This is a genomic window from Pseudomonas sp. SK2 (assembly GCF_016772395.1).
Lineage (GTDB): Bacteria > Pseudomonadota > Gammaproteobacteria > Pseudomonadales > Pseudomonadaceae > Aquipseudomonas > Aquipseudomonas taiwanensis.
The window spans coordinates 3,426,887-3,483,509 of the sequence record NZ_CP061944.1 but is presented as its reverse complement, the minus strand read 5'-3'; the positions used below and the strand labels follow the sequence as shown (position 1 = coordinate 3,483,509).

General features: G+C 62.7%; 52 protein-coding genes and 1 tRNA gene (1 of these 53 only partly in view). 26 read left to right on the top strand and 27 right to left on the bottom strand.

Annotated elements, in window-relative coordinates; all coding sequences use genetic code 11:
- The 5 genes from fabB to IF103_RS15705 form a co-directional block, all read right to left on the bottom strand.
- On the bottom strand, window positions 1–878 hold the 5' portion of the coding sequence (gene fabB, locus IF103_RS15725; RefSeq protein WP_023381340.1) for a beta-ketoacyl-ACP synthase I. Its footprint begins 343 nt before the window's first position; the window shows 878 of its 1,221 coding nt (coding positions 1–878); it begins with the start codon at window positions 876–878; its stop codon lies beyond the left edge, outside the window.
- Window positions 879–889: 11 nt separating this feature from the next.
- Window positions 890–1,405 carry a 3-hydroxyacyl-[acyl-carrier-protein] dehydratase FabA gene (gene fabA, locus IF103_RS15720; RefSeq protein WP_003251509.1) on the bottom strand — a complete coding sequence of 172 codons (516 nt, stop codon included), beginning with the start codon at window positions 1,403–1,405 and terminating at the stop codon, window positions 890–892.
- A 208-nt stretch (window positions 1,406–1,613) separates the two neighbouring features.
- A complete protein-coding gene (locus IF103_RS15715; protein ID WP_023381339.1) occupies window positions 1,614–3,545 on the bottom strand; it encodes an ATP-binding protein in 1,932 nt (643 codons plus the stop codon).
- The gene (locus tag IF103_RS15710) at window positions 3,542–4,432 is read right to left on the bottom strand and encodes an ABC transporter substrate-binding protein (RefSeq protein WP_023381338.1); all 891 of its coding nucleotides are present in this window, start codon (window positions 4,430–4,432) and stop codon (window positions 3,542–3,544) included. The genes IF103_RS15715 and IF103_RS15710 overlap by 4 nt, the downstream gene beginning before the upstream one ends.
- Window positions 4,432–6,579: a TonB-dependent receptor plug domain-containing protein gene (locus tag IF103_RS15705; RefSeq protein ID WP_177325249.1), complete on the bottom strand. Its 2,148-nt coding sequence runs from the start codon at window positions 6,577–6,579 to the stop codon at window positions 4,432–4,434. The genes IF103_RS15710 and IF103_RS15705 overlap by 1 nt, the downstream gene beginning before the upstream one ends.
- A gap of 336 nt (window positions 6,580–6,915) precedes the next feature.
- Between IF103_RS15705 and IF103_RS15700 the strand changes: the two genes are divergently transcribed.
- The 14 genes from IF103_RS15700 to IF103_RS15635 all read left to right on the top strand — a co-directional run bounded on the left by IF103_RS15700 (window position 6,916) and on the right by IF103_RS15635 (window position 21,022).
- Window positions 6,916–7,941 carry an NAD(P)H-dependent glycerol-3-phosphate dehydrogenase gene (locus tag IF103_RS15700; protein ID WP_023381336.1) on the top strand — a complete coding sequence of 342 codons (1,026 nt, stop codon included), beginning with the start codon at window positions 6,916–6,918 and terminating at the stop codon, window positions 7,939–7,941.
- 36 nt (window positions 7,942–7,977) lie between these two features.
- Entirely contained in the window at window positions 7,978–8,325 is a 348-nt protein-coding gene (locus IF103_RS15695; RefSeq protein ID WP_023381335.1) for a DUF4389 domain-containing protein, read from the top strand.
- The gene (gene sixA, locus IF103_RS15690; protein ID WP_023381334.1) at window positions 8,322–8,780 is read left to right on the top strand and encodes a phosphohistidine phosphatase SixA; all 459 of its coding nucleotides are present in this window, start codon (window positions 8,322–8,324) and stop codon (window positions 8,778–8,780) included. Before IF103_RS15695 ends, sixA begins: the two co-directional genes overlap by 4 nt.
- 98 nt (window positions 8,781–8,878) lie before the next feature.
- Window positions 8,879–9,262: a hypothetical protein gene (locus tag IF103_RS15685; protein ID WP_202675465.1), complete on the top strand. Its 384-nt coding sequence runs from the start codon at window positions 8,879–8,881 to the stop codon at window positions 9,260–9,262.
- 88 nt (window positions 9,263–9,350) lie between these two features.
- Entirely contained in the window at window positions 9,351–10,139 is a 789-nt protein-coding gene (locus tag IF103_RS15680) for an alpha/beta fold hydrolase (RefSeq protein ID WP_023381332.1), read from the top strand.
- Window positions 10,136–10,990, top strand: a complete 855-nt coding sequence (locus tag IF103_RS15675; protein WP_023381331.1) for an alpha/beta hydrolase — start codon at window positions 10,136–10,138, stop codon at window positions 10,988–10,990. Before IF103_RS15680 ends, IF103_RS15675 begins: the two co-directional genes overlap by 4 nt.
- A gap of 109 nt (window positions 10,991–11,099) precedes the next feature.
- Complete coding sequence (locus IF103_RS15670; RefSeq protein ID WP_023381330.1) at window positions 11,100–11,894, top strand: DUF4892 domain-containing protein; 795 nt, start codon at window positions 11,100–11,102, stop codon at window positions 11,892–11,894.
- 12 nt (window positions 11,895–11,906) lie between these two features.
- Window positions 11,907–12,959, top strand: coding sequence for an AI-2E family transporter (locus IF103_RS15665; protein WP_023381329.1), 1,053 nt, complete (start codon window positions 11,907–11,909; stop codon window positions 12,957–12,959).
- Window positions 12,960–13,100: 141 nt separating this feature from the next.
- The gene (gene kdpF, locus IF103_RS15660; protein WP_041925515.1) at window positions 13,101–13,190 is read left to right on the top strand and encodes a K(+)-transporting ATPase subunit F; all 90 of its coding nucleotides are present in this window, start codon (window positions 13,101–13,103) and stop codon (window positions 13,188–13,190) included.
- A 9-nt stretch (window positions 13,191–13,199) separates the two neighbouring features.
- A complete protein-coding gene (gene kdpA / locus IF103_RS15655) occupies window positions 13,200–14,894 on the top strand; it encodes a potassium-transporting ATPase subunit KdpA (RefSeq protein WP_202675464.1) in 1,695 nt (564 codons plus the stop codon).
- 10 nt (window positions 14,895–14,904) lie between these two features.
- Window positions 14,905–16,959, top strand: coding sequence for a potassium-transporting ATPase subunit KdpB (gene kdpB, locus IF103_RS15650; protein WP_023381327.1), 2,055 nt, complete (start codon window positions 14,905–14,907; stop codon window positions 16,957–16,959).
- A gap of 10 nt (window positions 16,960–16,969) precedes the next feature.
- Window positions 16,970–17,521, top strand: coding sequence for a potassium-transporting ATPase subunit KdpC (gene kdpC / locus IF103_RS15645; protein WP_023381326.1), 552 nt, complete (start codon window positions 16,970–16,972; stop codon window positions 17,519–17,521).
- Window positions 17,522–17,675: 154 nt separating this feature from the next.
- Entirely contained in the window at window positions 17,676–20,330 is a 2,655-nt protein-coding gene (locus IF103_RS15640; RefSeq protein ID WP_023381325.1) for a DUF4118 domain-containing protein, read from the top strand.
- Window positions 20,327–21,022 carry a response regulator gene (locus tag IF103_RS15635; RefSeq protein ID WP_023381324.1) on the top strand — a complete coding sequence of 232 codons (696 nt, stop codon included), beginning with the start codon at window positions 20,327–20,329 and terminating at the stop codon, window positions 21,020–21,022. Before IF103_RS15640 ends, IF103_RS15635 begins: the two co-directional genes overlap by 4 nt.
- A gap of 133 nt (window positions 21,023–21,155) precedes the next feature.
- Here the strand turns inward: IF103_RS15635 and IF103_RS15630 are convergent, their stop codons facing one another.
- The 5 genes from IF103_RS15630 to IF103_RS15610 are packed head-to-tail and all read right to left on the bottom strand — an operon-like array spanning window position 21,156 to window position 27,694.
- Window positions 21,156–22,652: an efflux transporter outer membrane subunit gene (locus IF103_RS15630; protein WP_202675463.1), complete on the bottom strand. Its 1,497-nt coding sequence runs from the start codon at window positions 22,650–22,652 to the stop codon at window positions 21,156–21,158.
- 12 nt (window positions 22,653–22,664) lie between these two features.
- Window positions 22,665–23,780 (bottom strand): ABC transporter permease, encoded by a 1,116-nt coding sequence (locus tag IF103_RS15625; RefSeq protein WP_023381322.1) that lies wholly within the window; start codon window positions 23,778–23,780, stop codon window positions 22,665–22,667.
- A 1-nt stretch (window position 23,781) separates the two neighbouring features.
- On the bottom strand, window positions 23,782–24,915 hold the full coding sequence (locus IF103_RS15620; RefSeq protein ID WP_023381321.1) for an ABC transporter permease: 1,134 nt from the start codon (window positions 24,913–24,915) through the stop codon (window positions 23,782–23,784).
- Window positions 24,912–26,672 (bottom strand): ATP-binding cassette domain-containing protein, encoded by a 1,761-nt coding sequence (locus IF103_RS15615; protein WP_023381320.1) that lies wholly within the window; start codon window positions 26,670–26,672, stop codon window positions 24,912–24,914. The genes IF103_RS15620 and IF103_RS15615 overlap by 4 nt, the downstream gene beginning before the upstream one ends.
- The gene (locus IF103_RS15610; protein WP_023381319.1) at window positions 26,672–27,694 is read right to left on the bottom strand and encodes an HlyD family secretion protein; all 1,023 of its coding nucleotides are present in this window, start codon (window positions 27,692–27,694) and stop codon (window positions 26,672–26,674) included. Before IF103_RS15610 ends, IF103_RS15615 begins: the two co-directional genes overlap by 1 nt.
- A gap of 94 nt (window positions 27,695–27,788) precedes the next feature.
- Here IF103_RS15610 and IF103_RS15605 point away from each other — a divergent pair, with 94 nt between their 5' ends.
- From IF103_RS15605 to IF103_RS15595, 3 genes are all read left to right on the top strand, one after another.
- On the top strand, window positions 27,789–28,439 hold the full coding sequence (locus IF103_RS15605) for a TetR/AcrR family transcriptional regulator (RefSeq protein ID WP_023381318.1): 651 nt from the start codon (window positions 27,789–27,791) through the stop codon (window positions 28,437–28,439).
- A 127-nt stretch (window positions 28,440–28,566) separates the two neighbouring features.
- Window positions 28,567–29,532, top strand: a complete 966-nt coding sequence (locus IF103_RS15600) for an ABC transporter substrate-binding protein (protein WP_023381317.1) — start codon at window positions 28,567–28,569, stop codon at window positions 29,530–29,532.
- 15 nt (window positions 29,533–29,547) lie between these two features.
- The gene (locus IF103_RS15595) at window positions 29,548–30,519 is read left to right on the top strand and encodes an aliphatic sulfonate ABC transporter substrate-binding protein (RefSeq protein WP_023381316.1); all 972 of its coding nucleotides are present in this window, start codon (window positions 29,548–29,550) and stop codon (window positions 30,517–30,519) included.
- On the opposite strand, the gene IF103_RS15590 is transcribed toward IF103_RS15595, so the two are convergent.
- The 4 genes from IF103_RS15590 to IF103_RS15575 all read right to left on the bottom strand — a co-directional run bounded on the left by IF103_RS15590 (window position 30,504) and on the right by IF103_RS15575 (window position 34,923).
- A complete protein-coding gene (locus IF103_RS15590) occupies window positions 30,504–31,283 on the bottom strand; it encodes an AraC family transcriptional regulator (RefSeq protein ID WP_023381315.1) in 780 nt (259 codons plus the stop codon). The two genes, IF103_RS15595 and IF103_RS15590, sit on opposite strands and share 16 nt — an antisense overlap.
- A 32-nt stretch (window positions 31,284–31,315) precedes the next feature.
- Entirely contained in the window at window positions 31,316–32,551 is a 1,236-nt protein-coding gene (locus IF103_RS15585) for an MFS transporter (RefSeq protein WP_023381314.1), read from the bottom strand.
- A gap of 205 nt (window positions 32,552–32,756) precedes the next feature.
- Window positions 32,757–34,136: a nucleobase:cation symporter-2 family protein gene (locus IF103_RS15580; protein WP_023381313.1), complete on the bottom strand. Its 1,380-nt coding sequence runs from the start codon at window positions 34,134–34,136 to the stop codon at window positions 32,757–32,759.
- Between the two features lie 115 nt (window positions 34,137–34,251).
- Window positions 34,252–34,923 (bottom strand): Bax inhibitor-1/YccA family protein, encoded by a 672-nt coding sequence (locus IF103_RS15575; RefSeq protein WP_023381312.1) that lies wholly within the window; start codon window positions 34,921–34,923, stop codon window positions 34,252–34,254.
- A 134-nt stretch (window positions 34,924–35,057) separates the two neighbouring features.
- Here IF103_RS15575 and IF103_RS15570 point away from each other — a divergent pair.
- Window positions 35,058–35,145: transfer RNA gene (locus IF103_RS15570), tRNA-Ser, on the top strand.
- A gap of 286 nt (window positions 35,146–35,431) precedes the next feature.
- On the opposite strand, the gene acuI is transcribed toward IF103_RS15570, so the two are convergent.
- Window positions 35,432–36,415, bottom strand: a complete 984-nt coding sequence (acuI, locus tag IF103_RS15565; protein WP_027908191.1) for an acrylyl-CoA reductase (NADPH) — start codon at window positions 36,413–36,415, stop codon at window positions 35,432–35,434.
- A gap of 47 nt (window positions 36,416–36,462) precedes the next feature.
- Window positions 36,463–37,095: an acrylate utilization transcriptional regulator AcuR gene (gene acuR / locus IF103_RS15560; protein WP_440137991.1), complete on the bottom strand. Its 633-nt coding sequence runs from the start codon at window positions 37,093–37,095 to the stop codon at window positions 36,463–36,465.
- Window positions 37,096–37,299: 204 nt separating this feature from the next.
- Here acuR and IF103_RS15555 point away from each other — a divergent pair, with 204 nt between their 5' ends.
- Entirely contained in the window at window positions 37,300–37,935 is a 636-nt protein-coding gene (locus IF103_RS15555; protein ID WP_023381309.1) for a hypothetical protein, read from the top strand.
- 42 nt (window positions 37,936–37,977) lie between these two features.
- Here IF103_RS15555 and IF103_RS15550 read toward each other — a convergent pair whose 3' ends face one another.
- Window positions 37,978–38,523: a type II secretion system protein M gene (locus tag IF103_RS15550; protein WP_023381308.1), complete on the bottom strand. Its 546-nt coding sequence runs from the start codon at window positions 38,521–38,523 to the stop codon at window positions 37,978–37,980.
- 150 nt (window positions 38,524–38,673) lie between these two features.
- Between IF103_RS15550 and IF103_RS15545 the strand changes: the two genes are divergently transcribed.
- Both IF103_RS15545 and IF103_RS15540 read left to right on the top strand, forming a co-directional pair.
- Window positions 38,674–39,090: a RidA family protein gene (locus tag IF103_RS15545; protein ID WP_023381307.1), complete on the top strand. Its 417-nt coding sequence runs from the start codon at window positions 38,674–38,676 to the stop codon at window positions 39,088–39,090.
- Between the two features lie 183 nt (window positions 39,091–39,273).
- Window positions 39,274–40,728, top strand: coding sequence for a TrkH family potassium uptake protein (locus IF103_RS15540; RefSeq protein WP_023381306.1), 1,455 nt, complete (start codon window positions 39,274–39,276; stop codon window positions 40,726–40,728).
- 419 nt (window positions 40,729–41,147) lie between these two features.
- On the opposite strand, the gene chrA is transcribed toward IF103_RS15540, so the two are convergent.
- Together chrA and IF103_RS15530 are read right to left on the bottom strand one after the other, a co-directional pair.
- Complete coding sequence (chrA, locus tag IF103_RS15535; protein ID WP_374372373.1) at window positions 41,148–42,503, bottom strand: chromate efflux transporter; 1,356 nt, start codon at window positions 42,501–42,503, stop codon at window positions 41,148–41,150.
- Between the two features lie 106 nt (window positions 42,504–42,609).
- A complete protein-coding gene (locus IF103_RS15530; RefSeq protein ID WP_148299920.1) occupies window positions 42,610–42,804 on the bottom strand; it encodes a hypothetical protein in 195 nt (64 codons plus the stop codon).
- On the opposite strand from IF103_RS15530, the gene IF103_RS15525 reads away from it, so the two are divergent.
- Window positions 42,782–44,944, top strand: coding sequence for a methyl-accepting chemotaxis protein (locus tag IF103_RS15525; RefSeq protein WP_027908187.1), 2,163 nt, complete (start codon window positions 42,782–42,784; stop codon window positions 44,942–44,944). The two genes, IF103_RS15530 and IF103_RS15525, sit on opposite strands and share 23 nt — an antisense overlap.
- A gap of 90 nt (window positions 44,945–45,034) precedes the next feature.
- Here IF103_RS15525 and IF103_RS15520 read toward each other — a convergent pair whose 3' ends face one another.
- Together IF103_RS15520 and IF103_RS15515 are read right to left on the bottom strand one after the other, a co-directional pair.
- Window positions 45,035–45,220: a hypothetical protein gene (locus IF103_RS15520; RefSeq protein ID WP_023381302.1), complete on the bottom strand. Its 186-nt coding sequence runs from the start codon at window positions 45,218–45,220 to the stop codon at window positions 45,035–45,037.
- Window positions 45,221–45,943: 723 nt separating this feature from the next.
- Window positions 45,944–46,864 carry a LysR substrate-binding domain-containing protein gene (locus tag IF103_RS15515; protein WP_023381301.1) on the bottom strand — a complete coding sequence of 307 codons (921 nt, stop codon included), beginning with the start codon at window positions 46,862–46,864 and terminating at the stop codon, window positions 45,944–45,946.
- Window positions 46,865–46,963: 99 nt separating this feature from the next.
- Here IF103_RS15515 and IF103_RS15510 point away from each other — a divergent pair, with 99 nt between their 5' ends.
- On the top strand, window positions 46,964–47,725 hold the full coding sequence (locus IF103_RS15510) for a sulfite exporter TauE/SafE family protein (protein WP_023381300.1): 762 nt from the start codon (window positions 46,964–46,966) through the stop codon (window positions 47,723–47,725).
- 1 nt (window position 47,726) lies between these two features.
- On the opposite strand, the gene IF103_RS15505 is transcribed toward IF103_RS15510, so the two are convergent.
- From IF103_RS15505 to IF103_RS15490, 4 genes are all read right to left on the bottom strand, one after another.
- Window positions 47,727–49,151 carry a GGDEF domain-containing protein gene (locus IF103_RS15505; RefSeq protein ID WP_027908185.1) on the bottom strand — a complete coding sequence of 475 codons (1,425 nt, stop codon included), beginning with the start codon at window positions 49,149–49,151 and terminating at the stop codon, window positions 47,727–47,729.
- A 139-nt stretch (window positions 49,152–49,290) separates the two neighbouring features.
- Window positions 49,291–51,120: an SLC13 family permease gene (locus IF103_RS15500; RefSeq protein WP_202675462.1), complete on the bottom strand. Its 1,830-nt coding sequence runs from the start codon at window positions 51,118–51,120 to the stop codon at window positions 49,291–49,293.
- A gap of 138 nt (window positions 51,121–51,258) precedes the next feature.
- The gene (locus tag IF103_RS15495; protein WP_023381297.1) at window positions 51,259–51,642 is read right to left on the bottom strand and encodes a glycine zipper domain-containing protein; all 384 of its coding nucleotides are present in this window, start codon (window positions 51,640–51,642) and stop codon (window positions 51,259–51,261) included.
- Between the two features lie 72 nt (window positions 51,643–51,714).
- On the bottom strand, window positions 51,715–51,894 hold the full coding sequence (locus IF103_RS15490) for a hypothetical protein (protein ID WP_023381296.1): 180 nt from the start codon (window positions 51,892–51,894) through the stop codon (window positions 51,715–51,717).
- 226 nt (window positions 51,895–52,120) lie between these two features.
- Between IF103_RS15490 and IF103_RS15485 the strand changes: the two genes are divergently transcribed.
- From IF103_RS15485 to IF103_RS15475, 3 genes are all read left to right on the top strand, one after another.
- Window positions 52,121–53,281, top strand: a complete 1,161-nt coding sequence (locus IF103_RS15485) for a GGDEF domain-containing protein (RefSeq protein WP_027908183.1) — start codon at window positions 52,121–52,123, stop codon at window positions 53,279–53,281.
- Window positions 53,282–53,349: 68 nt separating this feature from the next.
- Window positions 53,350–53,700 carry a hypothetical protein gene (locus IF103_RS15480; RefSeq protein WP_027908182.1) on the top strand — a complete coding sequence of 117 codons (351 nt, stop codon included), beginning with the start codon at window positions 53,350–53,352 and terminating at the stop codon, window positions 53,698–53,700.
- Between the two features lie 35 nt (window positions 53,701–53,735).
- Window positions 53,736–54,557 carry a class I SAM-dependent methyltransferase gene (locus IF103_RS15475; RefSeq protein WP_202675461.1) on the top strand — a complete coding sequence of 274 codons (822 nt, stop codon included), beginning with the start codon at window positions 53,736–53,738 and terminating at the stop codon, window positions 54,555–54,557.
- Here IF103_RS15475 and IF103_RS15470 read toward each other — a convergent pair whose 3' ends face one another.
- Window positions 54,558–55,325, bottom strand: a complete 768-nt coding sequence (locus IF103_RS15470) for an SDR family oxidoreductase (protein ID WP_023381292.1) — start codon at window positions 55,323–55,325, stop codon at window positions 54,558–54,560.
- Window positions 55,326–55,348: 23 nt separating this feature from the next.
- The gene (locus tag IF103_RS15465) at window positions 55,349–56,416 is read right to left on the bottom strand and encodes a phosphotransferase family protein (protein WP_027908181.1); all 1,068 of its coding nucleotides are present in this window, start codon (window positions 56,414–56,416) and stop codon (window positions 55,349–55,351) included.
- Window positions 56,417–56,623: the final 207 nt, after the last annotated feature.

Sequence of the window (56,623 nt, the reverse complement as noted above, 5' to 3'; positions counted from 1 at the left end):
AGGTAGTCGATCGGGGTGTCGACGGTGGACAGCGCCTGCTGCATGCAGCGGATGGCACCTTCGCCGCTCGGTGCGACCATGTCGTAGCCGTCGGACGTGGCACCGTAGCCGACGATTTCGGCGTAGATCTTCGCGCCGCGGGCCAGTGCGTGTTCCAGTTCTTCGACCACGACCATGCCGCCGCCGCCAGCGATGACGAAGCCGTCACGGTCGGCGTCGTAGGCGCGCGAGGCCAGTTCCGGGGTTTCGTTGCGCTTGGTCGACAGGGCGCCCATGGCATCGAACAGGAACGACTGGCTCCAGTGCTCTTCTTCACCGCCACCGGCGAAGACGATGTCTTGCTTGCCCCACTGAATCTGCTCCATGGCGGTGCCGATGCAGTGTGCCGAGGTGGCGCAGGCCGAGGAGATCGAGTAGTTGATACCCTTGATCTTGAACGGAGTGGCCAGGCACGCCGATACGGTGCTGCCCATGGTGCGGGTGACACGGTAAGGGCCGACACGCTTGACGCCTTTCTCGCGCAGGGTGTCCAGCGCTTCCATCTGGTTCAGGGTCGAGGCGCCGCCGGAACCAGCAACCAGGCCGGTACGCGGGTTGGAAATCTGCTCTTCGGTCAGGCCGGAGTCCTTGATCGCGTCCTGCATCGCCAGGTAGGCATAGGCAGCGGCGTGGCCGACGAAGCGGTAGACCTTGCGGTCGATCAGTTCTTCGAGGTTGAGGTCGATGGAACCGGAAACCTGGCTACGCAGCCCCATTTCCTTGTATTCCGGGTTGTAACGAATGCCCGGACGGCTGTTGCGCAGGTTTTCGGTGACAGTAGCTTTGTCATTGCCCAGGCACGAAACGATGCCCAGACCAGTGATAACGACGCGGCGCATGCGAATAACCCTTAGAAATTGTCAGTGGAGGTGAACACGCCGACCCGCAGGCCTTCGGCGGTGTAGATCTCGCGACCGTCGACGCTGACCGAGCCATCGGCGATGGCCATGTTCAGCTTGCCCTTCAGGACGCGCTTGATGTGAATGTTGTAGGTGACTTTCTTGGCTTCGGGCAATACCTGGCCAAAGAACTTCACTTCGCCCGAACCCAGGGCGCGACCACGGCCTGGCAGGCCCTGCCAGCCGAGGAAGAAACCGACCAGCTGCCACATGGCGTCGAGGCCCAGGCAGCCTGGCATTACCGGGTCGCCTTCGAAGTGACAGGCGAAGAACCACAGGTCCGGATTGATATCCAGCTCGGCGACCAATTCACCTTTGCCATACTTGCCGCCTTCTTCGCTGATGTGGGTGATGCGATCGACCATCAGCATGTTCGGCGCGGGCAGTTGCGCATTACCTGGGCCGAACAGCTCACCGCGACTGCAGCGCAGCAGGTCTTCCCGAGTAAAGGCGTGTTGTTTGGTCATGCGAGCTCCTCAATAACCCCCTGCGGCAGGGGATGAATCTTCCCGGCCGGCCCGGAGTGTGTTGAGTCCGGGGCGGCAGCCTACAGGTAGACTATTGCGTTGTGGTGAAAGTCACAGCGCACCTGGCAAAAAGAAGTACAGGTGTGCACTGAAACGGCTATTTTCAGGTCCGACGAAGGTCCTGTCCAGTCCTTAAGACTGCCGCACTTTAGCATTTATCGCCAGTCGCGGCTGTCCGGCCGGGTAACCAACGCTGCAATACCCGTTGCAATTCGGTGCGGCGGAAGGGTTTGCTCAGGTAATCGTTCATGCCGGCGGCCATGCAGCGCTCGCGGTCGCCCTGCAACGCATTGGCCGTCAAGGCGATGATCGGCAGGCTGTCGCGATCGGGCAGTTGGCGGATGCGCCGGGTGGCTTCGTAACCGTCCAGCCGCGGCAGCCGGCAGTCCATCAGTACCGCGGCGAAGCGCTGCTGGCTGACCTGTTCCACGGCCTGGAGGCCATCCAGCGCCACGCTCACCTCCAGCCCAAGGCTGCGCAACATGGCTTCGATGACGCTTTGATTGACCGGATTGTCCTCTACCAGCAGGATTCGCCCGCCCTCGGTACCCAGGCTGCCCTGCGCGACGCTGCCGGGCAGGGCCGGGGGCGCCATGCTGGCCAGGGTCAGGGGAATTTCCAGGGTGAAGGTCGAGCCCAGCCCTTCGCGGCTTTCCCCGCGCAGCTTGCCACCCATGCGTTCGGCCAGGGTGCGGGCGATCGACAGGCCCAGGCCGGTGCCGCCATAGCGCCGGGAAATCGAGCTGTCCGCTTGCTGGAAGGCCACGAACATGGTCTCCAGGCGCTCGCTGTCGATGCCGATGCCAGTATCGCGCACACTGCAGGTCAACCAGATCAGCTGCCGGTCCAGGGGCTGCCAGCGCGCATGCACCTGGACCTGGCCGCGTTCGGTGAACTTCAACGCGTTGCCGATCAAGTTCAGCAGGATCTGGCGGATTCGAGTCGGATCACCGCTGACTTCCAGCTGCTCCATGCCGGCCGGCATCTGCAGTTGCAGGTCGAGTCCACGCTGCTGGGCGCTGTGCTGGAACGACTGCACGCTGTGGGCGATCAATTCGCCGAGGTTGAAGTCGATCTGCTCAAGTTCCAGCGTGGTGCGTTCGATGCGCGAGAAGTCGAGGATATCGTTGATGACCTTGAGCAAGTGGCCCGTGGATTCGCTGGCGACCGCCGCATAGTCGGCCTGCTCAGGCGTCAGCTGGGTGGTTTCGAGCAACTGCAGCATGCCCAGCACACCGTTCATCGGCGTGCGTAACTCATGGCTCATCATCGCCAGGAAGTCGGACTTGGCGCGGTTGGCTTGCTCGGCCTCCTCACGGGCCTGGATCAACTGGGCAATGGCCTGCTTCTGTTCGGCGCTGGCCTGCTCCAGGGCGCTGGCCAGGTTGTTGATATGGCGCGCCAGGTGGCCGAGCTCGCTGTCGTCCACCACCGGTAACGGGGCATTGTACTCGCCCTGCTGGATCGCCTTCACCGCATGGCCCATGTCGCTGATCGGCTTGGCCAGGCTGGTGGCCAGGCGGCGGGCGAGCAGGAAGGTGAACAACAGGGCGAACAAGGCAAGAATGCCAGCCTTGATAACGATTTCCTGCTGGCGTTGGCTGAACGCATCATCGGACATACCGACGATCACCCGTCCCAGGTAATCGTCGCCGATGGCGGGGGTGGGGGCCTTGCCCTGTTGCAGGAAGTCGCTGTCCAGGCGGATCTGCTGCAGCCGTATGGGGGCCTGGAACACTTCCACGCGCTGGGCGCGGTTGCTACTTTCATCGGACTGCTCGACGTACACCAGAATATGGTTGCGGCTGTCCTGCACCTCCAAAAAACGCACGTGTGGAATGCTCAGGGTGGCCCTCATGAGGCCTTCGAGCACCTCATTGTTGCCGGAGATCACCCCGTACTCGGACGCCGGGGCCAGTTGGTTGGCGATCAACTGCCCGGTGTGGTTGAGCTCCTGGCGCAAGTCCTGGATCCGCACGAAGGTGAAGAAACTGATCAGCAGCAGGGTCAGCAGCAGTGCAGGACCCAGGCTGATCATCTGGGTGCGGGTGTGGATATCCCAGCTCAGGCGTTTGCTCATGGGTTGGGTTCTCCTGCGGCCAGGGCCTGGGCAGCGGCCTTCGGATCGATGGGTTCCAGGCCCAGTGCACGGGCGACTTGCTGGTTGCCACTGACGCCGAAACGCGCCGGGTAAAGACTGCGCGGCCAGCGCGAGGGCGGTTGGTCGAGCAACTGGTCGAGAACCGCCAGCCAATCATCCTGGTCGCTGTAGCTGCTGGCCAGGGCGCCAGCGCGCACGAAACCGGCGTTCGGCCCGATCAGCGCCATCTGTCGGCCGTAGCTGCTGAGCAACAGGTTCTTGGCGGTCTTCGAGTTGTACAGGTCGGGGTCGTCCAGGCCCAGCAGCACGTCGCTGTTGAGCAGCAGGTTCTGCAGTGGTCGGCTGTCCCGTTGATCGGGCCAGTCCTGGGCAACGATCTCCAGGCCCAACGGGCGGGCGGCATGGCGCAACTCTTCGAGCAGGAAGTGGCTGTGCTCGCCATACAGCACGCCGATGCGCTGCGCCTGCGGCAGCAGGTAGCGTGCCAGGCGTAGCTGCCGTGCCAGGGGCGGGTCGCTCCACAGCAGGCACAGGTAGGCCGGACGGGATTTGCCCAGGCGCTGCTGCGCCTGCACCCGGCTGATACGCATCGCCAGTGCCGGGGGGCCGGCGGGCTCGGCGAGCCGCCAGTCCAGGGCAGCGCTATCGAGCAGGATCAGGCGCAGGTCGGCATTCAGCTGGCCGGGGCGGGGTAGGGTCGAGGTGGTCTGGAAACGCACCACGTCGTGGCTGCGACGGCTCTCCAGGGCCGCCACGAAGCTGCGAATGCCGGGTTGATCTTCACCACCGACCAACAGGATTTCGCTAGCGGACAGCGATCCCATGGGCCAGAGAAAGATCAGCAGCAGGCGCAGCAGGCGGGCCATCAGAACTCCAGCTCCGCGCTGACGCTCAGGCGGTGACGGCTGTCGTAGCGGTTCTGGATCGTCGTGGTCGGTTCATCGTCCAGGCGCTGCTGCCACAGCGCGGCCAGCTCCAGGTTGCTGCCCTGGATACGCAAGCGCTTGGCCACACGCAGGTCCAGACGCTCGTAGCGGTACTGGTTGAGTGCGTCGTCGCCGTAGTAGAAAAGAGCGCTGGACCAGCCGTCGCCCCAATCGCGCATCCAGCCGGCCGAGCCACTGTTGCGGGCGGTGTTGGCGCTGTCCAACGGGTTGCTGGCCCAGGCATCGACATAGGCGTAGGTCAGGCGCAGGCGGTCGCGTTGGGTCACGCGCCAGTCGGCTTGCGCCTCGCTGCCACTGAACCGCGCTTTGTTGGCGTTGCTGGCGATGTACTGGTTGTTCCTCAGGGGCTCGCTGATCATTCCGGTGATCTCGTCATAGAACAACTTCACATCCATGCTCAAGTCGATGTCGCTGAAGTAACCGTTGTAGCCCAGTTCCCGCGAGCGCATGCGTTCTTGATCGAGGTTGCCAGGGCCTCGGGTCTTGACGAAATATTCGCCGTTCTGCAGCCCGAAGTCGTTGGGCGTCAGGTTCTTGACCGTATAGCTCCAGTTGACGTTGTTCTCGAACATGTCGGGCGAGCGGACCGCTTCGGAGTACACCGCTCGCAAACCGTGGCGCGGGGTGATCAGGTAGTTCACCGCCATGCGCGGGGTAAGCGAACTGCCCGAAAGACGCGAGTCCTCGAACATCGCACCGCCCTGGATGATCCAGTGTTCGTCCGCACGCCATTCCAGCTGGCCGAATGCGCGCCAGGTCTGGTCGTCGATGCTGCCGTTGAAGTAGGTCTGCGAGTCGGCGCGATCATAGCGGTAGTTCATACCGCTGAGCAGGCGCAGGTTGTCGGTCAGGCTCAGGGTGTCCTGGATCTCCAGGTCGTAGCGGGTTTCGCGGGTACTTTGATCGACATCGCCGCAGACCGTGCTTTTGCCGCCGTTGTTCCATTGCGTCTGGGCCTGGGTCAGCAGGGCGCTGAGCGTCGGGTCCGTGGTTGTCGGCAGGTTTCCGGTCGACAGGTTGCGTGCCACCTTCTCGGCGAAGTCTGGGTTCAGTTGCCACAATTGGGTCAACGCCGGACTAAACGCCATCAGCGCGTCGCACGCCAGCCAGACTTGCTGGCGATCGAAGTGTTGAGCCGACCCTTGGATGTAGAAGCTGTGCTCTGGGCTGATATCGATGTTCCAGCGTACCGAGCCCGCGTAATCCTTGGCGTTGACATCTGCGTCGGTGCCTGCGGCATACTTGCCGAACACCGGTTGGTAGGTGTACGGCCGCTGGTTGCTGCCCTCCTTGGCCGCCAGTTGCCACTCCAGGGTCTGGTCGGGCGCGAGGTTGTGGCTGGCGCTGAGGTTGACGCGGTTCAGGCGGCGGCTGTCGCGGTAGTCGTTGCCGAACTGGTCGCTGTCGAAACCGTCGTCCTGCTGTCCCGACACCGACAGGCGCAGATCACCGCCGTCCCAGCCGAATCCATGACTGGCGTAGTAATCGTTGATGCCATCCTGGCCACGGGTGAGCTTGACCCGTGTGCCATGGCTGTCGGCGGGGTTGCGGGTGAGGATGTTGACCACCGCCATCAAGGCGTTGGCGCCATAGCTGACGGTGTTCGGGCCGCGGAACACCTCGATGCGCTCGATATCCTCCAGGGCCACCGGGATATCGCTCCAGTCCACCGTGGCAAGGCCGGCCCGATACACCGAGCGGCCGTCGATCAGCACTTGCATGCGCCGGGCTTCGTTGACGTTGCTGCCGTGGTAGTTGACGGTTGGCTGGTTGCCGGCGCCGTAGCCGATCATCATGCCTGGCACCAGGCGCAGCAGTTCGGGAATATCGCGGGCACCGCTGGCACGGATCAGTTCGCTGTCGAGCACGGTCATGCTGCCCGGCACCGCCGCCGGGGATTGTTTCAGGCGCGTGGCGGTCAGAACCTGCGGCAAGTCAGTGTTGTCGATGAACAGGTCATCGGCCATGACCGGGCCACCGAGCAGGGCGGTCAGCAATAACAGACGCGGGTAAGGGGGCGTGCCTGGGAACACGATACGGCCTTGTATCAAAGATGAAACAGGCATGTTAACTGACCTTGGACCTTTTGCCAGTGGTGGGGCGCGAGTTTGCGAGGTGGGGGGGTGAGGGAAAGGCTTGCCGGTGGTTTTCGGGTGGTGTCGAGATCGCGCGGCGCATCGCGAGCAAGGCTCGCTCCTACGCTTTTTTCGGGCCAGTTATGCCTGTGGGATTTGCGCGCGACCGCTTTGGCATGGCCCGAAAAAAGTAGGAGCGAGCCTTGCTCGCGATGCGCCACGCGATCGCCAACCCAACCCGCCACGCAAGCCATGCACTGGCCCTGTCGCATCCGCACCGTATAATGGTCCGGTCGCCACTCACATTTTGGCATTAACGGATTGAATATGACTGAACAGCAACCTGTTGCAGTTCTGGGAGGCGGAAGCTTTGGCACCGCCGTGGCGAACCTGCTGGCTGAAAACAACGTGCCAGTGCGCCAATGGATGCGCGACCCCGAGCAGGCCGAGGCCATGCGCATCAATCGCGAGAATCCGCGTTACCTCAAAGGTATCCGCCTGCACGACGGTGTCGAGCCGGTCAACGACCTGCTGGCGACGCTGCAGGCTTGCGAGCTGATTTTCGTGGCCCTGCCGTCTAGCGCCCTGCGCAGCGTGCTGGCCCCGCATGCCGAGTTGCTGCGCGGCAAGGGACTGGTGAGCTTGACCAAGGGCATCGAGGCGCAGAGCTTCAAGCTGATGAGCCAGATCCTTGAGGAAATCGCCCCCCAGGCACGTATTGGCGTGCTGTCGGGCCCGAACCTGGCCCGCGAGATCGCCGAACATGCGCTGACCGCCACTGTGGTCGCCAGCGAAGATGAAGACCTGTGCCAACGCGTGCAGGCGGTGTTGCACGGGCGCACCTTCCGGGTGTACGCCAGCACCGACCGCTTCGGTGTCGAACTGGGCGGCGCCCTCAAGAACGTCTATGCCATCATGGCTGGCATGGCCGTTGCCTTGGGCATGGGTGAAAACACCAAGAGCATGCTGATTACCCGTGCCCTGGCCGAGATGACTCGTTTCGCCGTCAGCCAAGGCGCCAATCCGATGACCTTCCTGGGGCTGGCCGGTGTCGGCGACCTGATCGTCACCTGCTCTTCACCCAAGAGCCGCAACTATCAGGTGGGTCATGCGCTGGGGCAGGGCCTGAGCCTGGAACAGGCGGTCAACCGCCTGGGCGAAGTGGCCGAGGGGGTCAATACCCTCAAGGTACTGAAGGCCAAGGCCCAGGAAGTGCAGGTGTACATGCCGCTGGTGGCGGGCCTGCACGCGATCCTGTTCGAAGGCCGCACGCTGAACCAGGTCATCGAACACCTGATGCGCGCCGAGCCCAAGACCGACGTCGATTTCATTTCCACAAGCGGTTTCAACTGAGCCTTCGTGGGTTCTGAACAGAGCAAGGAGCAATACATGAACGATACCCCCGAGCGCGCGCAGCGCGAGTCGATCATCCTGCGGGTGCTGTGGATGCTGGTGTTCCTGGTGGTCTGGCAACTGGCCGAGCTGCTGCTGGGTGGCCTGGTGCTGGTGCAGCTCATCTACCGACTGGTGTATGGCGCCCCGAGCGCCAGCCTGATGAACTTCGGCGACAGCCTCAGTCAGTACCTGGCGCAGATCGGTCGTTTCGGCAGTTTCCACAGCGACCAGAAGCCCTGGCCATTCGCCGACTGGCCGGCCCCGCGGGCGCCGGAAGGCGAGGCGCCTCACGCCGTGGCACCGGCAGCGCACCCGGTGCGCGACGAGGAGCCCAAGCTGTGAAGCTCTGGGTTCTGCGCCACGGCGAGGCCGAACCGCGGGCCAATACCGACGCCGAGCGGCGCCTGACGCCCCATGGCCGCGAGCAAGTGCTGCACAGCGCGGCGCGCTTGCTGGGCCAGCCACTGCAAGCCATCCTGGCCAGCCCCTATGTGCGCGCCCAGCAGACCGCGGCACTGGTGCATGACACCCTCGGTTTCACCGAGCCGGTGCACACAGTGCCGTGGTTGACCCCCGACAGTGACGTGCAACAGGTCATCGGCGAAATCGAGCGACTGGGCCTTGAGCATGTGCTGCTGGTCAGCCACCAGCCGCTGGTGGGCACATTGGTTGGAAGGCTCGAGCACGGGCATGGCCAGCGACCAGCCCCCATGAGTACCGCCAGCCTTGCAGAGTTGGAAGGGGATTGGCCATTGGCAGGCCTGATGACCGTGCGCGCGATTAATTCACCCGACTGAAACCGGGCAACTGGCATTTTTGTCAGTTGCCGCCTCTGGCAGGGCGTTGCTAGCGTTGCATCGAGGCGGTACAGGCAGGGAAGAATCAGGAGTGCGGGATGGGTGGTCGAAGGTTGGATCTGGTTCGCTGTGCCGATTTGCAGCCAACTTTGGATAAAGTGCAGGCCAGCGGGGCGCTGGATTTTGCCGAGTACAGCCTGCTGCGTGAGGCCGCTGATGCCAAGCTGTATCACCTGATGGGCAGGCTCCAAGGCCGTGGCTGCCCGGACATCGCCACCCGGATACAAGGAGAGGAAGACCTGCGCAAGCTGCAGGACACTTGCCAGCGCGTATCCCACCTGGTGCAGACCAGCTGCCTGGCGTTACGCCGGCTACAGCTCGACCACAAGGATCAGCGCCTGGCTCGCGAGGCGCTCGAAAGCCAGCTGGCCTACCTGCAAGCCTGCCTGCGCCGTTCATTGCTCGGTTTCGACCTGTCCTGATTGCCCTGCGCGATGACCTTTCCGGACATTGCCGAGCGCCGCCACGATGCCGACAATGGGCAACCATCCCCGGTTCGGACCTGGCGCCATGTCGCAACGGATCTTCTTCGCCCACGCCAACGGATTTCCCTCGGCCACCTACGGCAAGCTGTTCGCCGCGCTCGCGCCGGACTACCAGGTGACGCACCTGGCCCAACACGCCCACGACCCAAGGTTTCCGGTCGATGACAATTGGCGGAACCTGGTCGATGAACTGTTGCACCATCTGGCTCAGCAGGATCAGCCCGTGTGGGGCGTCGGTCACTCCCTGGGCGGTGTGCTGCACCTGCATGCCGCGCTGCGCCGCCCAGAGTTGTACCGGGGCGTGGTAATGCTTGACTCGCCGGTGTTGACCCGTGCCGACCAGTGGTTGATCCGCACCGCCAAGCGTTTCGGTTTCATCGATCGCATCACGCCTGCAGGCCGCACCTTAGGGCGGCGCGAGGCCTTCGCCGATCGTGACAGCGCGCGGACATATTTCGCCAGCAAGACCTTGTTCCGCAATTTCGACCCCGAGTGCCTCGAGGCGTATCTGGAACATGGTCTGCAAACCGCAGAGGAGGGGCTGCGCTTGCGCTTCGACCCGGCCACCGAGATCAGTATCTATCGCAGCATCCCCCATGCCAGCCCGGCACCTGCCCGGCATTTGCAGGTGCCGTTGGCGATGGTGCGTGGCGACCGTAGCCGGGTGATTCGTCGTCACCACGCGTTTGCCGTGCGTGGCATGCCCACGGGTGAGTACCACAGCGTACCGGGTGGCCATATGTTCCCGCTGGAGCGCCCCACTGATACCGCCAGCCTGATCAAGGGCCTGTTCGATCGCTGGAGCCAGGCATGAGCCTGCCCGTCGAAGAAGTGCGCCTGAGCCTGGGCCATATCGAACTCGCCGCGCACCTGTTCGGGCCAGCGGACGGGTTGCCGGTGATCGCACTGCATGGCTGGCTGGACAACGCCAACAGTTTCGCGCGCCTGGCACCCCGTCTACAGGGCTTGCGTATCGTCGCGCTCGACTTGGCCGGCCATGGCTATTCCGAACACCGCCCGCCAGGGGCCGGCTATGCCCTGGCCGATTACGCCCATGACGTGTTGCGGGTCGCCGAGCAGCTTGGCTGGCAACGATTCGCCCTGCTTGGTCACTCGCTGGGCGCCATCATCTCGGTGCAGTTGGCTGGGGCCTTGCCGGACAGGGTCAGCCACCTGGCGTTGATCGACGGCGTGATCCCGCCTACCGGTGCCGAGCAGGATGCGGCTGAGCGGTTGGGCATGTCGTTGCAGGCGCAGTTGCGCCTGGATGGCAAGCGCAAGTCGGTTTACGCCTCGGTCGAAGACGGCGTGCAGGCTCGCATGAAGGGGATGGTCGCGGTAAGCCACGAAGCTGCGCAGTTGCTGGCCCAGCGCGGACTGATGCCGGTCCCGGGCGGGTTCAGCTGGCGCAGCGACAGCCGACTGACCTTACCATCGCCGGCGCGCCTGAACCCGGCCCAGGCCATGGCGTACGTGCACCGGGTCGGTTGCCCGGGCTGTCTGGTGGTGGCCGCCGATGGCATGCTGGTGCGCCACACCGAGTTGCTGGAGCAGCTACCCTTTGAGCGAGTGGTGCTGCCAGGTGGGCATCATCTGCACCTGAACGATGAGCAGGGTGCGATCCTTGTCGCAGACTGTTTCAATCGCTTCTTTGGCTTTTCTTGACTTGTACCGGACAAGTGCCGAGGCTTGGCGGGTTGAACAGGGAGACAACCATGCAAATGCCAGACATCCTGGACCTTCGCTCCGCCACCCGCTGCCCCAAGGGTGGCCGATGAGCGCATCCGTTTTCATCCGCGTCACCTTCGTCACCTGCGTCGCGCTGGTCAGCGCCGCTTCCTGGGCGGGCAGCCTGCCGGTGCCGCAAGATGGCAAGGTGGTCGACCAACGCCCCGCCGTAGAACAGGAACGCGTCTACCCCCTGGGCCCGCTGCGCAAGATCAGCGGTCGCCTGCGGGTCGATGACAAGGTCGAGAGCCGTGGCCAGGTTAGCTCGGTCACTTACGAACTGCCCGTCGAACGCACCGCTCGTGAGGCGTTCACCAGCGCCCGCGAACAATTGCAGCGTGACGGCGGTTACCCCTTGTTCTGGTGCCAGGGCCGTGACTGCGGCGAAGCCAGCCTGTGGGCCAACGATGTGTTCGGCAATGCCCGGCTCAATGGCGGCGACGAGCAGCAGGCATTCATCCTGTTGCGCCGTTCGGCCGAAGAGGCCGACACCTTGGTGGCGTTGTACAGCGTCACCCGTGGCAACCGCCGCGCGTACTTGCACGTCGAAGAGTTCGTCGCGGGCAGCCCGCTGGGCGAACTGCTACCCACGCCAGCGACTGTGCTGCGCGAAATGCGCGACACCGGAAAGCTGGACTACCCTGACCTGGGCGCACCGCAAGCCACCTGGGTGACCCTGCTCGGACGCAGCCTGAACCTTGACAGCACCCTGCGTGCCAGCCTCAGTGGAGCCGAGGCCGAAGCCTGGCGCCAAGAGCTGATCAAGGCAGGCGTGCGCAGCAGCCGGCTGGAAGTCGGGGACGCCCCTACCGATGGCCTGCACCTTGAACTGATTCGTTGATCGAGCGCCACCATGGCCAACAATGATCGTCTGTTGATCCAGATTCTTCTGCTGGCGCTGTTGGGCGCGGGGCTGTGGGTAATGGCGCCGTTCATTTCGGCACTGCTGTGGGGGGCCATCCTGGCCTTTGCCAGCTGGCCGTTGATGCGCCTGCTGACCCGCGTGCTGGGGGATCGCGAGACCCTCGCGGCAGGTTTGCTGACCGGTGTCTGGATTCTGGTCGTGGCCTTGCCGCTGGTCTGGCTTGGGTTCAACCTGGCGGACCACATTCGCGACGCCACGGCGTTCATTCGCGATGTACAGGTCGATGGTTTACCTGACGCCCCGGACTGGCTGGCCGGTGTCCCGCTGGTCGGCGGGCGCCTGGTCAGCTGGTGGGAGTCGCTGGACCAACAGGGCGCGATGCTGCTGGCCTCGGTCAGACCCCACCTGGGTCAGGTTGGTAACTGGCTACTGGCACGCAGTGCGCAATTGGGCAGTGGTGTGCTCGAACTGACCCTGAGCCTGGTGTTCGTGTTCTTCTTCTACCGCGACGGCCCGCGATTGGCGGCGTTCGTCCTGCGCCTGCTGCAGCGTTTGATGGGCGACCGTGCCGAGTATTACCTGGAACTGGTGGCCGGCACCGTGCAACGTGTGGTCAACGGCGTGATCGGCACCGCCGCGGCCCAAGGCCTGCTGGCATTGATTGGCTTTCTCATCGCCGGTGTGCCGGGCGCCATCATCCTCGGCCTGGTGACCTTCATGCTCAGCCTCATTCCCATGGGGCCGCCGCTGGCTTGGATACCGGCCACCGGTTGGCTGGTATGGAAAGGTGAGTACGGCATGGCCGTGTTCCTGGGTATCTGGGGTACCTTCGTCATCAGTGGCGTTGACAACGTGCTCAAGCCCTACCTGATCAGCCGCGGCGGCAACCTGCCACTGGTGATCGTCCTGCTTGGTGTGTTCGGTGGCCTGATCGCGTTTGGCTTCATCGGCCTGTTCATCGGGCCGACACTGCTGGCGGTGGGCTACAGCCTGTTGCTGGACTGGAGCCGCAACGCAGGGCAGCAGACGCCGCAACGCTGACATCACCCGCGGCCCGGCAACGGGCTGCATCTTTACGCATTCTTTATGCGCTGACCTGTCCCTCGATCTCGCCCCTTTACGTCGCACCCTCGGACAATTTCCCCAAAGCGGCCAACGCCGCATGGATGGGGAGAACCACCGATGAATGTGCTCGAAGGGTTGTCACTGCTGCTGGCAGTGGCGTTGGCGATTTACCTGCTTACGGCGCTGCTGCGCGCCGATCGCAGCTAGGGAGCGGTCATGCACAGTTACGACTACGCGTTGCTGTTGGCCTTCTTTGCCATCGTGCTGCTGCCTGCACCCTGGCTGGGGCGTTTCTACTACAAGGTGATGGAAGGCCAGCGTACCTGGCTCAGCCCATTACTCGGCCCATTGGAGCAGGGCTGTTACCGGCTGGCGGGCGTGCGCACCGAGCAGGAGCAGAATTGGAAGCAGTACGCCCTGGCTTTGTTGGCCTTCAACCTGGCCGGGTTCGTGCTGCTGTTCTGCGTGCTGTTGCTGCAGGGCTATCTGCCGCTCAATCCGCAGCACTTGCCAGGCCAGGAGTGGTCGCTGGCATTCAACACAGCGGTAAGCTTCGTCACCAACACCAACTGGCAGGCCTACAGCGGCGAAGCCTCGGTCAGCTACCTGAGCCAGATGCTTGGCCTGACCGTGCAGAACTTCGTCAGCGCTGCCACCGGCCTGGCCGTATTGGTTGCACTCTGCCGTGGCATTGCCAGGCGCTCTACGGCAACGCTGGGCAACTTCTGGGTCGACATGACCCGGGGCACCCTCTACGGGCTCTTGCCGTTGTGTCTGGTGCTGGCGCTGCTGCTGGTGTGGCAGGGCGTGCCCCAGACCTTCGCCAATTATGCCCATGCTGTGACCCTGCAAGGCGTTGACCAGGTCATCCCGCTTGGACCGGCTGCCAGCCAGATCGCCATCAAGCAACTGGGTACCAACGGGGGTGGTTTCTTCGGCGTGAACTCGGCGCACCCGTTCGAGAACCCCACGGCCTGGAGCAACCTGTTCGAGGTGGCGTCGATCATTCTGATCCCGGCTGCCCTGGTGTTCACCTTTGGCCACTACGTGAAGGACTTGCGCGAGAGCCGCGCCATCATCGCCTGCATGCTTGCCCTGTTCCTGATCGGTGGCAGTACCGCCTTGTGGGCGGAATACCAACCCAATCCGGCATTGGAAAGCGTTCAGGTACAGTCGAGCGCGCCGATGGAGGGCAAGGAAAGCCGCTTCGGCACCACCGGTTCGGTGCTCTGGAGCGTGACCACCACCGCTGCGTCCAACGGTTCGGTCAACGCCATGCACGACAGCCTCAACCCGCTGACGGGTATGGTGGCCATGGCCAACATGATGGTCGGTGAGGTGATCTTCGGCGGCGTCGGTGCCGGGCTCTACGGCATGTTGCTGTTTGTGCTGATCGCTGTGTTCCTGGCAGGCCTGATGATTGGGCGCACGCCGGAATACTTGGGCAAGAAGCTGCAAGCCCGTGAGGTGCAGTTGTTGGTGGCGACCTTGTTGGTGATGCCGGTGGGCGTGCTGGTGCTCGGCGCCATCGCCGCCAGCCTGCCAGGCCCTGCGGGGGCGGTGAGCAACCCAGGCGCCCATGGCTTCAGCCAGCTGCTGTATGCCTACACCTCCGGCACCGCCAACAACGGCTCGGCCTTCGCCGGTTTCGGTGCCAACACCGTGTTCCACAACCTGATGATCGGCTTGGCCATGCTGATCGGCCGCTTCGGCTACATCCTGCCGGTGCTGGCCCTGGCAGGCAGCTTGGCTGCGAAGAAAACCGCGCCGCAAGGGCTGAACAGCTTCCCGACCCACGGGCCACTGTTCGCCACCTTGCTGGTGGTGACCATCCTGCTGGTGGGCGGCCTGACCTTCCTGCCAACCCTGGCCCTTGGGCCGATCGCCGAACACCTGAGCCTGGGCTTCTGAGGAGCGAACCATGAACATGCCCATTCCCGAAGTGAAAGCCCACTCCAGCGCCAAGGACCAGACCCGTTTCGCCGCACTCTGGCGCCCGGCCATGGTGCAGGCCTTCGTCAAACTCGACCCGCGTCAACTCAAGCGTTCACCGGTGATGCTGGTCGTGGCCCTCACGGCTGTGCTCACCACTGTGCTGTGCTTTGCACCGGGCAGTGGCGTGAGCACCAGCGTGGCGGTGCAGATTGCCCTGTGGCTGTGGTTCACCGTGTTGTTCGCCAACTTTGCCGAAGCCCTGGCCGAAGGGCGCGGCAAGGCCCGCGCCGACAGCCTCAAGGCCGGCAGCCAGGGCCTTACCGCGCAGCGCCGCACCCGCCAAGGCGGCTTCGAGACCGTGCCTGCCTCGCAGTTGCGCAAGGACGATGTGGTCAAGGTGGTGGCCGGTGAATTGATCCCCGGCGACGGCGAAGTGCTCGAGGGCATTGCAGCGGTCAACGAGGCGGCCATTACTGGCGAGTCGGCCCCGGTGATCAGAGAGTCCGGTGGCGACCGATCGGCCGTCACCGGCAACACCCGCCTGGTATCCGACTGGCTGCTGATCCGCATCACCAGCAACCCTGGCGAGTCGACCCTGGACCGCATGATTGCCCTGGTTGAAGGTGCCAAGCGGCAGAAGACGCCCAACGAGATCGCGTTGGATATTCTGTTGATCGGCCTGACCCTGATCTTCCTGATCGTGGTCGTGACCTTGCAGCCGTTCGCCCACTTCGCAGGCGGTAGCCTGCCGCTGATCTTCCTCGCAGCGTTGTTGGTGACACTGATCCCCACCACTATCGGCGGACTGCTATCGGCCATCGGCATCGCTGGCATGGACCGCCTGGTGCGGCTCAATGTCATCGCTCGCTCGGGCCGCGCCGTGGAGGCGGCCGGTGATGTGCACACCCTGATGCTCGACAAGACCGGCACCATCACCTTCGGCAATCGTCGTTGCAGTGCGCTGCACAGTGCGCCGGGGGTCACGGCCAAGGAGTTGGGGGAGGGCGCGTTGCTGGCATCGTTGGCCGATGATACTGCCGAGGGCAAGTCGATCGTCGAGTACCTGCGTCAATTGCACGCGTTCATTGAACCAAGCGCCCAGCAGCTGGTACCCATTGCCTTCAGCGCAGAGACGCGGCTTTCCGGTGTCGATTTTCAGCAGCGTCACTACCGCAAGGGCGCGGTCGATGCGGTGCTGGCCTTCGTCGGCATGCAGCGACTGGAGATGCCGCCGGCACTGGCCCGTGAAGTCGAACGCATCGCTCAGAGCGGCGGTACGCCCCTGCTGGTGTGTGTCGACAAGCGCTTGCTGGGCGTGATCCACCTCAAGGATGTGGTCAAGCCCGGCATTCGCGAGCGCTTCGCTGAGCTGCGCAAGCTGGGTATCCGCACGGTGATGGTCACCGGCGACAACCCGCTGACCGCTGCTGCCATCGCCGCCGAAGCCGGGGTGGACGATGTGCTGGCTGAAGCCACGCCCGAGAAGAAGCTGGCGCGCATTCGCCAGGAACAGAACGACGGGCGTCTGGTCGCCATGTGCGGTGACGGCGCCAATGATGCACCGGCGCTGGCCCAGGCAGATGTGGGCATGGCCATGAACGATGGTACCCAGGCGGCGCGTGAGGCGGCCAACATGGTCGATCTGGACAGCGACCCGACCAAGCTGCTGGACGTGGTCCAGGTGGGCAAGGAGTTGCTGGTCACGCGCGGGGCGCTCACCACCTTCTCCATCGCCAACGACGTGGCCAAGTACTTCGCCATTCTGCCGGCGCTGTTCGCCGCCATCTACCCGCAGCTGGGCGTGCTCAACCTGATGCACCTGGCCAGCCCGCAGAGCGCGATTCTGTCGGCGATCGTCTTCAACGCGCTGATCATCATCGCGCTGATTCCCTTGGCCTTGCGCGGTGTGCGTGTGCAGGCAGCGAACGCGGCCCAGTTGCTGCGACGCAACCTGCTGATCTACGGCCTGGGCGGGATCATCGTGCCGTTTGCCGGGATCAAGCTGATCGACATGTTGCTCAATGCATTGCATCTGGTCTGAGGAGGCCGACATGAACACCTATCTGCGCCCGGCATTGAGCCTGGCCTTGTTGATGACCCTGGTCACCGGCGCGTTGTACCCCTTGGCGGTAACCGGCATAGCCCAGGTCGCGTTTCCCGAGCAGGCCAACGGCAGCCTGGTGCGTGACGACCATGGCCAGGTGCGTGGCTCGGCATTGATCGCCCAGGACTTCCAGGGTGATGGCTGGTTTCACTCGCGTCCGTCGGCCGGTGCCTATGCCACCGTGGCCAGCAGTGCGAGCAATCTTTCCCCCAGCAATCCGGCATTGGCCGAACGGGTGAAAGGGGAGGCGGCAGCGCTCTACCAACCTGGGCAGGGGGGCGTACCCCAGGCGTTGCTGACCACCTCGGGCAGCGGCCTGGACCCGCACCTGCCGCCTGAGGCCGTGGCCTACCAGATCGCGCGCGTGGCGGCAGCCCGGCAGATGTCAGTCGAGCGCTTGCAAGCCTTGGTGGAAGAGGCCACCCTGCAGCCACTGATCGGCCCCCCTGTGGTCAATGTGCTGGCCCTGAACCGGGCGCTTGGCAGTATTGGTCACTGACTCAAGGCCGGTTACCAGCAAAGGCCTGTGGGGGCGGGTTTGCCCGCGAAGGGTGCGGTGAGCTCACCGACGTATTCGCGGGTGAACCCGTTCCTGCACGTGCCATGCCGATCTTGCGGCCCGTGTTTTCTGCACAGCAGATGAAGGATGACTCATGAGTGATTCCGCCCGCGCAGACGCGCTGTTGGCCAACCTGCCGCGTGAAGGGCGCGGCAGGCTCAAGGTGTTTCTCGGTGCCGCGCCTGGGGTGGGCAAGACCTACGCCATGCTGCAAGCCGCTCACGCCCAGCAACGCCAAGGCGTGCAGGTGCTGGCCGGGGTGGTCGAGACCCATGGCCGGGCCGAGACCGAAGCCTTGCTCGGCGGCATGCTCCAGCAACCCTTGCTGCGCAGCGAGTACCGTGGCGTCACGTTGGAGGAAATGGACCTCGACGGACTGCTCAAGGCATCCCCGTCCTTGGCCCTGGTCGATGAGTTGGCCCACACCAATGCGCCTGGCAGCCGCCACGCCAAGCGCTGGCAGGATGTCCAGGAACTGTTGGCCGCCGGGATCGACGTCTACACCACGGTCAACGTCCAGCACCTGGAAAGCCTGAATGACAAAGTGCGTGACATCACCGGCGTGCAGGTGCGCGAGACCTTGCCCGACTGGGTACTGCAGGAGGCCTTCGAGCTGGTGCTGATCGACCTGCCGCCCCGCGACCTGCTCGCCCGTCTGCGTGAGGGCAAGGTGTATGTGCCCGAGCAGGCGCGGGCGGCCATCGATGCCTACTTCTCCCAGACCAACCTCACGGCCCTGCGCGAACTGGCCATGCAGACGGCGGCTGCGCAGGTGGATGCCGACCTGGCCCACGGCTACCGCCAGCGTGGCCAGGAGGCACCGGCCTTGCGTGGGCGTTTGCTGGTCGGGGTCGACGGTGACGATCAGGCCGAGCGTCTGGTGCGCCATGCCTGTCGGGTGGCCCAGCGCCGACACCTGCCCTGGAGCCTGGTGCATGTGGACAATGGCCGGTTGCTCGACGAAACCGCCCGTCATCGCCTGCAGGCTGCGCAGCAGCTTGCCGAGCGGCTGGGAGGCGAAGTGGTGGTGTTGCGGGCCGGGGAGGTGGCGCGCACGCTGATCCAGCATGCTGCCGAACGCAGGGCCAGTCTGGTGCTGGTCGGGCAGTCGCGTGATCGCCTGCGGCGGCGCTTGTTCGGCGCCGGGGTGGCGGCTCGGTTGCTGCGTGAAAGCCATGGGTTGGAAGTCAACGTGCTCGACCGCGATGCCCAACCCGCCACACCCAGCATGTCGGTCAAGCGCGTTTGGGTGTGGCGCCATTATCTGCTGGCCGTGCTGGCGACTGCGTTGGCGGCAAGTCTGTCCTGGGCGGTGGCCGGCGTGTTGGCATTGCCCAATATTTCCTTGGTGTTCCTGGCCGCGGTGTTGCTGGTGGCCGTACGCAGCAGCCTTGGGCCAGCCCTGGCCTGTGCGGCGTTGTCGTTCCTGACCTACGACTTTCTGTTCATACCGCCGAACTTCTCCTTCACCATCCAGCGCGAGGAAGACGTGCTGACGCTGGTGTTCTTCCTGCTGATGGCCGCCCTGACCGGCAATCTCGCAGCGCGGCAACGCCAGCAGTTGCAGGCCCTGCGCGAGACTCAGGCGCAGACCAGCCAGTTGCTCGACCTTTCTCGACGGTTGACCGTGGCTACCGACCGTCAGGCGGTATTCAATGCAGCGGGCCAGCATTTGAACGGTTTGCAGGACATGCAGGTATGCCTGCTCGAGCGCAATGCAGAGGGCCTGTTGCATCGGGTCAGTGGCGAGGCGCAAGCCCTCACCGACAACGAACGGGCCGCTGCCGAGTGGGCCTGGCAACACGGCCAGGCTGCCGGCCATGGCAGCGATACCTTGCCCCATGGGCGCTGGTGGTGGTGGCCGTTGGCGGTTGATGAGCAGCCGCTGGCGCTGCTTGGCGTGCGGCCGCACTCCGGCGAGCCGCTCAGCGCCCAGCGCCGTCGCCTGCTGATGGCCTTGGGGCAACCTTTGGCCCAGGCCCTGGCCCGGGCGCGGCTGGCCGAGCAACTGGAAGCGGCGCGCCTGCATGGCGAAACCGAGCAGTTGCGCAGTGCCTTGCTGGCATCGGTATCCCATGACCTGCGTACACCGCTGACCGCCATGCGCGGCAGCATCGACAGCCTGCTGGCATTGGGCGAGGCCATTGCGCCCGCTGATCGGCGTGAGTTGCTCGAAGGCACGCGCAACGAGGCCGAACGCCTGGACCGTTACATCCAGAACCTGCTCGACATGACCCGCCTGGGCCATGGTGGGCTGAAGCTTGCTCGCGACTGGGTGGCACCGGCGGACATCGTCGGCAGTGCGCTGAACCGCCTGCGCGCCGTGCTGGCGCCGTTGCGCGTGCACACCGAGGTGCCGGCCGCGTTGCCCTTGTTGTTCGTGCATGCGGCATTGATCGAACAGGCCCTGGTCAATGTGCTGGAGAACGCCGCCCGCTTTTCGCCGGCGCAGGGACGGCTGGAACTGGAGGTGTCCGTGCACGACCAGCAACTGCACTTCGCGGTAAGCGACCAGGGGCCTGGCATTCCGGTGGCGGAGCGGGACAAGATCTTCGACATGTTCTACACCGCTGCCCGGGGGGATCGGGGCGGGCAGGGCACGGGGCTTGGGTTGGCCATCTGCCAAGGCATGGTCGGCGCCCACGGCGGGCAAATCCTGGTCAGCGAAGGCATCGATGGCCAGGGCACCTGCATCACATTATGCTTGCCGCTGCCCGATCAACCTGAAGCCGAAAGCGAAGCCCCATGAGCCAGCACGCGACCCTCCTGGTCATCGACGACGAACCGCAGATCCGCAAGTTTCTGCGCATCAGCCTGGCATCCCAGGGGTACAAGGTGATCGAGGCCGCCACAGGTGCCGAGGGCCTGACGCAGGCCGCCCTGGCCAAGCCGGACTTGGTGGTGCTCGACCTTGGTTTGCCAGACATGGACGGCCAGCACGTGCTGCGTGAGCTGCGTGAGTGGAGCTCGGTGCCGGTAATGGTGTTGTCGGTGCGCGCCAGTGAAGTTCAGAAAGTGGATGCGCTCGATGGTGGTGCCAACGACTATGTGACCAAGCCCTTCGGTATCCAGGAGTTCCTGGCACGCATCCGCGCCCTGCTGCGTCAGGCGCCACAGGCCAGTGGCGGGGAGGCATTGGCGAGCTTCGGGCCGTTGACGGTCGACTTTGCCTTTCGCAAGGTGACCCTGGACGGTGTCGAGGTGGCGCTGACCCGCAAGGAATATGCGCTGCTGGCGCAACTGGCCGGGCATCCTGGGCGGGTGATCACCCAGCAGCAGTTGCTCAAGGATATCTGGGGGCCGACCCATGTGGACGATACCCACTACCTGCGGATCGTGGTGGGGCACCTGCGGCAGAAACTGGGCGATGACCCGACGGCGCCGAGGTTCATCATTACCGAGGCGGGGGTGGGGTATCGGTTGGTGGCGCCGGCTGGATAAGCCCAGGGTGCTGGCGCATCGCGAGCAAGGCTCGCTCCTACAGCGGTTCGCGGCGGCTGCACACCTTACTGACTCAGATCAGACGTAGGAGCGAGCCTTGCTCGCGATGCGCCGCGCAGGCGGCGCTTGTCCATCATTGCTGCACCTCGCGCGCACCCACTGGAGCACCACCCCCCAGAGCCTTGTACAACGCCACAAGGCCCAGGCGTAACTGGTTGTCACTGTCCACCACATCTCGGCGCGCCTGCAGATAGTTGCGTTGGGCGTCGAGCGCTACCAGAAAGTCAGTCAGTCCACCGGCATAGCGTGCCTTGGCCATGTCATAGGCTTGCCCGGCGCTGCCCAGGCGTGCCTTGAGCTGGTCGTTGCGCTGGCGTTCGGCGCCATAACTGCTCAGCGCATCATCCACCTCCTGCCAGGCCTTGAGTACCGTCTGCTGGTAGTTGACCGCTGCCTGCTGTTGTTCGAGCGTGCGCAAAGTGACTTGAGCGCGGCGCCGACCATTGTCGAAAATCGGCACGCTCAAGCTCGGCCCTACCGCCCACTGGCGGCTGCCCCAGTCAGAAAACTTGCCGCTTTCGAACGAGGAATACCCAAAGCTGGCACCCAGGCGGATGCTTGGATACAACTCGGCGACCGCCACCCCTATGTTGGCCGTTGCCGCGTGAAGCTGGGCTTCGGCGGCGCGGATATCCGGGCGTTTGCGCGCCACGTCCGAGGGCAGCCCAGGGTTCAGGTCGGGTAGGGTGGGAGGCGTGGCTGTAGGTAGCAGCAACTGAGCCTGCAGTTCGCCCGGTTGCGCGCCGACCAGCACGCCCAGTTGGTTGATGGCCTGGGTCTGCGCCGCCTGCAGTGAGGGCAGGGTGGCACTCAGTTGTTCGAGTTGAGCGCGTTGACGGACCAGGTCGAAATCGTCGACCAGGCCGCCGTCGGCGCGGGCTTTCACCAGTTCGAGCGACTCCTCGGTGGCTCGCAGGTCTTGCTCGGTGACGCCGATCAACTGTTGCACCCTACGCAATTCGAAATACCCGCGCGCCACTTCGCTGGCCACCACCAGCCGTGCCTGCTCAAGCAAAGCGCGCTGCTGCTCGACACGGGCGTCCGCGGCCTCGACGGAGCGGCGTACCCGGCCCCAGAAATCGACCTCCCAGGATGCGTCGAAGCCTGCTTCATAAAGGGTGAATGGTTGCGCCAGGGCCTTGGTCAGCTCGTCGCTGTTGCCCGGTGCGAAGCTGTCGATCATCTTCGCGCTGGCACCGCGCTCACTCTGACGCTGGCGCTGGATGTCGGCCCTGCCGTCGACGTTCACGCCACGCTGCGCCGCGACCATCTGCCGTTGCATGCGCGCTTGTGCAAAGCGCAGGGCGGCGTTGGTCAGGTCCGGACTGGCGGCAATGGCGCGCCGCTGCAGGTAGTTCAGCGTCGGGTCGGCAAACTGGGTCCACCATTGCGTCGCAATGGCCTGGTTGGCCGAGCCCGTGTTCAGGAGCGTGGGGTCACCGCTATGGGCCGCGTGCCAGTCGCTTGGGGTAACCGGCTGCGGCGCTTGGTAGTCAGGCCCGACCGCGCTGCAGGCCATCAGGGCCAGTAGCAACGGCGTGAGGCAAAAGGCGTTGAGCGGCGACGACATTGCAGCCTCCGTTTAAGCGAGTCGATTGCGGAACAGCCAGGCAGACAGCGGCAGAGTGACGGCGGCTACGGCGAGCATGGGGACCAGGTCGTGTGCCACGTCGAACAGGCTGACGCCTTCGAGATAAATGCGTTGAATCAGGTCGATGGCAAAGCGCAGGGGATTGATCCAGGTGGCCAGTTGCATGGCGTCGGGCATGTTGCGCACCGGCGTGGCCAGGCCCGACAGCAGCATGATCGGCATGATCAGCACGAAGGTATAGAGCATGGCCTGCTGCATGTTCAGCGATATCGCCGAAATCGACATGCCCAGGCCGACGCTGGAGATCATGAACACCAGCAGGCCTCCGTACAGGTCGAGCAGGGAGCCGGCCATGGGAATGCGGAACCAGAACAGCGCCATCAATAGCACCAACGAGGCTTGCACCAGGCCGATGAGAATGGGCGGTATGGCTTTGCCGATCATGATCTCCATCGGCGAGTAGGGGGTGACCAGCAATTGGTCGAACGTGCCCTGCTCACGTTCGCGCGCCACCGACAAGGCGGTGAGCACCAGTGTCTGCAGCATGCTCAGCGAAGCAATCAACGCCGGAATGAGCGGCCAACGGGTTTCCAGGTTGGGGTTGTACCAGGCGCGGGTAACCACGTTGATCGGTGCTTGCGCCAGACCGCGTTCTCGGTTGAAGTCGTTCACGATGCTGGCAAGGCCCGCTGCGGCGGAGCCTGCGGTGGTCGAGTTACGGCCGTCGAGTATCACCTGCAGCGGTGCGGTTTCTCCTCGGGTAAGGCGGGCCTCGAAATCAGGTGGGATGTGCACCACCAGCAATGCCTCTTGCGCATCGATCACCTCGGCGATGTCGCGGCTGGAGTTGAGGGTCTGCACGCGGTGGAAGATGCCGCTGCCGTCCAGGCGGCTGGCCAGGCGCTGGGACGACTCGCTGTGGCTATGGTCGAGCAGTGCGTAGGGCACGTCGTTGAGATCGAAGGTCACGGCATAGCCGAACAGCAGGCTCTGCATGAGCACCGGTGCGATCAGTACGATGCGGTTTGCCGGGTCTTTGAAAATCACCAGCAGTTCCTTGCGCCACAGGTTGACCAGGCGACGCAGCAGTTCCAGGAACGTGGCCATGTCAATCGAGCCTCTTGCGCGTGGCCAGGCGCGCCAGCCCCAGCAAGGCCACGGCGTAACCGGTGAGAATCAAGCTGTTGCGCAGGATCAATGGCCAGAAGTCGCCGGCCAGGAACAGCGACTTCACCACTTGCATGAAGTAGGTGGCGGGCAGCAGGTTTCCGACTACCTGCACGGCGGTGGGTACGTTGCGCAGGTCGAAGATGAAGCCTGATAGCATCATCGCCGGCAGGAAGCTGACGAGCAGGGAAATCTGGCTGGCCAGGAACTGGTTCTTGGTGACCGCCGAAATCAGCAGGCCGATCCCCAGTGCCACGAGCAGGTACAGCATCGAGCAGATCACCAGCGCCCACAGCGAACCATACATCGGCACATCGAATAGAAAACGCGCTGCCAGCAGGCACAACCCCAGGCCGATCAGGCCGACGACGAAGCAGGGAATGACCTTGGCCAGGAGAATCTCCGCAGCCCGCACGGGCGTCACGAACAACGCTTCCAGGGTGCCGCGCTCCCATTCGCGGGCCATCACCAGCGCGGTGAGAAAAGCCCCCACCAGCGTCATGATCAATACGATCAACCCCGGCACGAGGTACCAGGTACTGGTGTTGGCGGCATTGAACCACATGCGTTGCTCGATCTGCACTCCACCAGCCTGCAAGCCGCCGTTGCGCGAACTCTGCTTCTGGCCCCACAAGGCCAGGGCCTGGTTCAGGTAGTTGCTGACCCCCGAAGCACGCGTCGCGTCTGAGCCTTGTACCAGCACCAGTACCTGGGCGTTGCCCGCCTGCAGGCGACGGCTGAAATCGCCCGGCAGGTACACCAGGGCATCGACTTCACGCGAAGCCAGCCATTGCCTGCCTTGCTCGAAGGACTTCACAGGCCGCGGTTCCAGGTAGGCCGAATGGCTGATGCTGGCCAGCAGGTCGTGGGCTTGCGGCGCAGGGTCATCCTGCACCACCGCGACCACGCTGTGACGCACGTCCAGCGACAGTCCGTAGCCGAAGATGAGAATCAGCACGATGGGCAAGCCAATGCCGATCAACAGATTGCTTTTGTCACGCAGCATCTGCCGCACTTCCTTGCGGGTCAGTGACACCAGTCGGCGGCAGAAGGCACCGAGCGTCGCGGTGCTCATGCCGGCGTCACCTGCTGTTGCTGGCGCTCCTGCTCGACGATGGCGATGAAGGCCTGTTCCATGTTCAGCGTGCTGCCCTTGCCTGCGGCCTGCTCGCGGACTTCCTGCGGCGTGCCCATGGCGATCAGCTTGCCAGCGTCCTGGATGACGATGCGGTCGCAGTACTCCGCCTCTTCCATGAAGTGGGTGGTGATGATGATCGTGGTGCCGGCAGCCGCCAGTGCCGTGATGCGTTGCCAGAAACCTCGGCGGGCGAGGGGGTCGGCGCCGCTGGTGGGCTCGTCGAGAAAGAGGATTTCCGGCTCGTGAAGCAGGCCCACGGCCATGGCCAGGCGTTGCTTGAAGCCGCCAGGCAGTTGGCCGCTGGGGTCGCTCTCGTGTCCGGACAAGTCGAATTGCTGGGCGACTTCGTCCATGCGCCGCTGCAACTGCTTGCCGGGCAACCCATAGGCGCCGCCGAAGAACTCAAGGTTCTCGCGGACCGAGAGGTTGCCGTACAGGGAGAATTTCTGCGACACATAGCCCACCCGGCGGCGAGCCTTCGCCCGTGCATGGCGCAGATTGACGCCGGCCACCTGCAGGCTGCCCGACGAGGCGGGCAGCAGGCCGCAGAGCATGCGGAAGGTGGTGGTCTTGCCAGCGCCATTGGGCCCCAGCAGGCCGAAGATCTCACCCCGGCGCACACTGAAACTGGTGCTGGCCACGGCGGTGAAGTCGCCGAACGTGCGCACCAGGTCCTTCACTTCGATGGCCGGTTCGCTGCTGTGTGGGTCGCTCGGGGCACTGGTCTTGAGTGTTTCCATGTCGACGTGCTCGGCATCGCTGCGTGCACGCAGCAGGAACATGAAGCCATCTTCCAGCCTGGCCTCCACCGGGCGTACCGGAGCGCCGCCCAGCAGCGTGTCGAGTGTCTGCTGGTCGGCATCAGGCTGGCGCATGAAACGCACCTCACCCGATTGCGGCACCGCATCGATGATGGTGTGCGTGTTGCCCAGCAGACGGGCCTGCAGGGTGCGCGCCGGCTGCCCGGCGGGCGGTGTGGCGAGGTAGCAAAGGCCATCGGCGTGGCGGCGGATGTCCTGTGGCATGCCTTGGGCCAGCAGTTCACCCTGGTGCAGCATGTACACTTCCGAGCAGCGCTCGGCTTCGTCCAGGTAGGAGGTGCTGAGCAGTACGCTGAGGTTCTCTTCCCGCACCAGTTGCTGGACGATCTCCCACAGTTCACGACGTGACAGCGGGTCGACCCCCACGGTCGGCTCATCCAGCAACAGCAGTTGCGGCGACCGCACCAGGGTGCAGGCCAGGCCGAGCTTCTGCTTCATGCCACCAGACAGCTTGCCTGCTGGCCGGCGAGTGAAGTGCGTCAGGTCGGTCATCGCCAGTAGCCGCTCGAAGCGCTGCCGACGCAGGTTGGCGCCTACGCCATGGAGGTCGGCGTAGAGGTCGAGGTTCTCCTGTACGCTCAGGTCTTCATACAAGCCAAAGCGCTGCGGCATATAGCTGATCAGGTCCTGGACCTTCTGCGGGTGCGCCTTGACGTCGACGCCGAGCACGTTCAACTCCCCGCTATCGGCTTGCAACAGCCCCGCGACCAGGCGCAGGAATGTGGTTTTACCGGCGCCATCGGGCCCGACCAGGGCGGTGAGGGTGCCTTTGCGCAGTGTCAGGTCCAAGCCGTGCAATGCCTGGACGGCCTGCCCCGATGCCTTGACCAGGAACCGCCTGGCAACAGCCTTGGCCTCGATGACCAACTCCATTACCGGGCCTTCCCGTCGTTCACCAGGTCCGCCTGGGCAAATCGAACGGTTGCCGGCATTCCCAGGCGCAGGCGGTTGTCCTTATCGTCGACGATGATGCGCACCTCGTACACCAGCGCGGTGCGTAGCTCGGCGGTTTGCACGGCCTTGGGCGTGAATTCGGCAACGTCGGAAATGAACCCGACCTGCCCCTGCACGGGAGCGTCCGGGTGGCTGTCGGTCGTGACCCTGGCGGGCAGGCCCGGTCGGATGTGGCCCAGTTGCGACTCATTGATATAGGCCCGTACCCACTTTGGCGTGGTAATGGCCAGGGCATACACCGCCCGTTGCGGCGAGGCCATGTCGCCTGGTTCGAGCATGCGCGAGCGGACGGTGGCATCCTGCGGTGCACGCAGTTCGGTTTCGTCGAGGTTGTGCTGCAGCAGTGCCAGTTGCGCGCGGGCGCTTTGCAGCTGGGCCTCGGCCTGGGCGATGTCTTCGGCCCGGGGGCCAATCCTGGCCAGACGCAGGGCCTTCTGGCTGTCCTCCCACTGGGCCTGGCGCACCTTCAGTTGCGCGGCGGCATTGTCCAGGTCCTGTTGGCTCACGGCCCGTCCGCCGCTGCTGTTGGCGCGGATGGTTTGCAAGCGGCGCAACTGGGTGGCGGCGAGGTCGACCTGGGCCTTGCTGGCTGCTGCCTGGGCACTGGCGCGGTCGATGTCCTCGGGTCGGCTGCCATTGCGCAGGCGCAGGACGTTGGCCTGCTGGACGGCGACCTGGGCGTTGGCCTGGTCGATCTGCAGCTTCAACGCACGGCTATCGAGGGTAGCCAGCACCTGCCCGGCTTTGACGGTGTCGCCTTCCTCCACGCGCATTTCGCCGATGCGCTCGCTGCCGGTGAATGCCAGCGAGACCTGGCGGATATCGACGTTGCCATAGAGCACCAGGTCGCCCCCCTGGTCGCCCCGGGTGTGCACGTAGTACCACGCCCCAAAGCCCACCAGCGTTGCCGCCAACAGGGCGATGACGAGCTTTTTCTGCATGATGACGACCTGTGATCGATCACTGACATGGAGCAAGCATAGTCACAGAATTCAAATTAGAATTTGATTTGAGACAACACCACGAGTGCCTGGCATGAGCCGCGAACCAGCCCCTTCCAGTAAGCCGCGTGGGCGCCGCCCGGATGGCGACATCACCCGGCAGCGCATCCTCGATGCCGCCGGCCAGCTGATTGCCGAACGTGGCTATGCCGAGGCGACCAGCAAGGCCATTTGCGCCCTGGCGCAGTGCAACCTGGCCGCGGTGAACTACCACTTCGGCAGTCGCGAGGGCCTCTACCGCGCAGTACTCAAGGAGATGCACCAACACCTGATCAGCTTGGAGCAGTTGCAGCAACTGGCCTGCAGCGACCGCCCAGCCCGTGAACGCTTGGTCGACCTGATCAGGGCACTGACCCTCAACGTCATCAACGGCAAACGGTGGCAAGCCCGGTTGTGGAGCCGCGAGTTGCTGACCCCGTCGCCGTATGTGAGCGAGTTGATCGCAGAAGAGGCGATGCCCAAGTCGCGACTGGTATTGAGCCTGCTGGGTGAGCTCACGGGTAAGCCCGTGGAGGACCCGGCATTGCTGCGCTGTCTGTTCAGCGTCATCGCACCGGTGATGATGTTGCAGGTGATCAGCCGCGACATCACGACACCGCTATCGGGATTGTTCGAACAGTCGGAAGAGGCGTTGGCAGAACACTTGGTGCGGTTCGCCCTGGCAGGGCTCGATGCGGTGATGTAGTCCTGCTTTTTGCATATTAGGTTAGCACTAAAATCAATTTCATTAATTTCTAGGTGCTCGATAAAGTGTCCCGGCATCAGGTGGCATGCCACCTGGCCTTTCAAGGAATGCTTTGAAGGAGCACAGGATGTCCAGCCGTCGCCGTCTATCGTTGTTGCTTGTAGCCTCATTGCTGGCCACCCAGGCCATCGCCGCCGAGCGCCTGACCCTGCGTGTCGGCGACCAGAAAGGCAACATGCGTGCCCAGTTGGAAGCGGCAGACGCCTTGCGCGATGTGCCTTACGACATTCAGTGGGCCGAGTTTCCCGCAGCTGCGCCGCTCGCTGAAGCACTGAATGCTGGCGCTATCGATGCCGGCATCATCGGCGATGCGCCGTTGTTGTTCGTGCTGGCATCAGGTGCGCCAGTCAAAGCGATCGCCGTGGACAAGTCCGACCCTTACGGCACGGCGCTGCTGGTGCGCCCTGACGCGCCGCTGCACAGCGCGGCGGACCTCAAGGGCAAGCGCATCGCCACCGGCCGTGGTTCCATCGGCCATCACCTGGCACTCAAGGCGCTGGACCAGGTCGGGCTGACGGAGAAGGACGTGGAGTTCCGTTTCCTGGGACCGGTCGATGCCAAGATTGCCCTTGCCAATGGTTCGGTGGACGCCTGGTCGACGTGGGAGCCCTATACGGCCCTGTCCGAACTTAACGGGCAAGGCAGGGTGCTGGTCAACGGCAGAGGGCTGTCCACCGGCAACAGTTTCCTCGCGGCCACCGACAAGGCTCTCGAAGACCCTGCACGCCGCACGGCGTTGCAGGACTATCTTGCCCGTCTGGCTGGTGCCCAGGTCTGGGCCAACCAGCATCTGGACACCTATTCCAGGACGCTTTCCGCCATCATCGGCTTCCCCGTGGAAGCGGCGCGACTGCAGTTCGAACGTCGCCAACTTCGCTGGCAGGCGATCGACGGCGAGACCATCGCTGAGCAACAGGAAACCGCGGACTTCTACCAAGCCCATGGCCTGATGAGCGAGCGCCTGGAGGTAGCGCCGACCTTCGCTTCGGGTTTCAGCGTACCCGCCACCGACCCTCTGACTGCCCAACACTGATTCCGGAGAATCTTCATGGCATATCCCAAACGCCTGCGCCATCTTGCGCTGGGCCTGTTGATCGGCGGCGTGCTACCGTCCCTGGCCAGCGCCGAGCAGACCCTGCGTATCGGTTACCAGAAGTCCTCGACCCTGCTGACCCTGCTCAAGGCACGCGGCACCCTCGAACAACGCCTGCAGGCTGAGGGTATACGAGTCAGCTGGCACGAGTTCCCCAGCGGCTTGCCGCTGCTCGAAGCGTTGAACCTGGGTAACGTCGACCTTTCTGCAGATGTGGCCGACACCGTTCCCGTGTTCACCCAGGCCGCTGGTGCGCAACTGACGTACTTTGCCCGGGAGGCGCCGTCGCCGGCGGCCCAGGCCATCCTGGTGCCGGCCAACTCGCCGCTCAAGACCCTTGCCGACCTCAAGGGCAAGCGCGTGGCGGTGACCAAGGCCGCTGGCAGCCACTACCTGCTGATCCAGGCGCTGGCCAAGGCGGGACTGAGCTTCAAGGACATCAGCCCGGCCTACCTGATTCCCGCCGACGGACGCGCAGCTTTCGAAAACGGCAAGGTCGACGCTTGGGTAACCTGGGATCCCTACGTGGCCAGTGCCCAGCGTCAGCAGCACGCGCGAATTCTCGCCGATGGCACCGAACTGGCTAGTTACCAGCGTTACTACCTGGCTGGCAGTGAATACGCCAAGGCGCACCCGCAGGTGCTGGATCAGGTGTACCAGGCGCTGCGTGAAATTGGCGGTTGGACCAAGGCCAACCCGGCCGCCGCAGCCCGGGTGCTGGGGCCACTGTGGGGTAATCTGGACAGCGTCACGGTGCAGCAGGCCAATGCTCGGCGCAGCTATGACGTGCAGCCGGTGAAACTGGACAACCTGGCCGAGCAACAGCGAATAGCCGATGCATTCTACCGCGAAGGCCTGCTGCCGAAGGCCGTGGATGCGCGAGCGGTAACCGTGTTCGAGCCAGGGGCCGCTCATCTGAAGAATTGACTCGGCGTCGTGCCGAACTGGCGCTTGAACATGCTGGCGAAGGCGCTTGGGCTGTCATAGCCGAGCGTCCCCGCGACGTCGATGATCCGCTCACCGAGAGCGATCCGCTCCAGGGCTTGCATCAGCCGCGCTTGTTGGCGCCATTGGCCGAAGGTCATGCCGGTTTCCTTGCGGAACAGACGCTGGATGGTTTTTTCATCCACCCCAAGGTGAAGACCCCAGTCTGCCACCGTCGAGTTGTCCTCGGGGCGCTCGTGCAGTGCCGAGCAGATGACCTGAAGACGCTTGTCGCCGGGCTGCTGCAGCTTCAACGGCAGGGTTGGCAGCACGCTGATCTCGTCGAGGATCAGGTGCACGATCCGTGATTCGCGTGAGTCCTCGGCGTAGGGGCCGGTGAAGTCCACCGAGGCCTTGATCAGTTCGCTCAGCAGCGGCGAGATACTGATGGCCTTGCTCTGTGATGGCAGGTTCGCTGCTGCGTCCGGGCGCACGAACACGCTGCGCATCTTCACATCGCCCACGCAGCGGATCGCGTGTTCCTGGCCACAGGGCATCCATACGCCGCGACTCGGCGGCACGGTCCAGCGCTCGGACCGCGACTGCACGATCATCAGGCCCTTGATGGCATAGATCAGCTGATGCTTGGCATGGGAGTGGGGTGCGATGAACCAGTCCGGTGGGTAGTCCGTGGCACGGCTGCCCACCTCCCAGGTCCATTCGTCGACCTCCACCAGCATTTGCTCCATCGGCTTGATCAGTGCCATCGTGCGCCTCCTAGGTGTTCCGCGTGGCCATCTTAGCAGCAGGTGGCCGGGTGGGCTTTGGCGCGGGTCGCCGGCAGCAGGGCCGTTGCCAGGCCCAACAGGGGCAGGAACGAGATCACCTGATACACCCACTCGATGCCATGTCGGTCAGCCAATTCGCCCAAGCCAGCCGCACCGATGCCGCTGATGCCGAACATCAGGCCGAACATCACCCCGGACACCATGCCGACTCGGCCCGGTACCGCTTCCTGGGCGTAAACCACCAGGGCGGCGAACGCCGAAGACATCACCAGCCCGATGGCCACAGCCAGGACTGCGGTCCAGGCCAGGTTGGCGTAGGGCAGGGCCATGGCGAACGGCGCCACACCAAGGAAGGAAACCCAGATCACCGCCTTGCGGCCAATGCGATCGCCCACCGGCCCCCCTGCGAAGGTGCCTAATGCCACGGCCGCGAGGAAAGCGAACAGGTACAGCTGGCTTTGCTGCACGCTCAAACCGAAATGTTGGATGAGATAGAAGGTGAAGTAGTTGGTGAACGAAGCGATATAGACGAACTTGGCGAACATCAACAGCGCGATCACCCCCACTGCGCGACAAATCGCACCGTTGGAGAGCGCGGGTGCCTGTTGCCCGGCAATGCTCTTGAGGCGATGCTGGCCGTGGCGAATCGTCCAGCCGGTGACCCGCCACAGCACCCATACAGCAAGTGCAGCAGCCACCATGAACCAGGCAATGGCCGATTGGCCGTTAGGGATCACGATCAGCGCGGTGAGCAACGGGCCGATGGCCGAACCGGTGTTGCCGCCCACCTGGAAGGTGGACTGTGCCGTGCCGAAGCGCCCGCCAGAGGCCATCCTCGCCACTCGCGAGGCCTCGGGGTGGAAAGTGGCGGAGCCTACGCCGACCACGGCAGATGCCACCAGCAACATTTCATAGCTGCCTGCCGTTGCCAACAGGGCGATGCCGATCAGAGTAATCAACATGCCGCCTGGCAACAGGTAAGGTTGCGGGTGCTTGTCGGTGTACAGGCCAACCCAGGGTTGCAGCAGCGAGGCGGTGACCTGGAACACCAGCGCGATCCAGCCGATCTGGGCGAAGCTCAGGGAAAAGTCTTGTTTGAGCATCGGGTAGATCGAGGGCAGGACGGCCTGGATAAGGTCGTTGAGCAAGTGGGCGAAGGCGGCGGCGCCGACGATACGAACCAGGAAACCCTGAGGTTGATCGACGTGGGCCGTGGGGCGGGCCAAGGTGGCGGCAGAAGTCGTCATGGGCGAAGTTTCTTTTGTCGAGTGAGGACACTGCGGCCTGGGGGCAGACCGCAACAAGGCAGTGCCAAAGGAGGGTATCCAGGGCGGCCTTTGCCTGTCTCACGTCGTACAGACACTCACTGTCGCGATTCGGGCATGCTTGCAGCGAGCTCGCCCGCCAGCAGGTGCATCGTCGCCGCGACGCGCCTGCCGGTGTTTGTTGCGATCAGGCGTGTTCCTTGCTCTCGGGCAGGAACCAGTTCAGCACCAGTGCGCAGATGCCGCCAGTGGCCACGCCCGACTCCAGCACGTTGCGCAAGGCTGCCGGCATGTGCGCGAGGAATTCCGGCACCTGGGCGACGCCCAGGCCCAGCGCCAGCGACACGGCAATGATCAGCAGGGCGCGACGATCCAGTCGGGTGCTGGCCAGGATATTGATACCCGAGGCTGCCACGGCACCGAACATGACCATCGCGGCGCCGCCCAGTACTGGCTCCGGTACCGCTTGAATCACCCCGGCGACACTTGGGAACAACCCCAGCACGACCAGCATCAGGGCGATCCAGATGCCGATGTGGCGGCTGGCGATGCCGGTCAGCTGAATCACGCCGTTGTTCTGGGCGAAGATCGAGCTCGGGAAGGTGTTGAACAGCCCCGCCAGCAGCGAGTTGGCACCGTTGACCAGCACCCCGCCCTTGATCCGTTGCATCCACAGCGGGCCCTCGACCGGCTGGCGTGAGACCTTGCTGGTGGCGGTGACGTCACCGATGGCTTCCAGTGAAGTCACCAGGTAGATCACCAGCATCGGGATGAACAGCGCCCAGGAGAAGCTCAGGCCGAAGTGCAGTGGCGTCGGCACCTGGAACAGCGCGGCTTCATGCATGCCGGTGAAGTCCAGGCGACCAAGGTAGCCGGCCAATGCATAGCCCACGGCCAAGGCGATAACGATGGCGCAGCTGCGCATCCACACCAGTGGAATACGGTTGAGGATCACAATGATCGCCAGCACCACGCCCGACAGCAGCAGGTTCTCGCCGTTGGCAAAGGTGCCGTTGGCCATGGCGGTGAAGCCCCCCCCCATGCTGATCAGGCCGACCTTGATCAAGGTGAGGCCGATCATCAGCACCACGATACCGGTCACCAGCGGGGTGATCAGGCGCTTGATGAACGGCAGGATACGCGACACGCCCATCTCGACGAATGAGCCCGCGATCACCACGCCGAAGATTGCCGCCATCACGCTTTCGACCGGCGTGCCTTGCTTGACCATCAGTGCACCCCCGGCAATCAGCGGGCCGACGAAGTTGAAGCTGGTGCCCTGCACGATCAGCAAGCCCGCGCCGAACGGCCCGAAGCGCTTGCACTGGACGAAGGTGGCGATGCCGGAAATCACCAGCGACATGGACACGATCAAGTTGGTGTCCCGTGGCGAGACGCCCAGGGCCTGACAGATCAGCAGGCCGGGGGTGACGATGGGAACGATGATCGCCAGCAAGTGCTGCAGTGCTGCCAGCAGGCCGATCAACAGCCGTGGCTTGTCCTCAAGACCAAGCACCAGTTCATTGGCAGGCGCCGGTGCGCCTGGGCTGTGTTCGTGTGAGCTCATTGCTAAAGCTGTCCCGGAAGAAAAAAGGAGCGCATTCTACAGTGATCGCCCGTCTGGGGCGAACAGGCATGAAAAAGCCCGCCGAAGCGGGCTTTTCAAGTGCGGGCGTGACTGATCAGTCGTCGCGGCCCATGATGCCGAACAGCTGAAGCAGGCTGACGAACAGGTTGTAGATCGACACGTACAGGCTGATGGTCGCCATGATGTAGTTGCGCTCGCCGCCATGGATGATGGCGCTGGTCTGGAACAGGATGCAGACCGACGAGAACAGGACGAAGCCGGCGCTGATCGCCAGTTGCAGGCCGCTGATCTGGAAGAAGAAGCTGGCCACAACGGCACCCAGCAGGACGAAGAAACCAGCGGTGATGAAGCCGCTGAGGAAGCTCATGTCCTTGCGGGTGATCAGCACGTAGGCCGACAGGCCGCCGAATACCAGTGCGGTCATCGCGAAGGCCGAGCTGACCACTTCGGCGCCGCCGCTCATGCCCAGGTAGCGGTTGAGGATAGGGCCGAGGATGAAGCCCATGAAGCCGGTGAGGGCGAACGTGGAAACCAGGCCCCAGACGGAGTCACGCAGCTTGGCGGTGAGGAAGAACAGGCCGTAGAAGCCGATCAGCACGACGAACACGTTCGGGTAGCCGACACGCATCTGCTGGGCAACGAAGGCCATGATGCCACTGAAGGCGAGGGTGAGTGCCAGCAGGCTGTACGTGTTGCGCAGGACCTTGCTGATCTCCTGCTGCTCGACCTGCTGGCCGTGGTGTACGGCGTAATCCTGTTCGCGCATGGCGACACTCCTTGGTGAACCTGTGGTGATGAGACATTCAGATGCAACGAGTCTAACAGAGCTCCTGCAACCCGCGACACAGAGAGTTTGACAGCGTGTTTCATTACGGTATTATGGCCGCCGCAAAACGAGCTGGAAGCGTGGCCGAGTGGTTTAAGGCAACGGTCTTGAAAACCGTCGATGGGCAACTATCCTAGAGTTCGAATCTCTACGCTTCCGCCATATTCAAAGCCCTGATTATTCAGGGCTTTTTGCGTTTTTGGAGGGCGGAAAACCTGACGCTGGAACGGCCAATTTCCCCGCAGCGTTTCGATGGTGTACCGCACCACTGCAGTGAAAAGGATTTCATCGGGTGGTTATCACGATCTCTCAGGCGCGCCAGTAAACAGCCGGCGTGATCCGCTTCTCGGTGTGGCCGCGTAGCTTGCTAGCGTTCGCCAAGGCCTCAGTCTCACTCGTTGCCCTTGGTCGATTGTTGCGGCGTTCGCCCAAGCATCAGGCGACCCTCCTAGGCGTTCACGTCCACAACCAACCGGCCACGAATCTTCCCGTCCATCAGGTCCGAGGCGGCGGCAATCGCGCTCTCCAGGCTGATTTCTTTGATCATCAATGACAGTGCGTCGAGGTTCAACTGATCGGAGAGCTTTTCCCAAGCCTCCACGCGTCGCTCAAATGGCTGAGTGACGCTGTTGATACCAAGCAGGCTTACCCCTCGGAGAATGAACGGTGCGACGGTGGCCGGGAAATCCATCCCCTGAGCCAATCCGCATGCAGCCACCAATCCTTCAGACATCGTGCTTGCGCACGCATTGGCCAGCGTATGGCTGCCGACCGAATCGATCACGGCTGCCCATTTTTCTTTTGCCAATGGACGCCCCGGAGCTGAAAGCTCGGTCCGGTCAATGATGGTGGTTGCCCCCAGGCTTTTCAGATAGGCGTCCTCGCTAGCTTTGCCGGTTGCGGCAGTGACGTTATACCCGGCACCCGCCAGAAGGCTGATGGCGAAGCTACCGACGCCGCCTGTGGCGCCTGTGACCAGCACCGGCCCATGTGCGGGTGTCAACCCATGGCGCTCAAGGGCCATCAGGCACAGCATGGCGGTGTATCCAGCGGTACCGACGGCCATCGCTTGGCGTTCGTTCAGGCGATCAGGGAGAGGAATCAGCCAGTCACCGTTCACTCTCGCCTTTTGTGCAAGTCCGCCCCAATGGCTTTCACCCACCCCCCAACCATTGAGCAATACGCGATCGCCCGGCTGGTACCGCGGATCGTCACTCGCTTCGACAGTGCCCGCGAGGTCGATGCCCGGCACCATCGGAAACTGCCGAACGACTGGCCCCTTGCCGGTGATTGCGAGTGCGTCCTTGTAGTTCAAGGTGCTGTAGGCCACGTTCACCGTCACGTTCCCGGTGGGTAGCTGATCATCCTGCAGCTCGGCGAGTCGGGCCGAATACGTGTCTTCCCGCTTCTCGATGACAATGGCTTTGAACATTGCTTATCCTCGTTTAGACCGGTTGTCTTTAAATGGTTCGATCGAAATCACCGAGTGATTCCCGTCAGAAAACCTTGGAAAAAAATCTCCAGGGGGCGGACATGCTGCGTCAGTCGTGCCCGAAGCACGGCACCCTCCCAGCCAACCCAGAAATAGGCCGCGAGGGCTTTGCAGTCATGCTCGCAAGACACTTCGCCCAGCTTGACCGCTTCCTCCAGGCAGGCAGACAAGCGTTGCTCCCAGTCCTGCAGGGTCCGTTCCAGTTGTTCACGGAAGCTGTCGGGCAGCACCAATACCTCCTGGCCAAGGTTACCTACCAGGCAGCCCCTTCTGAACTGGTACTTGGCCATCCCGACCTTCGCTTCTTCGACGAAGTTGGAAAGTCTTCGCAGCGGTGACACGCTCAGGTCGCTGAAACAGCGATCGAGTTTTCGAGCGAAGTAGTCGGCATAGCGCTGCAGCACCGCCTGGCCGAATGCTTCTTTGCTGTCGAAGTAGTGATAGAACGAGCCTTTGGGCACCTGCACGCGTTTGAGCACGGTGTCGATGCCGGTAGCCGCAAAACCCTGTTCGGTGAGGATTTCCATGCCACAACGCAGCAGAAGCTCCAGCGTTTCGCCATGCTCACGTGCGACTTTGGGGGGGCGGCCCCTTCGAGGGATAGGTTGGGCGCTGTTCATGCGTTTTAATTTAGACTGATTGTCTCTAATGTCAACCACCGAGCAACCCGATCCCCGGGACCATCACGTTGGGATGTTCAGCCGCTTGTGCTGGAGCATGGAGGAGAGCAAACAAGTGATGGCCTTTTGAAATCGCCCGGATTTCTCTAGAATCCGCATCGCCTTCATGTGAAGCACACGTAATGATCACGCAAGGAAGTTGATATGCGATTTGTGAAATCCCTTGGCCTCGCCTTGGCAGTAGCCCTGGGGGGATGCGCCAGCTTCACCAAGGACGAAGTGGCTCCGGTGGATTTGCCTTCGATGGCGAGCTACTCGAACAAGCCGAACGTCTACGTGGACTTCGACTTTTTCCAGGGAGACCCGGACACCGCCAACGCCAATGAGGTGCCACAAGCTCGCGATATGCTCAAACCCGAGCTCAAGCGTGTTTTCAACGAGTCAGGCCTCTTTGGCCGGGTGACCTTCGATGAATTCGAGAAGCAGCCTGGCGACTACAACCTTCGACTGAAGGTCTATAACCACGCGCCCGGCGGTGGGCAGATGGTGCTCGCTTTCATCAGTGGTTTCACGTTCACCCTCATCCCGGCACTGGCAACGGATCAGTACACCATGAGCCTGGAAACCCTGGATGACCGAGGCCAGTCTCTGGGCAAGAGTACCAACCATGATGCGGTCAATACCTGGATGGGAATCTGGTTCCTTCCGCTGGTGGGTAACACGCCGAAAGCCGCGGTCACCGACACCTTCAACCGGCAGGTCAATGGACTGCTGAAGAATTGGCTCGACAGCAACCGCACTAAATACTCCGCTGTCCAGGCATATACCCCGCGCAGCTGAACCCATGGAAAAAGAGCCGCGATGGCGGCTCTCTTTCGTTGATCACTTCAATGCCTGGATGAACTGCGGGTCGCTATACAGGTGCTTGAGCAAGTCTTTGAGCATAGGATTGTAATTGTTCGCCGCGGCGGGGATGGCGATCGGTCCGAAGAAGCTGCTATTCCAGTCATGCTCCACCTGTTTGGTGGTTTCGTACAGTACGTCATTACCTTTGCGCACGGTGAATCGAGCAGCGAGCTCACCATGGCCGTTGGCTACACCGGAGTTGAGTTGACTCTTGATCAATTGAATCTGCAGTTGCCGATCCGCGCGAGGATCAAGCAGTCCGGCATGGCGGAGTTCGTCATTGATCGCGGCTTGGACATGCAGGGGGACGCTCCCTTCAGGGGAGGATATCGGGTTCAGGCGTACCATCAACGACCCTTGTCCGGCGTCGGCTTTCACCTGGGCCTGTTGCACAGGCTGCAGTGGGGCATTTTGCTTGAGCTGTTGGACGTTTTGATAATTTGGCTCATAACGGGCCATGGTCACACCGCAGCCCTGCAAAAACACAGCGCACAGCGGGAGGGTCAGGTAAAACTTCTTCACGGCAGGTCCTTGCGTGAGATGTGGAAAGCAGGATTATCGACAGGTGGCCATATGCCATCAAGTGGCCGGCTTATAAATCGCCAGAGCACCCTTGACCTCGAGTTCACTTGAGGTTGCAGACTCCCGTTCTCTTTCACCTGGAGTCGTCTCATGTCCGTAAAATCTCGCCCCGCGTTCGAGCTGTCCAATCCGCCTGGCCTGTATGATCCGAGCAACAACGGCTATTCCCACGTCGCATCAGTGGCCCCTGGCGCCAGGCTGTTGTTCATCGCCGGGCAAGGTGGTGAGGACGTCGAAGGGCGTCTGCCTGCGGCGTTTTCCGACCAGGCCAGGCAGGCGCTGGCTAACCTGGACACTGCGCTTCGATCACAAGGATCGAGCTTGAAACAGGTGTTCAAGTTGACCTTGTTGATTGTCGATCATGATGAGCATCGCCTACACGATTGGGTGACGGAAGCGAACCGGGTCTGGCGGGAAGGGCATCCGGTCTGCACTCTGATTCCGGTGCCTCGGCTGGCATTGGATGGAATGCTTGTGGAGATCGATGCGGTGGCTGCGTGTAGCTAAAGGGCCCATCCAGTCAGCGAAGGCGATGACTGTTCGCTTTATGAGCGGCGAGTCGCTTGGCCCGTATGATCTTAACCCGTTACGCCGCCTGACGAATTGCCCATAAAAGTTTTACGCAGAATTTACTCGAATTTGAATGGGCGCATCCGATACTGCGCAGTGCTAATTCGGAGCTCTCCTGTGATGTCCCTGGCAGCAATTCGGCTTATCGGCTTCATCTTGGGTATTTTTCTGGTCACACTGGCCGTAAGCATGGCCATTCCGATGATCACACTGGTGGTCTATGAGCGTAGCGACGATCTCTCGGCTTTCCTCAGGTCGAGTTTGGTTACCCTCATTTGTGGTCTTCTTTTGATCATACGGGGGCGCCCAGACACTGCTCATCTTCGCCCCAGGGACATGTACCTGCTGACTACCGGAAGCTGGGTAGTGGTATGTACTTTCGCAGCGCTACCAATGGTGTTCATCAGCGATATTAGCTACACCGACGCATTCTTTGAGACGATGTCCGGCATCACGACCACTGGTTCGACGGTCCTCACGGGCCTGGATAGTTCGTCGCCCGGCTTGCTGATCTGGCGCTCCATGCTGCATTGGTTGGGTGGCATCGGATTCATCGGCATGGCGGTGGCGGTCCTTCCCATGTTGCGAGTGGGTGGCATGCGTCTGTTCCAGACAGAGTCCTCGGACTGGTCGGATAAAGTGACGCCACGCTCCCATGTGGCCGCCAAATATATTCTGTTGCTCTATCTCGGGCTGACGAGCATCGGCGCGTTGGCGCTCTGGCTCGCTGGAATGACGCCATTTGAGGCGGTCAACCATGCGATGTCGCTAATCTCCACTGGAGGATTTTCAACTTCGGACGCCTCCCTTGGCCACTGGGTGCAACCAGCGATCCATTGGGTGGCGGTCGTCATCATGATTCTGGGCAGCCTGCCATTCACTTTGTACGTCACGACATTGCGGGGCAATCGGCGCGCGCTGCTCAAGGATCACCAGGTGCGCGGATTCCTTGGTTTCTTGTTGGTTACGTCGCTGGCTGTGGGTACCTGGCTGTATTTTCACAGCGACTACAGATGGTGGGATGCATTTCGTATCGTGGCAGTGAATGTGACCTCGGTCGTGACGACCACCGGCGTTGCGGTTGGCGACTACACCTTATGGGGAAGCTTCGCAGTCTTGCTGTTCTTTTATTTGACGTTCGTCGGTGGCTGCTCCGGTTCAACGGCAGGCGGTCTCAAGATCTTCCGGTTTCAGGTTGCAGCGGCTCTGCTGCTCAGCAACTTGAAGCAGTTGATTCATCCTCGAGCCGTGATTCAGAAAAAGTACAATGGCCATCCTATCGACGAAGAGATCGTGCGCTCACTTTTGACCTTTTCGTTTTTCTTCACCATCACGATTGCCGTCATCGCGCTGGGCTTGTCGCTCATTGGCCTTGATTGGACAACGGCGTTGAGCGGTGCCGCTACGGCGGTATGTAACGTCGGGCCAGGACTGGGCACCATCATTGGACCGGCAGGCAACTTCTCGTCGCTACCGGATGCCGCCAAATGGTTACTGACCGTTGGAATGCTTCTGGGCAGGTTGGAAATCCTGACTGTATTGGTACTTGTAGCTCCAGTTTTCTGGAGATATTGAGCTGTGTGCCGAGCGTGGCATGGCGGCTCACGCCACGTCTGGCGTGACGGCACTGTAAAGGTATTGAAAAGGTCGTAGTGGCCAGCTACCGGCCCATCTTTGCGCCCTCTAGAATCGCGGGGCTGCCCCCTGTACCCCTGGTGGCAGCGTCTTTGCCTTTTGGAGCGTTTTGATGAAGTTCAATCAAATTGTCCGCGCAGCTCTCGTAGCCGCCCTCGTTTCCACGCTTTCGGGCTGCTGGATGTTCATGCCCCCGGGCGGCGGCGGTGGGCATGGCGGTGGGCATGGTGGCCCTGGCGGATTCGGCATGGGTGGCGGGCCTGGCGGCGGTCCTCGCTAAGGCCAGTCAGTACCGCAATTGCCATTTGCCCTGTCAGGATGCAACAGGGCAAGTGGCGCGCAGAATCTGCACAGTCCTTTCAACCTCGCACCAAGTGCACCGCCAACCCGGCAAGCGCACAGGCCATCAGCACCTGAATCACGCCCCGCTTGAAGCGGAACAGGGCCACCGCCGCGGCCACGGCAATCAAAGCCGATGGCCAGTCCAAGGCCCCTGCCAACCCTTGCGGCCAGAGCACGTGGTAGCCGAAGAACAGCGCCAGATTGAGGATCACGCCGACGACGGCCGCGGTGATTGCCGTCAGCGGTGCCGTGAATTTCAGTTCGTTATGGGTCGATTCCACCAACGGGCCGCCGGCAAGTATGAACAGGAACGACGGCAGGAAAGTGAACCAGGTCACCAGGCAAGCCGCCACCGCACCGGCCAGAAAGGCCTGATCGGCGCCAAACATCGGCTGCACGTAGCCTCCCACGAAGCCGACGAAGGCGACCACCATGATCAGTGGTCCTGGCGTGGTCTCACCCAGGGCAAGGCCATCGATCATCTGCGTTGGGGTCAGCCAACCGTAGTGGCTCACCGCACCTTGGTACACATAGGGTAAAACCGCATAGGCCCCACCAAAAGTCAGCAGGGCAGCCTTGGTGAAGAACCAGCCCATCTGCGTCAGGGAACCTTGCCACCCGAACAGCGCGCTGAGCACAGCCATGGGTAGCCCCCACAGGGCTGCGCCGAGGGCGATCAGCATGGCCAGGCGTGACCAGCGAAACCGAGCATGCTCAGGGGGCGGGGTGTCGTCGTCGATCAGCGCGGGGCCGGCTGATGCGCTGGCTTTGCCGTGGCCGCCAGCGTGGCTGAATCGCTGTGGTGCCAGTCGCCCGCCGAAGTAACCGACGATTGCCGCACCGAGCACGATCAGCGGGAAGGGGAGGTTGAAGGCGAAAATGGCGACGAACGAGGCCGCCGCGATCGCCCAAAGCCAGCTGTTTTTCAACGTGCGCGAGCCAATGCGGTGAGCGGCCTGGACGACGATGGCGGTGACGGCGGGTTTTATCCCGTAGAACACCCCGGCCACGATGGGCACTTCACCGAAGGCGATATAGACCCAGGACAGTCCAATCAGGATGAACAGCGAGGGAAGGACGAACAGCACCCCGGCAATTACGCCGCCCCAACTACGGTGCATCAGCCAACCCAGGTAGGTGGCCAATTGTTGCGCCTCCGGGCCGGGCAGCAGCATGCAGTAGTTCAGGGCGTGCAGGAAACGGCGTTCGGAAATCCAGCGACGGCGCTCCACCAGTTCCTGGTGCATGATCGAAATCTGTCCCGCTGGGCCACCAAAACTGATTAAGCCCAACTTCAGCCAGAAGGCCAGGGCTTGCCAGAGGCTCACTTGCCGGGCGGGGTGTTGAGCGTTATGCGCATCGGATTGCGTCACGTCGAGGATTCCCCTTGTCGAGTTTGGACGGCCGCCCGCGATCTTACCTGAAGGACGATGATCTCATCAGGCCACGCCATGCGCTCCGCCTTGGTGCGCGCGAACGTCACTGCACCGATTCGATGCGCGCCGGTGTGCGCAGCAAACCCTTCAGCCCGTGGCGTTGTCGCTGCAATGGCCCCTCGGTGGTTCGTTGGAGCAAATCAGTTAGCAAGCTCACGAGTTGGCGCGCTAATTGCTGTCGCTTCGCCACTATCATGTCGCGGATGGGGATATAAATGTCGCTTGCAAGCAATTCCATGGCGTTGTCCGCTAGCGAAAAACGCTGGTTACCCTGGTTCGGCAAGACCGGAAAGCTCTCCATGGGTTGGGCCTGCCGGCTCAACAGGACGAGCTACCCAGTGATCGAGCAGACCTTCGAAGCCATCGCCCAAACCCGTGTGCGTTTGTTGCAGAGTTGGGCGCGCGAGCAGTGGGATCACCTGGCGGAACTGGCCGAGCGGGTGGACGGCGATCTTGCCCAGCTCGACCGGGCAGCGTTGGTCGACAAGCTCGGTCAGGCCGAAGACTTTTCCGAACTGTTCGTTGTCGATCGCCACGGTTCCGTCATCGCATCGACCTGGGCGCAGCGCGGTAGCTCGCAGCTGGAGCGCACGGACGCCCTGGCGCAGGGTTTGAAGGGCGCTTTCCTGCATGGGCCCTACAGCGATCCGCTGACGTTGCAGATCGGCCCCTCGTCGTCCCGCTTCCATGATGCCGTGACATTGATGTTCTACCAGCCGCTGATAGTGGCCGGCAAAACCCTTGGCTGCCTCTGCGGTCGTGTGCCCAACGATGTGCTGGGTGATCTTATCCAGCGTGAAGCCGGGCACATTTTCACCGAGTCGGGCGACAACTACCTGTTCATGGCGCAGTCGTGTTTCGACCCGAGCATAGAGCCAGGTACGGCGCTGTCCCGTTCGCGTTTCGAGGACGGCACCTTCACCCATGGCGAGAACCTCAAGAGCGGCGTGCACACGCCCTGGTCCACGGTGCGCATCGAGCGCCACACCGAGCTGGAACTGCGCTTTACCGACCCTGCGACCCAGCAACTGCACCCCGGTGTGCGCGAAACCATCCGCTGCGGCTCCAACCTCTTCGTGACGTACCCAGGGTACTCGGATTACCGCCATATTCCGGTGGTGGGCAAAGGCATTACCTTCCAGTTGCCAGGCTCACCGGATCGTTGGGGCATGATGTGCGAAGCCGACCTGGAGGAGGTCTACCGCCGACGCTCTCTCACCCATGGGTTGATGAAACCCTACATCGCCACCATGGCCGGGTTGTTTGGCTGCAATGTGTTGGTCCAGCACTACGCCGGGCTGTCGCAGGGCATGCAGGACGTGGTCATGCTGGCCAGCCTTTTGTGCGCCGCTGCGCTTTTCCGCACCCTGGGGCCAAAGCGTCTGGCCGCACGGTTGAGCGGCATGACCGAGGTGTTGAGAGCCATCGCCGAGGGTGAAGGCAACTTGCGCCAGCGGCTGGATATTACCGCCATGGCCAATGATGAAACCGGTGACATGGGGCGCTGGATCAACAGTTTCATCGACCGGCTCGACTCGGTGGTGGGCCAGGTGGTGAAGGCCAGTCGCAATGTCGGTTCGACCAACCAGATGATGCTTGGGCGTAGCCAGCAAGCCGGGCTGACTTCCGGCGAGGTGGCCGAAGCCGTGCACCAGATGATGCTCATCGTCGAAGACCAATTAGGCGAAATCCAGCAAGCCTCTGCCAGTGCCGAGCAGATGAAACAGGCCATGGATGAAGTGGTCAGCCGCGCCCGTGAGCAGTTCGCCTCCGTACAGCAGGGCACCCAGTCGATTCGCGACGTGGTGCAGCGCTCGTCGTCGAGCGTGCAGTTGCTCGACAATCGCATGACTCAGATCGGCAACATCACCGGGTTGATCAGCGAAATCACCAGCCAGACCAACCTGCTGGCGCTCAATGCAGCCATTGAGGCGGCGCGTGCCGGTGAGCATGGGCGCGGTTTCGCCGTGGTGGCCGATGAAGTGCGTGGCCTGGCGGCGCGCACCTCGCGAGCAGCGGAGGATATTCGCCAGCAGATCGAAGGCTTGCAGTCTGAGACTCAAAAGGCGGTCAGTTTGATGGAGGAGGGCGTCAAGGACGTGGATGACAGCTTGCGTCTGGCTGAAGATGCCTCGTCGGAGAACGTCCAGTTGCACCAGGCGGTGGAAGGCATGTTCACCATTATCCAGCAGCTCAATGCACGCAGCCTGGCGTGTGGCAAGACCATCGAGAAAGTCGACCAGTGCTCGGCAGAAATGCGTCAGACGGTGGTGGTGCTGCAGAGCAGTGCGGAAACCGTGAAGGTCAATGCCAACAAGCTGCAGAAGCTGGTGGGGCAGTTCGAGGTGACCGGTAAGCACGGGCGGGCGGCTGCTTGAAGCGCAGCCAGGTGCTTGTTCAAGTTAGGCTGTCGAGCTGGCGGGAGAAGTAGCGTCCCCGCCGACTCGCTTTCAGGGATGGACCAGCCCTCACTGCAAGGTCGGCGGCTTCATGGCCTTGGGTAGATTGCCGATCACTGCTTCGATCCTGGCTATTTGCTCCGCCAACTCCGCTGCTTTCTGGTCGTCGCCCTGCGCCCGCAGGCGATCACGCTCCCGGCGCAGATTCAGTAGGTTCTTTTGCAGTGCCAGGGCAGATGAGTTGAACGGTTCCATGTTTCTCTCGTGCTGAAGGCATCCGTGCCGTTGTAGGAAAACTGGACCGTAACAGCTCAATCTTTCGGATGAAACTGAGGTTTCATACAGGCTTGCGACGAGAGCTAGAAAATTCCTACTGCTCACCGGTAATGCATCCTACAAACCTGGCGCGAGTCTTTTTCTATTTATGTGCGCAAGAAGGCCGACCGGCGCCGGTCTCTGCTGGATTTTCGGGCGTTTGGGCCGGGCGGCGCTTTTGGCGGGGAGAAGGAGCCTTGCCCGCGAAAGACGAAATGTTATGTAGCAATTCGTCCCGAGGTGAAGCGGGTGCAGTGGCTGGGAGCAGGTGTACGGCGCGGTCAAATCAACGGCGGCGCGCCATCTGATCTGGTTTTTTTCGACGAACCTGAATCTGTAACCGTATCAGTCAAAGTCCGACAATGCTCTTCGTCCCGACAACACACTGTAGAGGTTCCGATGGGTAAGCTTGCGCTGTTTCTGGGTGGTTTTCTGCTTCTGACCATTCTGGTAGGCATCTTGGGGACCATTCCGCCAAGCTGACCTGCTTTCACCCACGGCCCATCGCCTTGCGTAGATGGGCCACCCTGGCTTGCGGTGGTATCGCCACCTTCCCAGCACGGGGAAATCTGTCCACAAAAAACGTGGGTAGGTCTGTGGATAAAGTGCTGTAAGCCAAGCTGGCGGCGGCCTCTGTTAAATTGAGCAGATTTTGAACAGCCCTTACCGGGGCGCCCCTGCAACCGATTTACCTGCATGGCGCAAGGCCTTCAGCAGGTCACGAACCCGAGCGGGTAATTCGCCTGCAGCGTACAGGGCGTGCATTTGCGGGTCCTGCCCGGTGCTGGAAGTCAGCCGATAATGCGGGCACACCCGCACCAGCCGCCCGGTCTTGACCTGAGGTTCCCCGACCCAGTCCGCCAGCCGGGCTATGCCGGCACCCGCCAGGGTGCTGTGAAGCACTGCATCACCTGAGTCCAGGCGCAGGCGTGGATGCGTCCGTAGGCTGGTGATCTGGCCGTCGCGACAGAAGTGCCAGGCTTTGAGGATGCGCGGGGCGGTGTGCAGGACGAGCGAGTGGCTGGACAGGTCTTCGAGGCTCTGTGGCGTGCCGGCGCGCGCCAAATACGCCGGGCTGGCGTAGAGGTGGCGGCGGTAGGACCATAAGGGATAACCGATCAGTTCGCTGGATTGGGGAAACGCTCCGCGCACCACGAAATCGAACTTGCCCACCACCGGGTCTAGCGCTTCATCGCTGTATTGCACGTCCAGGGTGACTTGTGGGTGCTTGGCCGAGAACGTCGCCAGTACGTCTGGCAGCACGTGTTCGGCCAGTAGTTTTGGCACGGCGAGGCGTATCCAGCCCTGGGCGGTACCGCTAAGCGCCGCCAACTCGTCGGCGGCATCACGTTGCACATCCAGCAAGCGCTCGGCATGGGGCAACAGTCGCTCACCGGCCTCGGTGAGGGTCACGACATTGGCATTGCGGTTCAGCAGTTTGCTCCCTGCGTTGTCCTCCAGCGTCTGTACCGCCCGCGTTACCGCGCTGGGCGAGCGGCCCAGGGCGCGTGCGGCGGCGACGAAGCTGCGCTTGTGCGCAACGCTGACGAATGCCTGGATTTCCCTGAGCATGTCCAGTGCCATGGCAGTGACCTCATTGCAGTTTTCGCAATATGGCATTTCACCACAAGTGCCGCGCTTTGATTAGCCTTGCAGCGTGCCCCCACTGCCTGGAACCGCGTGATGATGGATATTGCTGTGCTTTCTGTGTTCGCTTTTGCCGCCGGACTGATCGATGCCGCAGTGGGGGGTGGTGGGCTGATCCAGATTCCGGCCTTGTTCAATGTGCTGCCCACGGCACAACCGGCTGCGCTGTTGGGCAGCAACAAACTGGCGTCGGTGTGCGGCACAGCCTTCGCCGCGCGCTCGTTCATTCGCAAGGTGACCCTGGACTGGGGGCTCATCGTGCCGGCGGCGTTGAGTGCTTTCGTCATGTCGTTCGCCGGTGCCGCCACGGTGTCGCTGGTACCGCCCAGCGTTATGCGTCCGGCGGTGCTGGTGCTGATCGTGCTGATGGCGATCTACACGTTCCTCAAGAAGGACTTCGGCACCCTGCACAAGCCCGCACGCATCGGTCGCAAGGAGCAATGCCTGGCGGTGCTGATCGGGGGAGCGATCGGTTTCTACGATGGGCTGTTCGGGCCGGGTACAGGCAGCTTCCTGATCTTCCTGTTCATCCGTTTCTTCGCATTGGATTTTTTGCATGCCTCGGCGTCGGCCAAGGTGGTCAACATCGCCACCAACCTCGCTGCGCTGGTGTTCTTCGTGCCCTCGGGCAATGTGCTATACGCCATTGCCCTGCCCATGGCGGCGTGCAATATCCTGGGGGCGCTGACCGGCACCTGGCTGGCTGTGCGCAAAGGGGTGTCCTTCGTGCGCGGGCTATTCCTGATCTTGCTGTGCGTGCTGATCGCTAAGTTGTCCTGGGACTTGTTGGCGGCCTGATTCAGCCCTGATCGCGCAGCGGCTCGGCCTGTTCGACGCGGTTGCGACCATGGGCCTTGGCCCGGTACAGCGCCAGATCGGCGCGGGCCAGCAGTTCGTCGAGGCTAGGGGCGGGTGCGTCTGCGGCGCAGCCGTCCAGGCCGATGCTGACAGTGATCTGCAAGCGTACATCGGCCTTCACCACATGCAGGTCCTGCACGGCGCGACGCAGACGCTCGGCGGTGAAGCGTGCGCGATCCGGGGCCAGGCCTGGGACAATGACCACGAACTCTTCACCGCCCATGCGCGCCAGCAGTTCGCCTTCGTGCAGTTGGTCCTGCAGGGTGCGAGCGAACTGGCGTAGCACTTCGTCTCCCACCCCGTGACCATGCCTGTCGTTGATCGACTTGAAATGGTCGATGTCGAGCATCATCAGTGTCAGTGGCAACGCCTGGGCATGTTGTTGGCGTCCTTCGAGCAAGGCGTTGGCGCGGCGGGTGAAGGCGCTGCGGGTGAGTACGCCGGTGAGGTGGTCGATGGTAGCCTGATGCGCAAGGCGAGCGAGCAGGCTGCGATTGGCCTGGCTGACGCAGGCCACCACCAGCGGTCCGAGTACCAGCATGGCGATACCCAGGCGCGCCGACATCAGGGTGGTCACCCCCAGTTCGCTCTGCGGCAGGCTGAAATGCATGAGGTTTTGTGCCACGGCGACGATCAGTGTGCTGCCAGCGGTGAGCGCTAGCAGGGACACCAAAAAGGGCGAGTAGGTCCAGGCACACCACAGCAGCGCCGCGATTGGAAACGCGATGGCCCCCGGCCCACCGAAGCCAATGCTCAGGGCCAGGGAGGCGAGCAGCACCAGCAAGGGTGCCAGGCGAATGGCGTGGGTGCGGCTTCGGGGCAACGCCCGCGCGGAAGGCGCGGTAAGCAGCACCGGCAGCACCAGGATGCTGGTAGAGAACTGCTCGCTGAACCAGGCCAGCCACGTCGAGCGCAACGATTGCTCGAACCACGGCGTGGCCATGGCCGATGCCATGCTGGCTGCCACCACGGCACCGGCCGCGCAGGCGCCGAACAGGCACAGCACGCCGTGCGGTGTGCGCATGCGCCAGTGCACGCGAGGCAGGCGGGAAAGCAATCGCCAGACTGTCACCACCACGCCAAGGTTGCACAAGTTGAACCATAGCGCCGGCGTCCAGGCACTGCCACTGGCAATGTCTGCCGTGACCATGGCCACCCAGATCAGGGCAAAGCCGACCAGGTTGGCCTGGCGTGGGTTACGCAGCAGCACGCCCGCCAGAACCGCATTGACCGGCCAGAACAGCGACAGCGATTCGATGGGCCGGGCCAGGATTCCACCCAACGTAAGGGCAAAGGTCAGGCAGAACAGAGCGGCATAGGGCAACAAGCGCGAATGGGCTGGATAAACCATGAGCTCGACCGGCAAGCAGGAACGGAATCCAGGACAACGGCTGCAAGCACCTGGGGCAATAACGTATCAGTGTGTTTCGGGAGGGTCGTTGATGTCAATCTGCCGCGATCCTGGGGAATGATGCCAGATTGACTTCATTCTCCTCCTGATCGCGTCACAGTCCGAAGAACCACGGCACCATCACCACGGTTACCAGCATCACCAGCACGGTGAATGGCACACCTACTTTCACGAAGTCGCTGAACCGGTACTGACCCGGGCCCAGTACCAGGGTATTGACCGGGGACGACACTGGCGTCATGAACGCCGCCGATGCGGCCAAGGCCACGGTCATGGCGAACGGGTAGGGTGACATGCCCAGTTGGCTGGCGGTGCTGATGGCCACTGGCGCCATCAGGACTGCCGTAGCGGTGTTGGAAATGAATAGGCCGATCAGCGCGGTGACGGCGAACAGGCAGGCGAGAATGGCCATGGGACCGGCGCCTCCCAGCACGTTGACCAACCCCCCAACGGCCAGGTCTATGCCACCGGTTTTCTGCAGGGCCTGGGCGAATGGCAGCATGCCGACGATCAGCACCAGGCTTTGCCAATGGATGGCCCGGTAGGCGCTGTTCATGTCGATGCAGCGGCCCGCGCCCATCAAAAGGCAACCGATCAGGGCGGAAATGACGTTGGGCACGACGCCGCTGACCATCAACCCGACCATCACGGCCAAGCTGATCAGGGCATAAGGCGCACGGGAGCGGGCTGGGGCCACTTGGTCGATTTCCGCGGGCAGGCTGAGCACCAGGAAGTCGCGTGGCTGGCTTTGCAACTGGCGCACGGCCTTCCAGGGCCCAACCACCAGCAAGGTGTCGCCAAGGCGCAGTTTTTCCTCCACCAACTGTTCTTCGATGGCCGCTTGCTCACGCCGCAGACCCACCACGTTCAGGTCATAGCGCGAACGGAAGGCCAGTTCCAGGATGCTCTGGCCGATCAGTTGCGAACCCGGTGGCAAGGAAACTTCGGCCATGCCGATTTCCTGGGACTGGTCGATGAAATAGGCCGCCTTGAAATGCAAGGGTTCCAGTTGCATGGTCTGGCACAGGCTGCGCAAGTCGTCGCGGTTGGCGAACAGATCGAGCAGCAGCACATCGCCTTGGTGCAGGACGGTGCCGGAATCGGCAGAGAACACCCGGGTGGTGAACTTGTGCTGGCGTTCGATGCCGATCACGTTGGCGCCGTGCCGGGTCCGCAGTTCCAGCTCGCCCAGGGTGTGGCCAATCAGCGGGGAGTGGGGGCGGATGCGCAGGCGCCGTTCGCGACCGTTGAGTTTGTAGTCCAGCACGAGGTCAAGCAGGGTACGACGGCTTTCCACCCGGCCATCCTTGCGAACTTCGCCGTTGAGCCAGTGACGTGTAAGCAGCATGTAGCCGATGCCGAGCACCAGCACGACCAAGCCGAATGGGGTGAAACTGAAGAAGCTGAACCCCTGCTCGCCAGCGCGCACCAGTTCGCTGTGTACCACCACGTTGGGCGGTGTGGCGACCAGGCTGAGCATGCCGCTGATCAGGCCGGCGAAGCTCAGAGGCATCATCAGGCGGCTGGGCGACAGCTTCTGGCGCGCGGCGATGCTCAGCACCACCGGGATGAAGATCGCCACCACCCCGGTCGAGCTCATCACCGAACCCAAACCGGCCACTGCCACCATCAGTAGCACCAGCAGGCGGGTTTCGCTGTTTCCGGCCCGTTCGCTCATCCATTCACCGATGCGCAGGGCGATGCCAGTGCGTACCAAGCCCTCGCCAATGACGAACAGGGCGGCGATCAGCACCACGTTGGGGTCACTGAAACCGGCCAAGGCCTGTTCCACCGTGAGGATGCCCGAAAGCGGCAAGGCAAGAATCACCATCAGGGCCACCACGTCCATGCGTGGGCGGTTGACGACGAAAAGAATGATGACGAGGGCCAGCAGGCCGAGGACCCAGAGCAGCTCTTGGTTCATGGGGAGAGGGCGTTCCTTCACACAAAGGGGGCACGTAAGACAGTAGCAGTCAGTGTGCCAGCCGCAGAGGAAGGGGTGTTGATGTGCTGCAGGGTTTTGCGCGGACAGGGGGCCGGGTAGGCCCCCAGACGAACCGGATCAGTGACGGTGACGGTGGTGCTTGCGGTTGTTGTCACCCAGGTGGTTGCCGATGGCACCACCGGCCGCGCCGCCCAGGCCGGCACCGACGGTCGAACCGGTCCTGCCGCCGACCGCACCGCCCAGCAGCGAACCGCCCGCCGAGCCCAGGCCACCACCGATAGCGGCTTCGGTACGGTTGCCTTTGCGTGCGCCTACGGCGCTACCCGCTGCGCCACCCAGGCCAGCACCAATGGCTGCGCCGGTCCTGCCGCCGATCGACTGGCCGACAACGTTGCCCAAGGCACCACCCAGACCACCGCCAATGGCGGCAGTACCGTCACCGGCGAAAGCGCCCTGGCACAGCAGCAGGCCAAGGGCAAGGGAAGGCAGAGTTAGACGCATGATTTGAACCTCAAAGGAATCATCGGGGTTAGGTGCCACGCAACGGGTGGCGGGTCAGGGTTGGAAGACGTTTCAGCGGTAGTAGCGGTCACGGTAGCGACGATCATCGTCGTCGTCCCGATCATGGCGATGGTGGTGACGGTGGCCACGGTCGTCGTCGCGCCAGCCATCGTCGTCACGGTAATGGTGGCTATGGCAGCCGGCGACGAGCAGGACGGCGGCGATCAGCGAGAGGCTTGCAAGGCGAGTCATCACGGTATAGGTCCTTGATCCGCAAAGGTTTACGGTGCACTCCCTGAGACTGGAGTCGGTTCATTTGGTTTCCTTGCCGCGCAATATTTTTGTGGTGCAGTCGATGAGCGGCGTGCTTTGCGGTTGCTGTTATGTCCCGCTCGGTCATGGCTTGTCGGCCGGCCGACCCTTAGACTTCAACACAGGCCGCAGCGAAGACGGCCAGTTGCCAACATGGTGAATCACGATGATCGCCCACACTCCCACGCTGTTCGCCGCCGTTGCCCTGGTCGCGATCATCCTGGCGTTCTGTTTGCTGTTGGTTGGCCAGTCCAATCGGCGCGACAACTTGTTGCTGACCGGCTGTGGGCTGCTCGCCCACGCCTTGGCGTACGTTTGCTACACCGTTTACGGCCATGCGCCGCTGTGGCTTTCCTACGGGCTGGGCAACAGCTTGTTGTCCCTGGCGCTGGCGTTCTATTCGGCCAGCCTGTTCCGCATTCGCGAGCAGGTCGTACCCTGGCGGCTTTTGTTCATCATTCCAGTCATCATGCTGACCGGGTTGATGCTGCTGCTCGACACCCTTGAGCCACGCATGTTGCTGGCGACCCTGGTGTTGGTGGTGCAGTGTTCGATGATCCTTTATTGGTCCAGACGCTACGTCGAGCGGCCCGGCAGGGCGCATTTGCTGCTGGAGATCGGCGCCATGATCAGCCTGATCGGCCTGGGCATGCGGGCGCTGGCGGTCGTCAACGGTCATGCTGTCGAAATGCGCTATGACGTCAGCAACCTCAAGCAGAGCATTTCCGTGGCCATCGGCACGGTCACGGTGATGATGTATTCCATCGGCCTGGTGCTGATGGCCAAGGAGCGCAGTGAGTCGCGCTTGCAGCACTTGGCCCTGCGTGATGTGTTGACGGGCACCTTCAACCGCAGGGCGATCCTCGAACGCTTCGCCGTTGAGCTGGACCGTGCCCGAAACGAGCGCAGCAGCCTGGCGGTCGCCATGATCGACATCGACCACTTCAAGCGCATCAATGACCTGCATGGGCACCTGGCCGGCGATGAAGTGTTGTGCCATTGCGTGCGTGAACTGCAAATGCGCTTGCGGCTGAGTGACAGCCTTGGGCGTTATGGCGGTGAGGAGTTTCTGTTGCTGTTGCCGTGTACCGACCGCGAAGGCGCGATGGCCACCTTGCAAAGCCTGCGTGAAACCATCGCCCGCAGCCCGGCGTGTTTTGCCGGTGACGAAATTGCGCTGCGCTTCAGCGTGGGCTTGTGGTGCGGCATTCCCGGACCGCATGACAATACCGCCAGTCTGCTGGCCCAGGCCGACGCGGCGCTGTACCAGGCCAAGGCCGGTGGACGCAATGCCGTGCATATGGCGGTGCTGGTGGATACGGGTTGAAGCAGGCCATTCACGCCTGCCGCTCGCCAGTGCTAGAGTCGCGTTCTTTTTTGCCCTGAGGATGGAACATGCGAGCAATTGTGCCGATGGCCGTTGTGCTGATGCTGGCCGGCTGTGCGTCAGCAACCATGGATGCGGCGCGCAGCGCCAAGCCCACCGCGCAACTTGACTCGCACAAGGCACCTGAGTTGGTGTCCCAGTGCATCCAGTTCAGTTGGCAGGAAGAGTCGGTGTTCGGGGTCGATGCCAGCGGATATCTTGAGCCGCGCAAGCAAGGCGGCTTCACCGTCTACACCCGTGAGGCCGAGTCGTTCGTGGACGTCTACCCACAGGCCGGAGGCACGCGCGTCGATTACTATGCGCAAAAGAATGACAGCCTGGCCCTGCAACGCCGTGCAGCCGCGGCGACCTGCCTCTAAGCTGTATCGCTCACGTCGTGGCAAGGAAGCACGTTATGGATCGATCGCTACTGCTCAATCGCGCGAGCTGGGATGAGCGTGCACCGTTGCATGCCGCATCCAGGGACTATGAAGTCGAGGTGCTGGTCAGTCAGCCCGAGCACCTGAGCGAAACCGTGCGCTTCGACGTGCCACGGCTGGGTGATGTGCGTGGCCTGCGCACGGTGCACCTGCAATGCCATATCGGCACCGACACCGTGTCGCTGGCACGGCTTGGCGCGCAGGTTTGTGGGCTGGATTACTCGGCGGCTTCCCTGCTTGAGGCGCGGCGCCTGGCCGAGCGTTGCGGCGCGGCCATCGAGTATTTCGAGGCCGATGTCTATCAGGCGGAGCGGGTACTGCCTATCAGCACCTTCGACCTGGTCTATACGGGCATCGGCGCATTGTGCTGGCTTCCTCGTATCGAGCCTTGGGCGCGCACCGTAGCGGCCTTGCTCAAACCCGGTGGGCGGCTGTTTCTGCGTGATGGGCATCCAATGCTGATGGCGGTGAATGAAGACCATCGGGACCGCCTGCAGTTGGAGTACACCTACTTTGAGCAGGAGTCTCCGACGGTATGGCATACCGACCAGACCTATGTCGAGAGCGACCAGTGTCTGCTTCAAACCGAGACCCATGAATGGAACCATGGCCTCGGCGAGGTGATCAGCGCTTTGCTGGCCAATGGGTTGCAACTTTCCTCGCTGGTAGAGCACCAGAGCATTCCCTGGGAGGCCCTGCCAGGGCAGATGGACAAGGGGGCCGATGGAGAGTGGCGCTTGCGTCAGTCTCCCGAACGGCTACCCCTGAGCTACACCTTGCAGGCGATCAAGGCCTGATCAGGACAGGTAGCCACCGTCCACATTGAGCGCGGTGCCGGTGGTATAGCTGGACGCATCGCTGGCCAGGTACAGGACGGCGCCAGCCATCTCCTTGGGGTCGGCTACGCGCTTGAGCGGGATCTGCTGCAGGGCGGCATTGAGGATAGTGTCGTTCTTGACCAGTGCCGAAGCGAACTTGGTGTCGGTCAGGCCGGGCAGCAGGGCATTGCAGCGGATACCGAACTGCGCACACTCCTTGGCGAAGACCTTGGTCATGTTGATCACGGCAGCCTTGGTCACCGAGTAGATGCCTTGGAAGTGGCCGGGTGATACGCCATTGATCGATGCCACATTGATGATGCTGCCACCGCCATGCTCGCGCATCAGCTTGCCGGCCTCCACCGACATGAAGAAGTAGCCACGAATGTTCACGTCCACGGTCTTCTGGAATGCACTGAGGTCGGTGTCCAGCACGTTGCAGAACTGCGGGTTGGTGGCGGCGTTGTTGACCAGGATGTCCAGGCGACCGAACTGCTCGCGGATGCCGGCGAATACCTGCTGGATCTGCTCCATCTCGCCAATGTGGCAGGCCACCGCAGTGGCCTTGCCGCCCTGCGCGATGATGGCATCGGCCACGTGCTGGCAGCCGTCCAGCTTTCGGCTGGAGACGATCACATGGGCACCTTGCTGGGCCAGCAGATGCGCGATGGCCTCGCCGATGCCGCGGCTGGCGCCGGAAACGAAGGCGATCTTGCCGTCGAGGTCGAACAGGTGGGTCTTGGACATGCTGTTTTCCTTGTTGTCTGTCGTCAGAGCGTGGACTTGGCGATGACCTGCAGGCTCATCTGCTCCAGCAGCCGGTTCATGTGAATGAACTGGGCGAAGCGCTTGTCCTGGGTCTGGCCATGGAAGAAGCGGTAGTAGATCTGCTGGACGATGCCGGCCAGGCGGAACAGGCCGTAGCAATAGTAGAAGTCGAAGTTGTCCAGGCTGATGCCAGCGCGCTCGGCGTAGTAATCGACGAACTGGCGACGGGTGAGCATGCCGGGGGCGTTGCTTGGCTGGCGCCGCATCAGTTGAACCGGCGCCGGATCGCTGGCCTCGATCCAGTAGGCCAGGCTGTTGCCCAGGTCCATCAACGGGTCGCCGATGGTGGCCATTTCCCAATCCAGCACGCCGATGATGCGCATGGGGTTTTCGGCATCGAGAATGACGTTGTCGAAGCGGTAGTCGTTATGCACGATGCCAGGGCGTGGGTGATCGGCCGGCATCTTTTCCCGAAGCCAGGCGATGACCTGTTCCCAGCGCGGTGCATCGGGGGTCAGGGCCTTTTCGTAGCGGTTGGTCCAGCCTTCGATCTGGCGTTGCACGTAACCTTCCGGTTTGCCCAGGTCGGTCAGGCCACAGGCGTGATAATCGACTTGGTGCAGTTCCACCAGGCGATCGATGAAACTCTTGCACAGGGCTTCGGTACGCGCCGCATCGAGGTTCAATTCGGCGGGAATGTCCGAGCGCAGGATGATGCCGTTCACCCGCTCCATCACATAGAACTCACCGCCGATCAGTGAGGTATCGGTGCAATGCGCGTACGCTTTCGGGCAGTAGGGGAAGCCACTGTTGAGCTGGTTGAGAATGCGGAATTCACGACCCATGTCGTGGGCCGACTTGGCCTTCTGGCCGAACGGTGGACGGCGCAACACGAATTCGCGGCCAGGGTAGGTGACCAGGTAGGTGAGGTTGGAGGCGCCTCCGGGGAACTGGCTGATCGTCGGTACGCCATCCAGCCCACCGATGTTGGCCTTGAGGTAAGGGTCGATGACGGCCGCGTCGAGTTCTTCGCCGGGGCGTACCTGAGTGGACTGGTCAGTGAGCGTCATGCGTTTTCCTTATTTTCGGTCGCGAGGACTATTGGCTAATCTAATGGCCTGTCGGCCGTGGAACAAGCGTGCCAAGTGTCATATAGGTACGGGTGTTGCCGGCCGATCAATCCCCCTGATAGGCATCTGATGCTTCCCTGTGAGACACAGGCAAAAAAAAACCGAAGCCCGGCAGGCTTCGGTTTTCGTCGCGATTGATGTACCCGC

Coding starts and splice junctions, on each gene's coding strand:
- fabA (WP_003251509.1), bottom strand. CDS start 1,405: ATGACCAAACAACACGCCTTTACTCGGGAAGACCTGCTGCGCTGCAGT.
- IF103_RS15715 (WP_023381339.1), bottom strand. CDS start 3,545: ATGAGCAAACGCCTGAGCTGGGATATCCACACCCGCACCCAGATGATC.
- IF103_RS15710 (WP_023381338.1), bottom strand. CDS start 4,432: ATGGCCCGCCTGCTGCGCCTGCTGCTGATCTTTCTCTGGCCCATGGGA.
- IF103_RS15705 (WP_177325249.1), bottom strand. CDS start 6,579: ATGCCTGTTTCATCTTTGATACAAGGCCGTATCGTGTTCCCAGGCACG.
- IF103_RS15700 (WP_023381336.1), top strand. CDS start 6,916: ATGACTGAACAGCAACCTGTTGCAGTTCTGGGAGGCGGAAGCTTTGGC.
- IF103_RS15695 (WP_023381335.1), top strand. CDS start 7,978: ATGAACGATACCCCCGAGCGCGCGCAGCGCGAGTCGATCATCCTGCGG.
- IF103_RS15685 (WP_202675465.1), top strand. CDS start 8,879: ATGGGTGGTCGAAGGTTGGATCTGGTTCGCTGTGCCGATTTGCAGCCA.
- IF103_RS15680 (WP_023381332.1), top strand. CDS start 9,351: ATGTCGCAACGGATCTTCTTCGCCCACGCCAACGGATTTCCCTCGGCC.
- IF103_RS15675 (WP_023381331.1), top strand. CDS start 10,136: ATGAGCCTGCCCGTCGAAGAAGTGCGCCTGAGCCTGGGCCATATCGAA.
- IF103_RS15670 (WP_023381330.1), top strand. CDS start 11,100: ATGAGCGCATCCGTTTTCATCCGCGTCACCTTCGTCACCTGCGTCGCG.
- IF103_RS15665 (WP_023381329.1), top strand. CDS start 11,907: ATGGCCAACAATGATCGTCTGTTGATCCAGATTCTTCTGCTGGCGCTG.
- kdpF (WP_041925515.1), top strand. CDS start 13,101: ATGAATGTGCTCGAAGGGTTGTCACTGCTGCTGGCAGTGGCGTTGGCG.
- kdpA (WP_202675464.1), top strand. CDS start 13,200: ATGCACAGTTACGACTACGCGTTGCTGTTGGCCTTCTTTGCCATCGTG.
- kdpB (WP_023381327.1), top strand. CDS start 14,905: ATGAACATGCCCATTCCCGAAGTGAAAGCCCACTCCAGCGCCAAGGAC.
- kdpC (WP_023381326.1), top strand. CDS start 16,970: ATGAACACCTATCTGCGCCCGGCATTGAGCCTGGCCTTGTTGATGACC.
- IF103_RS15640 (WP_023381325.1), top strand. CDS start 17,676: ATGAGTGATTCCGCCCGCGCAGACGCGCTGTTGGCCAACCTGCCGCGT.
- IF103_RS15635 (WP_023381324.1), top strand. CDS start 20,327: ATGAGCCAGCACGCGACCCTCCTGGTCATCGACGACGAACCGCAGATC.
- IF103_RS15630 (WP_202675463.1), bottom strand. CDS start 22,652: ATGTCGTCGCCGCTCAACGCCTTTTGCCTCACGCCGTTGCTACTGGCC.
- IF103_RS15625 (WP_023381322.1), bottom strand. CDS start 23,780: ATGGCCACGTTCCTGGAACTGCTGCGTCGCCTGGTCAACCTGTGGCGC.
- IF103_RS15620 (WP_023381321.1), bottom strand. CDS start 24,915: ATGAGCACCGCGACGCTCGGTGCCTTCTGCCGCCGACTGGTGTCACTG.
- IF103_RS15615 (WP_023381320.1), bottom strand. CDS start 26,672: ATGGAGTTGGTCATCGAGGCCAAGGCTGTTGCCAGGCGGTTCCTGGTC.
- IF103_RS15610 (WP_023381319.1), bottom strand. CDS start 27,694: ATGCAGAAAAAGCTCGTCATCGCCCTGTTGGCGGCAACGCTGGTGGGC.
- IF103_RS15605 (WP_023381318.1), top strand. CDS start 27,789: ATGAGCCGCGAACCAGCCCCTTCCAGTAAGCCGCGTGGGCGCCGCCCG.
- IF103_RS15600 (WP_023381317.1), top strand. CDS start 28,567: ATGTCCAGCCGTCGCCGTCTATCGTTGTTGCTTGTAGCCTCATTGCTG.
- IF103_RS15595 (WP_023381316.1), top strand. CDS start 29,548: ATGGCATATCCCAAACGCCTGCGCCATCTTGCGCTGGGCCTGTTGATC.
- IF103_RS15590 (WP_023381315.1), bottom strand. CDS start 31,283: ATGGCACTGATCAAGCCGATGGAGCAAATGCTGGTGGAGGTCGACGAA.
- IF103_RS15585 (WP_023381314.1), bottom strand. CDS start 32,551: ATGACGACTTCTGCCGCCACCTTGGCCCGCCCCACGGCCCACGTCGAT.
- IF103_RS15580 (WP_023381313.1), bottom strand. CDS start 34,136: ATGAGCTCACACGAACACAGCCCAGGCGCACCGGCGCCTGCCAATGAA.
- IF103_RS15575 (WP_023381312.1), bottom strand. CDS start 34,923: ATGCGCGAACAGGATTACGCCGTACACCACGGCCAGCAGGTCGAGCAG.
- acuI (WP_027908191.1), bottom strand. CDS start 36,415: ATGTTCAAAGCCATTGTCATCGAGAAGCGGGAAGACACGTATTCGGCC.
- acuR (WP_440137991.1), bottom strand. CDS start 37,095: ATGAACAGCGCCCAACCTATCCCTCGAAGGGGCCGCCCCCCCAAAGTC.
- IF103_RS15555 (WP_023381309.1), top strand. CDS start 37,300: ATGCGATTTGTGAAATCCCTTGGCCTCGCCTTGGCAGTAGCCCTGGGG.
- IF103_RS15545 (WP_023381307.1), top strand. CDS start 38,674: ATGTCCGTAAAATCTCGCCCCGCGTTCGAGCTGTCCAATCCGCCTGGC.
- IF103_RS15540 (WP_023381306.1), top strand. CDS start 39,274: ATGTCCCTGGCAGCAATTCGGCTTATCGGCTTCATCTTGGGTATTTTT.
- IF103_RS15525 (WP_027908187.1), top strand. CDS start 42,782: ATGTCGCTTGCAAGCAATTCCATGGCGTTGTCCGCTAGCGAAAAACGC.
- IF103_RS15530 (WP_148299920.1), bottom strand. CDS start 42,804: ATGGAATTGCTTGCAAGCGACATTTATATCCCCATCCGCGACATGATA.
- IF103_RS15520 (WP_023381302.1), bottom strand. CDS start 45,220: ATGGAACCGTTCAACTCATCTGCCCTGGCACTGCAAAAGAACCTACTG.
- IF103_RS15515 (WP_023381301.1), bottom strand. CDS start 46,864: ATGGCACTGGACATGCTCAGGGAAATCCAGGCATTCGTCAGCGTTGCG.
- IF103_RS15510 (WP_023381300.1), top strand. CDS start 46,964: ATGATGGATATTGCTGTGCTTTCTGTGTTCGCTTTTGCCGCCGGACTG.
- IF103_RS15500 (WP_202675462.1), bottom strand. CDS start 51,120: ATGAACCAAGAGCTGCTCTGGGTCCTCGGCCTGCTGGCCCTCGTCATC.
- IF103_RS15495 (WP_023381297.1), bottom strand. CDS start 51,642: ATGCGTCTAACTCTGCCTTCCCTTGCCCTTGGCCTGCTGCTGTGCCAG.
- IF103_RS15490 (WP_023381296.1), bottom strand. CDS start 51,894: ATGACTCGCCTTGCAAGCCTCTCGCTGATCGCCGCCGTCCTGCTCGTC.
- IF103_RS15485 (WP_027908183.1), top strand. CDS start 52,121: ATGATCGCCCACACTCCCACGCTGTTCGCCGCCGTTGCCCTGGTCGCG.
- IF103_RS15480 (WP_027908182.1), top strand. CDS start 53,350: ATGCGAGCAATTGTGCCGATGGCCGTTGTGCTGATGCTGGCCGGCTGT.
- IF103_RS15475 (WP_202675461.1), top strand. CDS start 53,736: ATGGATCGATCGCTACTGCTCAATCGCGCGAGCTGGGATGAGCGTGCA.
- IF103_RS15470 (WP_023381292.1), bottom strand. CDS start 55,325: ATGTCCAAGACCCACCTGTTCGACCTCGACGGCAAGATCGCCTTCGTT.
- IF103_RS15465 (WP_027908181.1), bottom strand. CDS start 56,416: ATGACGCTCACTGACCAGTCCACTCAGGTACGCCCCGGCGAAGAACTC.